Source organism: Halomonas sp. LMYGS-3 (assembly GCF_059509875.1).
In genome coordinates, this window is record NZ_JCAKFQ010000002.1 from 168,635 (window position 1) to 224,393 (window position 55,759).

Annotated in this window: 51 protein-coding genes (1 of these 51 only partly in view); 39 read left to right on the forward strand and 12 right to left on the reverse strand. The window is 68.5% G+C overall.

Annotated elements, in window-relative coordinates; translation table 11 throughout:
- Positions 1 to 34: 34 nt before the first annotated feature.
- From AC5W54_RS03005 to murB, 9 genes are read left to right on the forward strand one after another with little or no spacing between them, the layout of a single operon-like run.
- Positions 35 to 2,326, forward strand: coding sequence for a DNA internalization-related competence protein ComEC/Rec2 (locus AC5W54_RS03005; protein ID WP_495960580.1), 2,292 nt, complete (start codon positions 35 to 37; stop codon positions 2,324 to 2,326).
- Between the two features lie 36 nt (positions 2,327 to 2,362).
- The gene (locus AC5W54_RS03010; RefSeq protein WP_495960581.1) at positions 2,363 to 3,061 is read left to right on the forward strand and encodes a MotA/TolQ/ExbB proton channel family protein; all 699 of its coding nucleotides are present in this window, start codon (positions 2,363 to 2,365) and stop codon (positions 3,059 to 3,061) included.
- A complete protein-coding gene (locus AC5W54_RS03015) occupies positions 3,058 to 3,480 on the forward strand; it encodes an ExbD/TolR family protein (RefSeq protein ID WP_495960582.1) in 423 nt (140 codons plus the stop codon). The genes AC5W54_RS03010 and AC5W54_RS03015 overlap by 4 nt, the downstream gene beginning before the upstream one ends.
- Positions 3,477 to 5,234, forward strand: a complete 1,758-nt coding sequence (gene msbA / locus AC5W54_RS03020) for a lipid A export permease/ATP-binding protein MsbA (protein WP_495960583.1) — start codon at positions 3,477 to 3,479, stop codon at positions 5,232 to 5,234. Before AC5W54_RS03015 ends, msbA begins: the two co-directional genes overlap by 4 nt.
- Positions 5,231 to 6,286 carry a tetraacyldisaccharide 4'-kinase gene (lpxK, locus tag AC5W54_RS03025; RefSeq protein ID WP_495960584.1) on the forward strand — a complete coding sequence of 352 codons (1,056 nt, stop codon included), beginning with the start codon at positions 5,231 to 5,233 and terminating at the stop codon, positions 6,284 to 6,286. Before msbA ends, lpxK begins: the two co-directional genes overlap by 4 nt.
- Before the next feature lie 47 nt (positions 6,287 to 6,333).
- The gene (locus AC5W54_RS03030; RefSeq protein WP_495960585.1) at positions 6,334 to 6,543 is read left to right on the forward strand and encodes a Trm112 family protein; all 210 of its coding nucleotides are present in this window, start codon (positions 6,334 to 6,336) and stop codon (positions 6,541 to 6,543) included.
- On the forward strand, positions 6,543 to 7,361 hold the full coding sequence (kdsB, locus tag AC5W54_RS03035; protein WP_495960586.1) for a 3-deoxy-manno-octulosonate cytidylyltransferase: 819 nt from the start codon (positions 6,543 to 6,545) through the stop codon (positions 7,359 to 7,361). The genes AC5W54_RS03030 and kdsB overlap by 1 nt, the downstream gene beginning before the upstream one ends.
- Positions 7,361 to 7,837: a low molecular weight protein-tyrosine-phosphatase gene (locus tag AC5W54_RS03040; RefSeq protein WP_495960587.1), complete on the forward strand. Its 477-nt coding sequence runs from the start codon at positions 7,361 to 7,363 to the stop codon at positions 7,835 to 7,837. Before kdsB ends, AC5W54_RS03040 begins: the two co-directional genes overlap by 1 nt.
- Positions 7,834 to 8,862, forward strand: coding sequence for a UDP-N-acetylmuramate dehydrogenase (gene murB, locus AC5W54_RS03045; protein ID WP_495960588.1), 1,029 nt, complete (start codon positions 7,834 to 7,836; stop codon positions 8,860 to 8,862). Before AC5W54_RS03040 ends, murB begins: the two co-directional genes overlap by 4 nt.
- A gap of 74 nt (positions 8,863 to 8,936) precedes the next feature.
- Here murB and rne read toward each other — a convergent pair whose 3' ends face one another.
- Positions 8,937 to 11,996, reverse strand: a complete 3,060-nt coding sequence (gene rne / locus AC5W54_RS03050; RefSeq protein WP_495960589.1) for a ribonuclease E — start codon at positions 11,994 to 11,996, stop codon at positions 8,937 to 8,939.
- Positions 11,997 to 12,585: 589 nt separating this feature from the next.
- Between rne and AC5W54_RS03055 the strand changes: the two genes are divergently transcribed.
- The 3 genes from AC5W54_RS03055 to sppA are packed head-to-tail and all read left to right on the forward strand — an operon-like array spanning position 12,586 to position 15,306.
- Positions 12,586 to 13,533, forward strand: coding sequence for an RluA family pseudouridine synthase (locus tag AC5W54_RS03055; protein WP_495960590.1), 948 nt, complete (start codon positions 12,586 to 12,588; stop codon positions 13,531 to 13,533).
- A 12-nt stretch (positions 13,534 to 13,545) separates the two neighbouring features.
- The gene (locus tag AC5W54_RS03060) at positions 13,546 to 14,196 is read left to right on the forward strand and encodes an HAD-IA family hydrolase (protein WP_495960591.1); all 651 of its coding nucleotides are present in this window, start codon (positions 13,546 to 13,548) and stop codon (positions 14,194 to 14,196) included.
- 30 nt (positions 14,197 to 14,226) lie between these two features.
- Positions 14,227 to 15,306, forward strand: coding sequence for a signal peptide peptidase SppA (gene sppA / locus AC5W54_RS03065; protein ID WP_495960592.1), 1,080 nt, complete (start codon positions 14,227 to 14,229; stop codon positions 15,304 to 15,306).
- Positions 15,307 to 15,450: 144 nt separating this feature from the next.
- On the opposite strand, the gene AC5W54_RS03070 is transcribed toward sppA, so the two are convergent.
- Positions 15,451 to 16,032, reverse strand: a complete 582-nt coding sequence (locus AC5W54_RS03070) for a Maf family protein (RefSeq protein ID WP_495960593.1) — start codon at positions 16,030 to 16,032, stop codon at positions 15,451 to 15,453.
- A gap of 101 nt (positions 16,033 to 16,133) precedes the next feature.
- Between AC5W54_RS03070 and AC5W54_RS03075 the strand changes: the two genes are divergently transcribed.
- The 18 genes from AC5W54_RS03075 (at position 16,134) to AC5W54_RS03160 (ending at position 32,360) form a co-directional block, all read left to right on the forward strand.
- Positions 16,134 to 16,661 (forward strand): YceD family protein, encoded by a 528-nt coding sequence (locus AC5W54_RS03075; protein WP_495960594.1) that lies wholly within the window; start codon positions 16,134 to 16,136, stop codon positions 16,659 to 16,661.
- A gap of 32 nt (positions 16,662 to 16,693) precedes the next feature.
- Complete coding sequence (rpmF, locus tag AC5W54_RS03080; protein ID WP_495960595.1) at positions 16,694 to 16,864, forward strand: 50S ribosomal protein L32; 171 nt, start codon at positions 16,694 to 16,696, stop codon at positions 16,862 to 16,864.
- 38 nt (positions 16,865 to 16,902) lie between these two features.
- Positions 16,903 to 18,027, forward strand: a complete 1,125-nt coding sequence (plsX, locus tag AC5W54_RS03085; RefSeq protein WP_495960596.1) for a phosphate acyltransferase PlsX — start codon at positions 16,903 to 16,905, stop codon at positions 18,025 to 18,027.
- A gap of 5 nt (positions 18,028 to 18,032) precedes the next feature.
- Positions 18,033 to 19,004 (forward strand): ACP S-malonyltransferase, encoded by a 972-nt coding sequence (fabD, locus tag AC5W54_RS03090; RefSeq protein ID WP_495960597.1) that lies wholly within the window; start codon positions 18,033 to 18,035, stop codon positions 19,002 to 19,004.
- Between the two features lie 34 nt (positions 19,005 to 19,038).
- Complete coding sequence (fabG, locus tag AC5W54_RS03095) at positions 19,039 to 19,782, forward strand: 3-oxoacyl-ACP reductase FabG (protein WP_495960598.1); 744 nt, start codon at positions 19,039 to 19,041, stop codon at positions 19,780 to 19,782.
- Positions 19,783 to 19,908: 126 nt separating this feature from the next.
- Positions 19,909 to 20,142, forward strand: coding sequence for an acyl carrier protein (gene acpP, locus AC5W54_RS03100; protein ID WP_008956801.1), 234 nt, complete (start codon positions 19,909 to 19,911; stop codon positions 20,140 to 20,142).
- A gap of 232 nt (positions 20,143 to 20,374) precedes the next feature.
- Positions 20,375 to 21,613: a beta-ketoacyl-ACP synthase II gene (gene fabF / locus AC5W54_RS03105; RefSeq protein ID WP_495960599.1), complete on the forward strand. Its 1,239-nt coding sequence runs from the start codon at positions 20,375 to 20,377 to the stop codon at positions 21,611 to 21,613.
- Complete coding sequence (gene pabC, locus AC5W54_RS03110) at positions 21,613 to 22,428, forward strand: aminodeoxychorismate lyase (RefSeq protein ID WP_495960600.1); 816 nt, start codon at positions 21,613 to 21,615, stop codon at positions 22,426 to 22,428. Before fabF ends, pabC begins: the two co-directional genes overlap by 1 nt.
- Before the next feature lie 42 nt (positions 22,429 to 22,470).
- Positions 22,471 to 23,475, forward strand: coding sequence for an endolytic transglycosylase MltG (gene mltG, locus AC5W54_RS03115; RefSeq protein WP_495960601.1), 1,005 nt, complete (start codon positions 22,471 to 22,473; stop codon positions 23,473 to 23,475).
- Between the two features lie 19 nt (positions 23,476 to 23,494).
- The gene (tmk, locus tag AC5W54_RS03120) at positions 23,495 to 24,148 is read left to right on the forward strand and encodes a dTMP kinase (protein ID WP_495960602.1); all 654 of its coding nucleotides are present in this window, start codon (positions 23,495 to 23,497) and stop codon (positions 24,146 to 24,148) included.
- Positions 24,139 to 25,140: a DNA polymerase III subunit delta' gene (locus AC5W54_RS03125; RefSeq protein WP_495960603.1), complete on the forward strand. Its 1,002-nt coding sequence runs from the start codon at positions 24,139 to 24,141 to the stop codon at positions 25,138 to 25,140. The genes tmk and AC5W54_RS03125 overlap by 10 nt, the downstream gene beginning before the upstream one ends.
- 34 nt (positions 25,141 to 25,174) lie before the next feature.
- On the forward strand, positions 25,175 to 25,510 hold the full coding sequence (locus AC5W54_RS03130; RefSeq protein WP_102629181.1) for a PilZ domain-containing protein: 336 nt from the start codon (positions 25,175 to 25,177) through the stop codon (positions 25,508 to 25,510).
- Positions 25,511 to 25,612: 102 nt separating this feature from the next.
- Positions 25,613 to 26,470, forward strand: a complete 858-nt coding sequence (locus tag AC5W54_RS03135) for a TatD family hydrolase (RefSeq protein WP_495960604.1) — start codon at positions 25,613 to 25,615, stop codon at positions 26,468 to 26,470.
- A 33-nt stretch (positions 26,471 to 26,503) separates the two neighbouring features.
- Positions 26,504 to 27,082 (forward strand): DUF1285 domain-containing protein, encoded by a 579-nt coding sequence (locus tag AC5W54_RS03140; RefSeq protein ID WP_495960605.1) that lies wholly within the window; start codon positions 26,504 to 26,506, stop codon positions 27,080 to 27,082.
- A complete protein-coding gene (locus AC5W54_RS03145; RefSeq protein ID WP_495960606.1) occupies positions 27,073 to 29,334 on the forward strand; it encodes an ATP-dependent helicase in 2,262 nt (753 codons plus the stop codon). The genes AC5W54_RS03140 and AC5W54_RS03145 overlap by 10 nt, the downstream gene beginning before the upstream one ends.
- Entirely contained in the window at positions 29,331 to 30,158 is an 828-nt protein-coding gene (locus AC5W54_RS03150) for a sulfurtransferase (RefSeq protein ID WP_495960607.1), read from the forward strand. Before AC5W54_RS03145 ends, AC5W54_RS03150 begins: the two co-directional genes overlap by 4 nt.
- 110 nt (positions 30,159 to 30,268) lie before the next feature.
- On the forward strand, positions 30,269 to 31,246 hold the full coding sequence (locus AC5W54_RS03155; protein WP_495960608.1) for a Gfo/Idh/MocA family oxidoreductase: 978 nt from the start codon (positions 30,269 to 30,271) through the stop codon (positions 31,244 to 31,246).
- Positions 31,247 to 31,262: 16 nt separating this feature from the next.
- A complete protein-coding gene (locus tag AC5W54_RS03160; RefSeq protein ID WP_495960609.1) occupies positions 31,263 to 32,360 on the forward strand; it encodes a DegT/DnrJ/EryC1/StrS family aminotransferase in 1,098 nt (365 codons plus the stop codon).
- 98 nt (positions 32,361 to 32,458) lie between these two features.
- On the opposite strand, the gene AC5W54_RS03165 is transcribed toward AC5W54_RS03160, so the two are convergent.
- Positions 32,459 to 34,123, reverse strand: coding sequence for an electron transfer flavoprotein-ubiquinone oxidoreductase (locus AC5W54_RS03165; RefSeq protein WP_495960610.1), 1,665 nt, complete (start codon positions 34,121 to 34,123; stop codon positions 32,459 to 32,461).
- 361 nt (positions 34,124 to 34,484) lie between these two features.
- Here AC5W54_RS03165 and AC5W54_RS03170 point away from each other — a divergent pair, with 361 nt between their 5' ends.
- The 3 genes from AC5W54_RS03170 to AC5W54_RS03180 all read left to right on the forward strand — a co-directional run bounded on the left by AC5W54_RS03170 (position 34,485) and on the right by AC5W54_RS03180 (position 36,977).
- Positions 34,485 to 35,237, forward strand: a complete 753-nt coding sequence (locus AC5W54_RS03170; protein WP_495960611.1) for an electron transfer flavoprotein subunit beta/FixA family protein — start codon at positions 34,485 to 34,487, stop codon at positions 35,235 to 35,237.
- Positions 35,234 to 36,175: an electron transfer flavoprotein subunit alpha/FixB family protein gene (locus AC5W54_RS03175; RefSeq protein ID WP_495960612.1), complete on the forward strand. Its 942-nt coding sequence runs from the start codon at positions 35,234 to 35,236 to the stop codon at positions 36,173 to 36,175. Before AC5W54_RS03170 ends, AC5W54_RS03175 begins: the two co-directional genes overlap by 4 nt.
- A gap of 190 nt (positions 36,176 to 36,365) precedes the next feature.
- Positions 36,366 to 36,977, forward strand: a complete 612-nt coding sequence (locus AC5W54_RS03180; protein WP_495960613.1) for a superoxide dismutase — start codon at positions 36,366 to 36,368, stop codon at positions 36,975 to 36,977.
- A gap of 63 nt (positions 36,978 to 37,040) precedes the next feature.
- On the opposite strand, the gene AC5W54_RS03185 is transcribed toward AC5W54_RS03180, so the two are convergent.
- Positions 37,041 to 37,808, reverse strand: a complete 768-nt coding sequence (locus tag AC5W54_RS03185; protein ID WP_495960614.1) for an ATP-binding cassette domain-containing protein — start codon at positions 37,806 to 37,808, stop codon at positions 37,041 to 37,043.
- A 187-nt stretch (positions 37,809 to 37,995) separates the two neighbouring features.
- On the opposite strand from AC5W54_RS03185, the gene fhuB reads away from it, so the two are divergent.
- Entirely contained in the window at positions 37,996 to 40,005 is a 2,010-nt protein-coding gene (gene fhuB / locus AC5W54_RS03190) for a Fe(3+)-hydroxamate ABC transporter permease FhuB (protein WP_495960615.1), read from the forward strand.
- A 109-nt stretch (positions 40,006 to 40,114) separates the two neighbouring features.
- Here fhuB and AC5W54_RS03195 read toward each other — a convergent pair whose 3' ends face one another.
- From AC5W54_RS03195 to AC5W54_RS03205, 3 genes are read right to left on the reverse strand one after another with little or no spacing between them, the layout of a single operon-like run.
- Entirely contained in the window at positions 40,115 to 40,990 is an 876-nt protein-coding gene (locus tag AC5W54_RS03195; protein WP_495960616.1) for an iron-siderophore ABC transporter substrate-binding protein, read from the reverse strand.
- Positions 40,983 to 41,948, reverse strand: coding sequence for a ferredoxin family protein (locus tag AC5W54_RS03200; RefSeq protein WP_495960617.1), 966 nt, complete (start codon positions 41,946 to 41,948; stop codon positions 40,983 to 40,985). Before AC5W54_RS03200 ends, AC5W54_RS03195 begins: the two co-directional genes overlap by 8 nt.
- Positions 41,945 to 42,805 (reverse strand): ABC transporter ATP-binding protein, encoded by an 861-nt coding sequence (locus AC5W54_RS03205; RefSeq protein WP_495960618.1) that lies wholly within the window; start codon positions 42,803 to 42,805, stop codon positions 41,945 to 41,947. The genes AC5W54_RS03200 and AC5W54_RS03205 overlap by 4 nt, the downstream gene beginning before the upstream one ends.
- A 496-nt stretch (positions 42,806 to 43,301) precedes the next feature.
- On the opposite strand from AC5W54_RS03205, the gene AC5W54_RS03210 reads away from it, so the two are divergent.
- From AC5W54_RS03210 to AC5W54_RS03230, 5 genes are all read left to right on the forward strand, one after another.
- Complete coding sequence (locus AC5W54_RS03210; protein ID WP_495960619.1) at positions 43,302 to 45,113, forward strand: IucA/IucC family protein; 1,812 nt, start codon at positions 43,302 to 43,304, stop codon at positions 45,111 to 45,113.
- Positions 45,106 to 46,368, forward strand: coding sequence for a type III PLP-dependent enzyme (locus AC5W54_RS03215; protein WP_495960620.1), 1,263 nt, complete (start codon positions 45,106 to 45,108; stop codon positions 46,366 to 46,368). Before AC5W54_RS03210 ends, AC5W54_RS03215 begins: the two co-directional genes overlap by 8 nt.
- A gap of 44 nt (positions 46,369 to 46,412) precedes the next feature.
- Positions 46,413 to 48,308, forward strand: coding sequence for an IucA/IucC family protein (locus AC5W54_RS03220; RefSeq protein WP_495960621.1), 1,896 nt, complete (start codon positions 46,413 to 46,415; stop codon positions 48,306 to 48,308).
- Positions 48,302 to 49,117 (forward strand): HpcH/HpaI aldolase family protein, encoded by an 816-nt coding sequence (locus tag AC5W54_RS03225; protein ID WP_495960622.1) that lies wholly within the window; start codon positions 48,302 to 48,304, stop codon positions 49,115 to 49,117. Before AC5W54_RS03220 ends, AC5W54_RS03225 begins: the two co-directional genes overlap by 7 nt.
- 92 nt (positions 49,118 to 49,209) lie before the next feature.
- Positions 49,210 to 51,141: an IucA/IucC family protein gene (locus AC5W54_RS03230; RefSeq protein WP_495960623.1), complete on the forward strand. Its 1,932-nt coding sequence runs from the start codon at positions 49,210 to 49,212 to the stop codon at positions 51,139 to 51,141.
- A 55-nt stretch (positions 51,142 to 51,196) separates the two neighbouring features.
- Here the strand turns inward: AC5W54_RS03230 and AC5W54_RS03235 are convergent, their stop codons facing one another.
- The 5 genes from AC5W54_RS03235 to AC5W54_RS03255 all read right to left on the reverse strand — a co-directional run.
- The gene (locus AC5W54_RS03235; RefSeq protein WP_495960624.1) at positions 51,197 to 51,820 is read right to left on the reverse strand and encodes an RraA family protein; all 624 of its coding nucleotides are present in this window, start codon (positions 51,818 to 51,820) and stop codon (positions 51,197 to 51,199) included.
- Positions 51,821 to 52,039: 219 nt separating this feature from the next.
- Positions 52,040 to 53,086: a FecCD family ABC transporter permease gene (locus tag AC5W54_RS03240; RefSeq protein WP_495960625.1), complete on the reverse strand. Its 1,047-nt coding sequence runs from the start codon at positions 53,084 to 53,086 to the stop codon at positions 52,040 to 52,042.
- Positions 53,087 to 53,088: 2 nt separating this feature from the next.
- Positions 53,089 to 54,087 carry a FecCD family ABC transporter permease gene (locus tag AC5W54_RS03245; RefSeq protein ID WP_495960626.1) on the reverse strand — a complete coding sequence of 333 codons (999 nt, stop codon included), beginning with the start codon at positions 54,085 to 54,087 and terminating at the stop codon, positions 53,089 to 53,091.
- Positions 54,081 to 55,163: an ABC transporter substrate-binding protein gene (locus AC5W54_RS03250; RefSeq protein ID WP_495960627.1), complete on the reverse strand. Its 1,083-nt coding sequence runs from the start codon at positions 55,161 to 55,163 to the stop codon at positions 54,081 to 54,083. Before AC5W54_RS03250 ends, AC5W54_RS03245 begins: the two co-directional genes overlap by 7 nt.
- Positions 55,160 to 55,759, reverse strand: partial view of an MDR family MFS transporter gene (locus tag AC5W54_RS03255; protein WP_495960628.1) — the 3' portion only. Its footprint extends 882 nt past the window's final position; 600 of the gene's 1,482 nt are visible here — the last part of the coding sequence; its start codon lies off the right edge, out of view — the gene reads right to left on this strand; it ends in the stop codon at positions 55,160 to 55,162. Before AC5W54_RS03255 ends, AC5W54_RS03250 begins: the two co-directional genes overlap by 4 nt.

The following is a 55,759-nucleotide window of genomic DNA, read 5'->3' on the forward strand; positions in this document are numbered from 1 at the left end:
GGTCTCCGGTGGCGGTCGATGCAGGAGCAAGGGAATGCCGTTCGGACTGGCCATCCCCCTGGCGCTCGCCGCCCTCGGCGGGGTGCTGCTGGGGCATCATGCACCGCCGGGCCTGGCGGAGGCGCTGGGAGTGGCGCTGCTGCTGGCGTTGGCCAGTCGCCGGCCGGGGCTGCTGCTGTCGTCGGCGACGCTGACCTGCGTCACCATGACGCTGTTGCTGGCACGCGGCGCCGAACTGCCGGCCGGGTTGACCCGCGAAGACCTCACCGTGGAAGCCCGGATACTGTCGGTGTCTCGGGAGGAGCGGCTGACGCGGCTGTTGGTCGCCGTCGAGTCCTGTAGCCCGGACGCCGCGGGGCGACTGCCCTGCGACGACCTGCGCCGGCTGCGGCTCAGCGCCTTCGAGGCGCCGGAGATCCAGCCCGGTGAGCGCTGGGCCTTTACCGTACGCCTGCGGCCGCCGGCCGGCTTCGCCAACCCCCACGCCTTCGACTACCGCGCCTGGTTGTGGCGTGAGGGTATCCAGGCCACCGGCTACGTGCGCCGCGAACCGGCCGCCCGGCGGCTCGCGGCGGCGGGACCTTCGCTACGGCGCCGGGCGCTGACGCATCTCGATGCCCGGGACCTGGAGCCCCGTGCGATGCGCTGGCTGGCAGCCCTGAGCCTGGGTGCCGGCGAGCGACTGCAGCAGACGGACTGGAATCTGCTCAATGCCAGCGGTACCACGCATCTGGTGGTGATCTCGGGCCTGCATGTCGGGCTGGTGGCGGCCTTCGTCCTGTTCGTCGCCCGCGGTGCGGCCCGGTTGGCCGCGCCGGGGGAGTGGCGCCTGGTCGTCTGGCCCTGGTGGCTGGCCGGGACGGCGACCGTGGGCTATGCCTGGCTGGCCGGCCTCGAGCCGCCGGCCCTGCGCGCCATGGTGATGACCCTGGTGGGGCTCTGGGTGGCCAGCGGTCGCCATGCGCCTGGTCCCTGGCAGGCCTGGTGGCTGGCGTTGGGGCTGGTGCTGCTGCTGGATCCTCGCTCCGCCTGGCGGCCGGGGCTGTGGCTGTCGTTCGCCGCCGTGGCGCTGCTGATCCTGATCTGGCAGGGGCGGCCCCGGCCGCGAGGCGTGCGTGGCTGGCTGTGGGCGCTGGCCCGCACCCAGTTGCTGTTGGCACCGCTGATGGCGGCCGCCGTGCTGCTGGCCTTCGCCCGCCTGGCCCCCGCCGCGCCGCTGGTCAACCTGGTCGCCGTGCCGCTGGTCAGCAGCCTGCTGGTACCGCTGGGGCTGCTCGGCTGGCTGCTGGCCTGGTTGCCGTGGCTCTCGAATCTTTGCTGGCGGCTGTTCGGTCACCTGGTGGAGGGGCTCGTGTGGCTGCTCGAACGGGCGGTGGCCTGGTTGCCGTTGTGGCTGCCCGACCCGTCGCTGGTCACGCCGCTGGCCCTGGCATTGGCGATGGTGGCGCTGCTCTGGGCGCTCCCCGGCCTGGCACGGTCGCTGCGCCTGGTGGCCAGCCTGTGGCTCGTTCTGATACCGCTGACCCTGACACCGGAGTCGTTGGCGCCGGGCCAGCTGCGGGTCAGGGTGCATGACGTGGGGCAGGGCCAGCTCATCGAGCTGCGCACCGCCGGCTATCGAGCTCTCTATGATGCCGGGCCGCGCTTCGCCTCGGGCTTCGTGCCGGCGGCGGCGCTGTGGCCGCCGGGTCAGCGCTTCGATGACGTCATCGTCAGCCACGACGACCTCGACCACGCCGGCGGCGTGCCGCTGCTGGCGACCGAGCACCGGGTGTCGCGCTTCCTCGCTCCTCCCGGGGAGGCGATCGGCGTACCCTTCGTTCCCTGTCGCGCGGGCGATGCCTGGCAGCGCGATGGGGTGCGCTTCCGCTTTCTCTGGCCCCCGGCCGAGACCGGCGACCTCTCGAGCAACGATCGCTCCTGCGTGCTCGAGGTCACGGCCGGGGGCCAGCGGCTGCTGCTCACCGGCGACGCGGGTCGGGAGGTGGAACGGGCCTTCCTGCGCGAGGTCCGGATGCCGGTGACGACGCTGGTGGCCGGCCACCACGGCAGCCACACCAGCTCGGGCCCGCATCTGGTGCAGGCCCTGTCGCCGCATCATGCCATCTTCAGTGCCGGGCGTGACAACCCCTTCGGCCATCCCCATGACGCGGTGGTGCGGCGCTTTCGTCGTACCGGCAGCTGCCTGTGGAGCACCGCCCACGACGGTGCCGTGACCCTCTGGCTGGGCGAGGGCGCGTCGAGCGAGGTCGACACCGCGCGCCCGGCCACCTGGCGGCGCAGCGGTGTCGGCGGCGACTGCCTTGCGTTAGAATCGGCCGAATGATGCGCGTGTGATTCCAGGGCACTTGGGGGAAACGGCATGGACATGATGGAGGCCCTGATCGCCGGGGGCTGGTTGATGCTGCCGCTGCTTGGCTGCTCCCTGCTGGCCACGGTGATCATCATCGAGCGATTGTGGACGCTGCGGGCGAGCCGCATCGCGCCGCTGGGGCTGGGGCAGGAGGTCTGCTCGCTGGTGGCCCGGGGGCAGGTCAATCTCTACTGGCTGGAGAGCCACTCGCCGCTGGGCGGGGTGTTGGCCGCGGGCCTGCGCAACGCCCGTCTCGGCCACGAGCAGGTGCGCGCGCGGCTGCAGGAAGCCGCTACCGCGGTGATCCACGACATGGAGCGCTTCCTCAGCCCGCTCGGTACCATCGCCGCCATCACCCCGTTGATCGGCCTGCTGGGGACCGTGGTGGGCATGATCGAGGTGTTCTCGGTCATCGTCGCCGGCGATAGCGCCAGCCGTACCGCCGACCTCGCCGGCGGCATCTCGCGGGCCCTGGTCACCACCGCGGCGGGCCTGACCGTGGCGATCCCGGCGTTGATGTTTCATCGCTACTTCCAGCGCCGGGTCGAGGACATCACGGTGCGCATGGAGGAGCAGGCCGGCCAGGTAGTGGAGTTCCTCGCTCACTACCCCGGCGAATTGACCCTGGCCGAACGCCATGAGGGCGAGCGGGACGGCGATCGCCTGGAAGCCGATGGGCGTATCGCCCCGAGGGTGAAGCCGTCGTGAGGTTACCGCGCACCCGGCGCGATCCGGTGGAGGTGAATCTCACGCCGCTGATCGACGTGGTCTTTCTGCTGCTGATCTTCTTCATGGTCTCGACCACCTTCGAGACCCGCCAGGCGCTCGAGCTGGAGCTGCCCGAGAGCGTCAGTGGCGTGGCGGCCGAGGTCTCGCCGGTGACCCTGGTGGTGACGGCGGCGGGCGGCTATCGGCTCGGCGATCGGGAGCTCGCTGCTGCGGGCCTCGGCGCGGCCCTGGCCGCCGAGGCCGAGCAGGCCCGCAGTCACGGCCTGGTGCTGGAGGCCGACGGCCGGGCCAGCCACGCCGCCGTGGTCCACGCCCTGGACCAGGCCGCTGCCCTCGGCATCCGCCAGGTGCGCATCGCCACCACCGAGGCTTCATCCACACAAGCGGAGACACCGTGATTCTCTACGGGACCCAACACGCGGGCTGGACGCTCTACAAGCAGCTGCTGGGCTACGTCCGCCCGCACTGGCGCTCCTTCCTGCTGGCGATCGTCGGTTATGCCATCTACGCCGCCTCCAGTACCGCCCTGGCGGAGATGATGAAGCGGCTGATCGACGGCATCCAGGATCCGGACGCCGCCTTCCGGCTGTTCCTGCCGCTGTTCGTGGTGGGCATGTTCGCCGCCCGAGGCCTCGGCACCTTCCTCGGCACCTATTTCATGAGCAACGTGGCGCGCAACATCGTGCATGCGCTGCGTTGCAACGTCTTCAATCACATGCTGCACCTCCCGGGGCGCTTCTTCGACACCCATTCGAGCGGCCACCTGATCTCGCGGGTCACCTACCATGTCGAGCAGGTCACCGGGGCGGCCACCAAGGCGGTCACCATCCTGCTGCGCGAGGGGCTCTTCGTCCTCGGGCTGATTACCTATCTGCTGTGGACCAACTGGATGCTGACCCTGCTGTTCCTGGCGGTGACGCCGCTGATCGGTGGGGTGGTCAGCTACGCCAGCAAGCGCTTCCGACGCATCTCAAGCCGTATCCAGGCGTCCATGGGCGATGTCACCCATGTCGCCTCCGAGGCGCTCTCCGGCTACCAGGTGGTCCGCACCCACGGTGCCGAAGCCTTCGAGAAGGCGCGCTTCGCCGCGGCCAGCGAGTACAACCGCCAGCAGAGCATGAAGGAGGCGCTGACCAAGGCGATCAGCACCCCCGTGATCCAGCTGCTGGTGGCGCTGTCGCTGGCGGTGCTGGTGTGGCTGGCGCTGGCGCCGGGCCTGATGGCCGACATGACGCCCGGCGAGTTCGTCGCCTTCGTCACCGCCGCGTCGCTGATGGCCAAGCCGGTGCGCCAGCTCACCGAGGTCAATAGCGAGATCCAGAAAGGCATCGCCGCCGCCGGTGAACTGTTCGGCCTGCTCGAGGAGCCTCTCGAACAGGACGAGGGCGATCACGAACCCAGCCGCCTCGCGGGGCACGTGGTCTACGAGGGCGTGCGATTCGCCTACGGCGAGGGCCAGCCCGAGGTGCTCAAGGGGATCGACCTGGAGGTGACGCCGGGCGAGATGGTGGCCATCGTCGGCCGCTCCGGCAGCGGCAAGTCGACCCTGGTCGGCCTGCTGCCTCGCTTCTACCGGCCGACTGCCGGGCGGGTGCTGGTCGACGGGATCCCCCTCGGCGAGTATCGCCTGACGCCGCTGCGTCGCCAGATCGCCCTGGTCTCGCAGCAGGTGACCCTGTTCAACGCCAGCATCGCCGACAACATCGCCTACGGAGTGCCCGACGCCGACCTCGAGGCCATCGAGGCGGCGGCCCGGGCCGCCCACGCCCACGAGTTCATCGAACGCCTGCCCGGGGGCTATGCCACCGTGGTCGGCGACAACGGCGTGATGCTCTCCGGCGGCCAGCGCCAGCGCCTGGCCATCGCCCGGGCGATCTTCAAGGATGCGCCGCTGCTGATCCTCGACGAGGCCACCTCGGCGCTGGATACCGAGTCCGAACGCCATATCCAGGCGGCGCTGGAGGAGGTGTGTCGCGGACGCACCACCCTGGTCATCGCGCATCGGTTGTCGACCATCGAGCGCGCCGACCGCATCCTGGTGATGGAGCATGGCGAGATCGTCGAGCAGGGCAGCCACGCCGAGTTGCTGGCCCGGGACGGGGCCTATGCGGCCCTGCACCGGTTGCAGTTCCAGGAGGCTCCATCGGCATGAACCCGGGGCAGCGCTGGCTCGAGGCGGCCTACCGGGGCGATGCCTGGCTGTGGGCCCTGCGCCCGCTCGAGGCCCTCTACCGCCGGGCGATGGCGCGTCGTTCCGCGGCCTATGCGGCGGGCGGCAAGCCCGTGTGGCGAGCGCCGGTACCGGTGATCGTGGTCGGCAACATCACCCTGGGCGGCACCGGCAAGTCGCCACTGGTCGCCTGGCTGGCACGCTTCCTCGTCGAGCGCGGCTGGCGCCCGGGCATCGTGTCCCGGGGCTATGGCGGCAAGGCTGCCGGCTACCCGCTGCGGGTGGATGCCGCCACGCCGGTGGCCGAGAGCGGCGACGAGCCGCGCATGCTGTTCGACCAGACCGGCCTGCCGGTGGTGGTCGACCCGGATCGCCCGCGGGGCGCCGGGCGACTGCTCGAGGCAGGATGCGATATCCTGCTGAGTGACGATGGCCTGCAGCACCTGGCGCTGGGGCGTGACCTGGAACTGGTGGTGGTCGATGGCCGCCGGGGGTTCGGCAACGGCCGCTGCCTGCCGGCGGGGCCGCTGCGTGAACCGCTGTCGCGACTCGATGGCGTCGATGCCGTGGTGATCAACGGCGAACCGTCCTTCGAGCCGCCTGCGGGCGCCCACGGCATGGCCCTGGTGCCGACCGGCTGGCGGCCCCTGGGGGGTGGCGAGCGTCGCCCGGTGGTGCCGTTGCCCTTCTCCGGGCCGGTACATGCCGTCGCCGGGATCGGGAATCCGGGCCGTTTCCTCGCCACCCTGGAAGGCCTGGGCATCGAGGCGATGCTCCATCCCTTCGCCGATCACCATGGCTTCCGTAGCGAGGACCTGGCGTTCGACGACGGTCGTCCGGTGGTGATGACCGCCAAGGATGCGATCAAGTGCCGCGCGCTGCTGGTCGATGAAAGCCGCGATCTGGCGCCCCCCGGCAGCTGGGTGCTGGAGGTGGAGGCGCGACCCGATGCCGGCTTCGTGGCCTGGCTCGAGGAGAGACTGAAGACGCTTCGACCGCTGCGGGAGGCATCCCGAAGCGGAGCCAGTCGTTGATCCCGGGGTCACACGACTCGGGGCAATCCAAGTGGGAGGTGCGAGAGATGGACAAGGAGCTGCTGGCCATGCTGGTCTGCCCGCTGTGCAAGGGCAAGCTCAGGTATCACCGGGAGAGCCAGGAACTGCACTGCCTCTTCGATGGCCTGGCCTATCCGGTGCGTGACGGCATCCCGGTGATGCTGCCCGAGGAGGCACGGGCCCTGGACGTGGACGAGAAGCTGCATGAGTCCACCGGCCGCATGGGCGAGCCGTGATGGGGGGGGCGGCAGGCAAGGAGTTCATCGCGGTGATTCCGGCGCGGCATGCCTCGTCGAGATTGCCGGGAAAGCCGCTCGCCGATATCGCTGGGCTACCCATGGTGGCCCACGTCTGGCGGCGCGCCTGCGCGAGCGCCGCCGTCCGGGTCGTGGTCGCCACCGACGACGAGCGCATCCGCGAGGCGCTGGCCCCGTTCGATGCCGAGGTGCTGATGACCCGTGCCGATCACCCCTCGGGCACCGACCGCCTGGCCGAAGTGGCCGAGCGGCTGGGCCTCGCCGACGAGGCGGTGCTGGTCAATGTCCAGGGGGACGAGCCGCTGATTCCCCCGGTGCTGATCGACCAGGTGGCCGCTCGGCTGTTCGACGATCCCGGGGCCTCGATTGCGACCCTGGCTGAGCCGATTGCGGAGGTGGGGGCGCTGTTCAACCCCAACGTGGTGAAGGTGGTGCGCGCACTCTCCGGACGGGCGCTCTACTTCTCGCGGGCGCCAGTCCCTTGGGATAGAGAGACCTGGGACCGTGACGCCTTCGCCACCCGGCCCGAACCGCTCGAGGCCGATGCCTGGCTGCGCCATATCGGCCTCTATGCCTATCGGGCTGGCTTCCTCGCCGAGTACCGTGACTGGCCGCCGTCACCGCTCGAGCGGCTCGAGCAACTCGAGCAGCTGCGTGCCCTGCACCACGGCCATGCCATCCAGGTGGCGCTGGCTCGGGTACCCCATCCGGCCGGCGTGGATACGGCGGGGGACCTGGCCCGGGTTCGCGCGTTGATGCATGCCGGCACGGAAAACGAGAGCGGAGGAGAGCAGTGATGCGCGTGCTGTTCGTCTGTCTGGGCAATATCTGCCGGTCGCCGACCGCCGAGGGGGTGTTCCGTCGCCTGCTCGCCGAGCGCGGCCTGGCCGGCCGGGTGGAGGTCGACTCCTGCGGCATCGGTGCCTGGCATGTGGGCAAGGCGCCCGATCCGCGGGCCCTGGAGGCGGCGGCGCGACGCGGCGTCGACCTCTCCGGGTTGCGGGCTCGCCAGCTCGCCGACGAGGACTTCGCCCGCTTCGATTACCTGCTGGCCATGGATCACGACAACCTGGCGGCGATCGAGGCTCGGCGTCCCGCCGCTTGCGAGGCTCATATCGGGCTCTTCCTGGCGTTCGCCGGGCATCACGATCGGGCGGTGCCGGATCCCTACTTCGGCGGCCAGCGTGGCTTCGAAGAGGTGCTGGACCTGATCGAGGCGGCCTCCGGCGGACTGCTCGCGGAGATCGAGACCCGCCTGGAGCGGTCGTCTTGAGCCGTGGACTGCTTCCCGACCATGACCTCGGCCGGGCCAATACCCTGGGCCTGCCCTGTGTCGCCGAGCGCTTCACTGCCCCCCGTGACCCGCATGCATTGCGCGAGGTCGTGGCGCTGGCCGGGCGCGAGGCGTGGCCGCTGACGCTGCTGGGTGGCGGCAGCAATCTGATCCTGCCCGAGTGGCTGCCGGGGCTGGTGGTGCAGCCGGCGATGACGGACTGGTGGCTCGAGGAGCGTGGCGACGAGGTGCTCGTGCATGCCGAGGCCGGCGTGGTCTGGCACGACCTGGTGATGGCGCTGGCACGCCGAGGGCTCTGGGGCATCGAGAACCTGGCGCTGATACCCGGCCACTGTGGTGCCGCGCCGATCCAGAACATTGGTGCCTATGGCGTCGAGCTCTGCGAGGTGCTCGAGGCGGTGCACCTGGTTCACCTGGACGATGGCCACGAGGCAGTGTTCACGGCCGCGGACTGCGCCTTCGGCTATCGCGACAGCATCTTCAAGGGGCGCCTGGATGGTCGGGTGGCGATCACCCGGCTGGTGCTGCGGCTGTCGCGTTCGCCGCGTCCTCGGCTCGGCTACGGTGACCTGGCCGGTCGCGTCGGGGCCGATCCCACTCCCTTGTCGGTGGCCGAGGCGGTCTGTGCGATCCGCCGCGAGAAGCTGCCCGATCCTCTCGAACTGGGCAATGCCGGTAGCTTCTTCAAGAATCCGCTGGTGGATGCCGGGACGGCCCGGCGGCTGCTGGCCGACCACCCCGACCTGCCGCACTTTCCCCAGCCCGACGGCAGGGTGAAGCTGGCCGCCGGCTGGCTGATCGACCGTTGCGGGCTCAAGGGCTGGCGTCAGGGCTGCTTCGGCGTGCACCGGCGCCAGGCCCTGGTGTTGGTGCACTTCGGGGGCGGTCACGCGACCGAGTTGCTGGCCTTCGCCGAGGCCGTGGCGGGCCGGGTCAATGCGCGATTCGGGGTCGCCCTGGAGCGGGAGCCGCGTCTGGCCGGGGAGGGCCGGGAGGGCGGCTGATACCCTTCAGGTTCGGCCAGACGACAACGCCCGCGCATCTGCGCGGGCGTTGTCGTCGGGAAGGCGAGCAGCGATTATCCCTGCTTGCCATTGGCCTCCTGCTCACGGCGGCGGATCTCCCGCGGGTCGTTGTGAGCGCGGCGGCGACGGCGGCCTGAGGCCTGAGACTTTTCGCTCGCTTTCGCCTCGTCGGCCTTGGGTGCCTCGGCCTTCGCCGTGGACTTGGGCTCCGGCTGCGGGGCCTCGGCCTTCTCGGCGGGCTTGGGCTCCGGCTGCGGGGCCTCGGCCTTCTCGGCGGACTTGGCCTCCGGCTTGGGTGCCTCGGCCCTCTCGGCGGGCTTGGCCTCCGGCTTGGGCGCCTCGGCCCTCTCGGCGGGCTTGGCCTCCGGCTTGGGCGCTTCGGCCCTCTCGGCGGGCTTGGCCTCCGGCTTGGGCGCTTCGGCCCTCTCGGCGGGCTTGGCTTCTGCCTTCGGCGCTTCGGCCCTCTCGGCGGGCTTGGCTTCCGCCTTCGGCGCTTCGGCCTTCTCGGCGGGCTTGGCTTCCGGCTTGGGCGCTTCGGCCGTCTCGGCTTCCGGCTTGGGCGCTTCGGCCCTCTCGGCGGGCTTGGCCTCCGGCTTGGGCGCTTCGGCCTTCTCGGCGGGCTTGGCTTCCGGCTTGGGCGCTTCGGCCCTCTCGGCGGGCTTGGCTTCCGGCTTGGGCGCTTCGGCCTTCTCGGCGGGCTTGGCCTCCGGCTTGGGTGCTTCGGCCCTCTCGGCGGGCTTGGCTTCCGTCTTGGGCGCTTCGGCCTTCTCGGCGGGCTTGGCCTCCGGCTTGGGCTCGGCCTTTACCGCACCCTGGGGGGCTTGGCCTTCCCGGGGCGGGATGCCGTCGGCATCGGTCGCTGCTTTGGCGGCCTCTGCCTGCAGACGCTGCTGCTCGGCCTCGGCCTTGGGGTTGATGGCGTGCTGGCGAGTCCGGTTGCGCGGATTGTTGCGGGTACGCTTGGGCTTGCCATCGTCGACGGGCTCCGCCGTCGTCGCGGCGCTCTTTTCAACGGCCTGCTCGACCGGCTTCTCGGCGGGCTTGTCGCCCCCCTTCTGGCGGCGAGGCGCCTCCTCGCGGGACTTGACGGCCTCCTGCTGTCCCCGGCCCTGGCGGTCGGCCTCCTGGCGGCCGCGTCCACGGCCGCCACGGCCGCCACGACCCTCGGTGGTTTCGGTCTTGCCCTCGACGCGCTCGCTCTCCTGGCGAGGGGGGCGACGCTCGTCGCTGCGCGGACGGCGCTGCCGGCCACCGCGGCCACCGCGCTCCTCGTCACGCTGGGCGGGCTTGCGGGCACCCTGGTCGGCCCGCTTCTCGTCGCTGTCGCGTGCGGTCGGCTTCTCGGTCGTGCCGGCGGGTGACTCCTCGCTGCCGAGCAGCTTGGCCAGTCCCTTGACCAGTCGGCCCAGCACACCGGCCTGGGGTTCGGGGGCAGGGGGGGCGGCCTTGGTGGTCGCGGCCGGCGCGGCAACCGGGGCTTCCTCCTGCTGCAGCGAGGCGGGCGCCGGCTCGTGATGGATCACGGTCTTGACCGCGGCCTCGGCGCGCTGCACCGGTTTGCCGAAGGCGGCGTCCGGCTCCTTGCCCACCTCGGTGTCGGTGGAGAGCTCGAAGCTGGACAGGTGCGACGTGCCCTCCTCATCCACGTGGTCGTCACGCAGACGCTGGACGTCATAGTGGGGGGTATCCATCTCGGGGCGCGGCAGCAGCACGACCCGCACGCCCTGGCGACGCTCGATGTCGGCCAGCACATTGCGCTTCTCGTTGAGCAGGTAAGTGGCCACCGGTACCGGCAGGATGGCGCGGATCTGGGCGCTGCGCTCCTTCATCGCCTCTTCCTCGATCAGACGCATGATCGACAGGGCCATGGAGCGGACGTCGCGGATCGTGCCCTGACCGTCGCAGCGCGGGCAGACCACGCCACTGGTCTCGCCCAGGGAGGGGCGCAGGCGCTGGCGCGACATCTCCATCAGGCCGAAGCGGGAGATACGGCCGATCTGCACCCGGGCACGGTCGAGCTTGAGCGCGTCGCGCATGCGATTCTCGACCTCACGCTGGTTGCGTGCCGGGCTCATGTCAATGAAGTCGATCACCACCAGGCCGCCGATGTCGCGCAGGCGCAGCTGTCGTGCGATCTCGTCGGCCGCCTCCAGGTTGGTCTGCAGGGCGGTCTCCTCGATATCGCTGCCGCGGGTGGCCCGGGCCGAGTTGATGTCAATGGAGACCAGCGCCTCGGTGTGGTCGATGACGATGGAGCCACCGGAGGGGAGCTTCACCTCGCGCTCGTAGGCGGTCTCGATCTGCGACTCGATCTGGAAGCGCGAGAACAGCGGCACCTCGTCGGCATAGAGCTTGATCTTCTGCTGGTAGGAGGGCATCACCTGGCGGATGAAGGCCAGCGCATCCTGATGGACCTGCTCGTGGTCGATCAGCACCTCGCCGATGTCCTGGCGCAGGTAGTCGCGCATGGCGCGGATGATGACGTTCGACTCGCGGTAGATCAGGAAGGGCGCGGGGCGCTTGCCGGCCTCGGCGGTGATCGACTCCCATACCTGGACGAGATAGTCCAGGTCCCACTGCAGCTCCTCGGGAGAGCGGCCGATGCCGGCGGTGCGCACGATCAGGCCCATCTTGTCGGGCACCGTGAGCTGATTCATGGCGTCCTTGAGCTGGCTGCGCTCCTCGCCCTCGATGCGCCGCGAGATGCCGCCGGCCTTGGGGTTGTTGGGCATCAGCACCAGGAAGCGGCCGGCGAGGCTGATGAAGGTGGTGAGTGCCGCGCCCTTGTTGCCGCGCTCCTCCTTGTCGACCTGGACGATGACTTCCTGGCCCTCCTTGAGGACCTCCTTGATGCTGGGACGGCCGGCGGGCTCCTTGAGGAAGTACTCGCGGGAGATCTCCTTCAGCGGCAGGAAGCCGTGGCGGTCGGCGCCGAAGTCGACGAAGGCGGCCTCGAGGGAGGGTTCGACGCGGGTGATCTTGCCGCGATAGATGTTGGCTTTCTTCTGTTCCCGGGCCCCGGACTCGATGTCCAGGTCGTAGAGGCGTTGACCATCGACCAGTGCAACGCGCAGCTCTTCGGGCTGGGTCGCGTTGATGAGCATCCGTTTCATAGTGTCTCGCTAGTCTTGACGCGCCGGATGGCGGTCGTCGACGTAGGCGAACCTCTGGGTGCTGCGTGCTTGTGCTCAGCGCATGTCGCGGATGCGCAGTAGCGCCCGGCCGAGTCGGAACGAGGCGTGTGAGCGGTTCCGGCACGGCATGACCATGTTGAGTACGGGGCGGAGGCAGGACATGTCTCGGTGGGGTATCACCCATCCGGCCCTGCGGTCACCGCCAACACCTGGCATTCATCGATTCGCCAACGCCGGCCTCCGGCACGATGTTGAACGTTTCCCGTGGCCTGCGTCCGCTCCATGACGGTGGGGCGGACGGGGATCCGGGCGTGGCGTCAGTATCGCTTTCTCGTTTCTTGCTTTCGCTGCTCGGCGGCGGGACGTCATGGTTGTGGGGCGTCGTCGCGGCCTGATCTTTTCGCTCCGGCCTGCGTGTCTGTCGTGCAGGCGCACCATCGGGCCGATCGGGCCCACTGAGGCGAGCCAGCAATATAACAGTAAAGGGGAGTGAGCAGCAATTGGCGCAGGACGACGCCCGGTGCGATAGAATGCGGCTTTTCCGGCAGGTTGGCAGTGGAGTGGCGGCATGGCCGAAGGGCGCGACGTGCAGTGGGTGGAAGTGACCGAAGGCCAGGTGGGGCAGAGGGTCGATAATTTCCTGATGACGCGTATCAAGGGCGTGCCGCGCGCGCTCATCTACCGCATCGTCCGCAAGGGCGAGGTGCGGGTGAACAAGAAGCGCGTCAGGGCCGACACCCGCCTGGCACTGGGCGACATGGTGCGTATTCCCCCGCTCAAGCTGGCCCCGCGTGAGGCGGTGCGCGAGGTCAGCGATAACCTGCGCAACCTGCTCGCCGGCAGCGTGCTGGTAGAGGGGCGCGACTGGCTGGTGATCAACAAGCCGGCGGGGCTCGCCGTGCACGGTGGCAGCGGGGTGAAGATCGGCCTGATCGAGGCGCTGCGCCAGGTGCGCGAGGATCTCGACTTCCTCGAGCTGGTGCACCGTCTCGATCGCGACACCTCAGGCTGCCTGCTGCTGGCCAAGTCCCGCCCGGCGTTGCTCGCCCTCAACGAGTCGCTCAAGCAGCATCGGATGGACAAGCGCTACCTGGCGCTGGTGGCAGGGCGCTGGCCGGCACGCCGCGACTTCGTCAGCGTCAGGCTCGAGCGCTATGAGCTCGCCAACGGCGAACGGCGGGTGCGTGTCGACCCGGCCGGCAAGGTGGCGCGTACCCGCTTCGCGGTGCGCGAGGCCTTCGAGAAGGCGACCCTGGTCGAGGCCGAGCCGGTCACCGGCCGGACCCACCAGATTCGCGTGCATGCCGCCCATGCCGGTTATCCGCTGCTGGGCGACGACAAGTATGGCTCGCGCGAGGGCGAGCGACTCGCCGCCGGCCTCGGCCTGTCGCGGCTGTTCCTGCACGCCGCCGCCCTGACGTTCCCCGAACCCACCAGCGGGCGCCCGGTGCAGATCAAGGCGCCGTTGCCCGATGAGCTCGAGGCGGCGCTCGCCCGCGCTCGCCACCGCTCCTGACCCGGAGGCCCCATGCGCTATCGATTGGTGATCTTCGACTGGGACGGCACCCTGATGGATTCCGCCGCCCGTATCGTGTCCTGCATGCAGGCGGCGGCCAGGGAGGCCGGCTGGGGGGCGCTCTCCGAGGCGGCGGTGCGCGACATCATCGGCCTGGGGCTCCCCGAGGCCATCGCACGGCTCTGCCCGGGGATCGACCCCGGTCGTGCGGAGCTGTTGCGCAGCCGCTACGCCTTCCATTTCGTCGAGGGCGACACCACGCCGATGTGCTTCTTTCCCGGCGTGGAGGCGGGGCTCGCCCGGCTCCACGGCATCGCCGACCAGCGCCTGGCGGTGGCCACCGGCAAGAGCCGGCGGGGGCTCGATCGGGCGTTCCATGAAAGCGGCAGCGGGCGCTGGTTCCATGCCAGCCGGACCGCCGACGAGACCCGCTCCAAGCCCCATCCGCGGATGCTCGAGGAACTCCTCGCCGAGCTCGACGTCGACGTCGGCGAGGCCGTGATGATCGGTGACACCGAGTATGACCTGGAGATGGCGCGCTCGCTCGGCATGGACCGGGTGGCGGTGACCTATGGTGTCCACGCCCCGCAGCGGCTGGCCGCCAGCCGCCCGGTGTTCACCGCCGAGGCGGCCTCCGAGCTCTTCGACTGGCTTCACGGCTAGCGTTTCCAGCACTTCAAGGACAGGGTGATCATGAGCGACGACAAGCGAGAAGACCGTTGGACCGAGGGGCCGCAGCTGGGGCCCGAGGAAGCCCGTGAGGTGCGCCAGTCGCGGGAGGCGTCAGCGACTCCGCCGGCCGAGGACGCCGAGACGCTGCGCGAGCGCCAGCGCCTGGTGCAGATGGAGATGATGGACCGCTGGATCGGCGGGGTGCTGGTGGAGCAGCGCCGCACGCGACGCTGGAAGCTGTTCTTCCGTTTCTTCTTCGCGCTGCTGATCCTGGCGTCGTTGTCCGCCACCCTCTACGGGATCTTCGGTGCCCCGAGCCCCGGGGCGCCGGCGGGACCGCATCTCGGCGTGGTCAAGGTCGAGGGGGCGATCGACAGCGAGGCGCCGGCCAGTGCCGAGCGCATCATCGAGGGGCTCAATCGCGCCTGGGACGCCGAGGGTGCCGCCATCGTGGTGCTGCATATCGATAGCCCGGGGGGCAGCCCGGTGCAGTCCCGGCGCGTCTACGAGGAGGTGATGCGCCTGCGCGGCGAGGGCGACAAGCCGATCGTCGCGGTGATCGAGGACATCGGTGCCAGCGGCGCCTATTACATCGCCGCGGCGGCGGACGAGGTGATCGCCGCGCCCGCCAGCCTGGTCGGCTCGATCGGCGTGATCTCCGCCAGCTTCGGCTTCGAGGAGGCCATCGAGCGGCTGGGCGTCGAGCGCCGGGTCTACGCCGCCGGTGACAACAAGGCCTTCCTCGATCCCTTCTCGTCGGTGGCACCGGAGCAGCGTGCCTTCTGGCAGTCGGTGCTGGAGACCACCCACCAGCAGTTCATCGACGACGTGCGCCAGGGGCGCGGCGACCGCCTGGCCGATGACGAGCGGCTCTTCAGCGGCCTGGTGTGGAGCGGCGAACAGGCCCTCGAGCTGGGGTTGGTCGATACCCTCGGCAGCCTCGACGGCCTGGCCCGGGAGCGACTGCCCGAGCCCCGCGTGCGCGACTACACGCCGCGCCTCGACCCCTTCGAGCGGCTCTCGCGGCAGTTCGGCCGGGTCGCCATGGAGTGGCTGGGCGTGCCCACCGGCCAGTCGCCGCTGCGTTACCAGCTGCCTTGAAGCGCCGAGCGCCTGGAGTCGCGGCTTTCCCGGCGACAGGCCTGCGCGGAGGCGCTGTGAACCCTTCCCTGGGCGCTACCTTTTCCATCCCTGGAAAAGGACCTCCGCTTCGGCCTGTCCCCGGCGCCGCTCACTTGGTTGGCACTACCTCAGCGGATCCAGTCCCGCCTCGCGCAGCAGGGCGCAGAGGCGGATCAGCGGCAGGCCGATCAGGGTGTTGGGGTCGTCCCCCTCGAGCTTCTCGAACAGCGCGATGCCCAGCCCCTCCATGCGGAAACTGCCGGCGCTGTCCAGCGGTTGCTCGCGCTCCACGTAGCGGGCGATCTCGCCCTCGCTCAGGTCACGGAACACCACCTCGTAGCGCTCGTGGCAGACCCGGTGCCGGCCGCGGGCGGTGTCGACAAGCGCCAGGCCGGTGACAAAGCGCACCCGGCGACCGGAGAAGCGGGCCAGGTTGGCGCGGGCCGTCGCTTCGTCGCCCGGTTTGCCGAGGATCTCGCCCTCGAAGACTGCCACCTGGTCGGCGCCGACGATCAGATGGTCCGGCCAGTCGTCGGCCAGGCGATTGGCCTTGGCCAGCGCCAGGCGATGCACCAGTGTCTCGGGGCTCTCGCCCGGTCGTGGGGTCTCGTCGATATCGGGGCTGGCCCAGGCGTAGGGGATCTCCAGGCGGTCGAGAAGCCCGCGGCGCCAGCGGGAACCAGAGGCGAGGACGAGGCGTGACATGAGTGTGCTCCCGGGTAGTGGATGATTGGCAGTGGACCATTGTAATGCCTGGTGAAGGTAGCTTTGACAGGGGCAGGGCGAGTGCCTATCATTGCGCGCCTATGTTGACCACGCGACTCCCCAATCGGGTCGAGCCCTACAAGCTCGCCGCCCGCGCCGAACATCTCGAAGGGCTGATGGCCCTCGACGGCTTCGTGCGCCTCACCGAAGAGGTCGGGGCCCAGGCCGGCGACTGCCGGGTATGGCTCGACTTCGGCATCGACGCCCAGGGGCGCCGGGTGATCCGCGGTCGCCTCGAGGCCGAGTTGCAGCTGCCGTGCCGGCGCTGCCTCGCGCCCCTGACGCAGCACGTCGGGAGCGAGTTCCTGCTGGGCATGGTCACAAGCGACGCTCTGGCGGCCGATCTGCCGAGCACCTTTGAGCCGGTGCTGGTGGAAAACGAACAGCTGAACCTGCTGACGGTGGTCGAGGATGAACTGATCCTCAGCCTGCCTCAGGTGGTTTACCACGATGAGGCCGACTGTGAGGTCTCTCGCGACCAGCTGACCAGCGGGGCGGATGCCGAGGCGGCACGCGAGCCCGCTGCGAGCCCGTTCGAGGTGCTCAAGCGCCTCAAGGGCAAACACTGATTCATCATCGATTCACTCTGGAGTGACTTCCCATGGCAGTTCAACAGAACCGCAAGACCCGTTCCAAGCGCGGCATGCGTCGCAGCCACGACGCCCTCAGCGCTCCGGCCCTGGCCCAGGACAAGGAGACCGGCACCACCCACCTGCGCCACCACGTGTCGCCGGACGGCTTCTACCGGGGTCGCAAGGTCGTCGACGCCTGAGGCGACGACGGCTCCCTCGGTGACAGCTGGCCGCTGACGTGCGGATCGCCATCGACGCGATGGGCGGTGACCTTGGTCCCCGCGCCACCGTGCAGGGGGCGGCCGGTGCGGCCATCCAGGACCCTTGCCTCGAGATCCGGCTGTTCGGCCCTCGCCAGCAGCTGCAAGACGAGATCTCTCGCCTGCCGCGGCAGCTCGCCGCGGCTGGTTCGCGTCTGGACGTCACGGATGCCGGCGCCGTCATCGGCCAGGCCCAGCGGCCTTCCGCTGCCCTGCGCCATGGTGGCGATACCAGCATGGCCAGGATGCTCGACTGCGTCGCCAGCGGCGAGGCCGTGGCCGGCGTCAGTGCCGGCAATACGGGGGCGCTGATGGCCCTGGCCCGGCGTGCCCTGGGGACGGTGGCGGGGATCCCGCGGCCGGCCATCAGTACCGCCATCCCCACCCGCGACGAAGGGCGCTGCTACCTGCTCGACCTGGGGGCCAACGTCGAGGTTTCCGCCGAACGCCTGGTGGATTTCGCCCTGATGGGGGAGGTGATGGCGCGTCATGTGGATGGCGTGATCGCACCTCGGGTGGCGCTGCTCAACGTCGGCGTCGAGGGCACCAAGGGCACCGCCAGCGTGCGTGAGGCCGACGCCCGCCTACGCCGACTGCCGGGCATCGCCTACGCCGGTTTCGTGGAAGGTGACGACGTGTTCAGCGGTGTCGCCGACGTGGTGGTCTGCGACGGCTTCGTCGGCAATGCGGTGCTCAAGGCGAGCGAGGGGTTGGCGCGGATGCTGGTGGAACGGGTGCAACTCGCCTTCGACGCTCACTGGAGCAGTCGCCTGGTGGGCGCCCTGGCCCGACCGACGCTCCGGCGCCTGAAAAACGAACTGGATCCGGTGCGCTACAATGGCGCCAGCCTGCTCGGCCTGGCCGGCATCGTGATCAAGAGCCACGGGAGTGCCGATGCCACCGGTTTCCACTATGCGGTGGCTCGTGCGGTGCAGGAGGTGAGCCGGGATCTGCCCGCACGGCTGGCGGCCGAGCTTGGCCAGCGGCGGTCCGTTGTCGAGTCGGTCGGTGGTACCGGTCGAGCCGATAGCGGATCCATGATCCTCGCGCCGCACGAGCCAGGCTCGCGCGGCGACGATAAAAGCCAACAAGAGCAAAGGTGATAGACATGACTCAACCCCTTGCCCTCGTGTTCCCCGGGCAGGGTTCCCAGCAGGTCGGCATGCTGCGGGAGCTGGCGGAACGCTACAGCGTGGTGCGCACCACCTTCGAGGAGGCCGCGGACGCCCTGGGTTACGATCTCTGGCAGGTGGTTCAGGAGGGGCCGGAGGAGGCCCTCAACGCCACGGCCTGCACCCAGCCGGCGCTGCTGACCGCCAGCGTCGCGATCTGGCGGGTCTGGCAGGAACTCGAAGGCCCGCGTCCCGGTGCCATGGCCGGCCATAGCCTGGGCGAGTACAGTGCCATGGTCTGTGCCGGCGCCTTGCCCTTCGCTCAGGGCGTGCGCCTGGTGAGGCTGCGTGGCGAGGCGATGCAGCAGGCGGTGCCGGTAGGCGAGGGCGCCATGGCGGCGATCCTCGGCCTCGACGACGCCGTCGTGGAGCAGGCCTGTGCCGATGCCGCCCAGGATGATGTGGTCTCGGCGGTCAACTACAATGCCCCGGGGCAGGTGGTGATCGCCGGTTCGAAGGCGGCCGTGGAACGTGCCATCGCGGCGTGCCAGGAGGCCGGTGCCAAGCGCGCCATGCCGCTGCCGGTCTCGGTCCCCTCCCATTGCGCCCTGATGCGTCCGGCCGCCGAGCGGCTGGCCGCGGCCATGGACGAGATCGAGCTGCGCTCGCCACGCTACACGGTGATCCAGAACGTCGATGCCCAGGCCCATGCCGACGTGGAGACCCTGCGCACGCGGTTGCTCGAGCAGCTCTACCAGCCGGTGCGCTGGACCGCCTGCGTCGAGGCCATGGTCGAGCGAGGTGCGGAGGTGTTCATCGAGTGTGGGCCGGGCAAGGTGCTGACCGGGCTCAACAAGCGAATCGCTCGGGGTAGCAAGGGGCTGGCGGTCAACGATCCGGACAGCCTGGAGGCTGCCCTGGAGTTGGCCCGAGGCGTGGCCGGCCCGTCGCCGTCAGCCAACGGCTGACGGCCTCACAATTCAGGATGAAGGCGGAATCACCATGACAAGCGAGCGTAGAGTTGCCCTGGTCACCGGCGCGAGCCGTGGTATCGGCCGGGCCATCGCCCACGAGTTGGGTCGCCAGGGTCGCATCGTGATCGGTACTGCGACCAGCGAGGCCGGAGCCGAGCGCATCGATGCCGATCTCAAGGGGCAGGGGATCGAGGGTGCCGGTCGCAAGCTGGATGTCACCGATCAGGCCAGCGTCGATGCACTGGTCAAGGCGATCGGCGATGAGTTCGGGGCACCGACCATCCTGGTCAACAATGCCGGCATCACCCGTGACAATCTGCTGATGCGCATGAAGGAGGACGAGTGGGATTCGGTGATCGACACCAACCTCAAGTCGGTCTATCGCGTCAGCAAAGCATGCCTGCGTGGCATGACCAGGGCGCGCTTCGGTCGCATCGTCTGCATCAGCTCGGTGGTGGCCACCATGGGTAACCTCGGGCAGACCAACTATGCTGCGGCCAAGGCCGGCATGGAGGGGTTCACCCGGGCGCTGGCCCGTGAGGTGGCGTCCCGTGCCATCACCGTCAACGCGGTGGCGCCGGGCTTCATCGCCACCGACATGACCGAGGCGTTACCGGAGGAACAGCACAAGTTGCTGCTCGGCCAGATTCCCCTGGCACGCCTCGGGCAGCCCGAAGAGATCGCGGCGGCGGTGGGCTTTCTCACCGGCGAGACCGCGGGCTATATCACCGGTGAGACCCTGCACGTGAATGGCGGCATGAACATGCGTTGACGGCCGCGTGGTTCGGCGGTTGCGCCGGCCCGAGGGCGTCTATAAACTACCCCGCAGCTTTTGGCTTGCGGTTTTGAAACGGCTGGTTATCAGAACGGCTAACGTGAACGACTGGAGTACGTCATAATGAGCACCATTGAAGAGCGCGTGAAGAAGGTTGTGGCCGAGCGCCTGAACGTCAAGGAAGAAGACATCCAGAACTCCTCTTCCTTCACCGAGGATCTGGGAGCCGATTCCCTGGATACCGTCGAGCTGGTCATGGCGCTTGAAGAGGAGTTCGACACCGAAATTCCCGACGAGGAAGCCGAGAAGATCACCACCGTTCAGGAAGCCATCGACTACGTCAACGCCCACCAGTAAGCCGGTGGCGGTCGATACCGCTTGTTGATGCGCCGGAGGCATGGCCTCCCACGAAAGCCGCTCTGACCTCAGGGCGGCTTTTGCATATCCGTACCCCTCCACTCCGACCTCGTGTCATGGCAGCACTTGTCATGGCAGCACAGGGCGGAGAGACTCGGGTATAATGCGCGCAATGGCGACCCCCCCTCCGGTCATCGGGGGTCGCGTCACCAAGGATTCTGGAGGAAAGCTGATGGCTCGTAGAAGGGTTGTGGTGACCGGGCTAGGCCTGGTCACGCCGGTGGGGAATACCGTGGAAGAGAGCTGGTCGAACATCGTGGCCGGCAAGAGCGGGATCGCCCCCATCGAGCACTTCGATGTCAGCGGCTTCAATACCCGCTTCGGCGGTTCGGTGAAGGGGTTCGATATCAGCCCCTATCTCAATCCCAAGGACGCCCGCAAGATGGACCTGTTCATCCAGTACGGCGTGGCGGCCGGCACCCAGGCGATTGCGGATGCCGGGATCGAGTGTACCGAGGAGAATGCCGGTCGCATCGGAGTGGCGATCGGCTCCGGTATCGGTGGGCTGCCGATGATCGAGCACAATCACAATGCCCTGCTCAAGAGCGGAGCGCGGCGGATCTCGCCGTTCTTCGTGCCCGGCTCGATCATCAACATGATCTCGGGCAACCTGGCGATCCAGCACGGCTTCCGTGGCCCCAACATCGCCATCACCACCGCCTGCACCACCGGTACCCACAACATCGGCTACAGCGCGCGTACCATCGCCTACGGCGACGCCGACGTGATGATCTGCGGCGGTGCCGAGATGGCCACCACGCCGCTGGGCCTCGGTGGCTTCTCCGCCGCCCGGGCGCTCTCCACCCGCAACGACGACCCGGCGGCCGCCAGCCGCCCCTGGGACCGGGACCGCGATGGCTTCGTGCTCTCCGACGGGGCCGGTGTCATGGTGCTGGAGGCGTACGAACATGCCAGAGACCGGGGGGCGACCATCTATGCCGAGCTGGTCGGTTTCGGCATGAGCGACGACGCCTATCACATGACGTTGCCCCCCGAGGATGGCCGGGGTGCGGCCCTGTCCATGGGCAACGCCATCCGCGACGCCGGTCTCGACCCCGCGGTGATCGACTACATCAATGCTCACGGCACCTCGACGCCGGCCGGTGACCTGGCCGAGAGTCGGGCGGTGAGGCAGGTGATGGGTGAAGCCGCCGGCTCCGTGGCGGTCAGCTCGACCAAGTCGATGATCGGCCACCTGCTCGGCGCGGCCGGCGCGGTGGAAGCGGTGTTCAGCGTGCTGGCGATCCGCGACCAGGTAGTGCCGCCGACCATCAACCTGGATAACCCCCAGGATGGCTGCGATCTGGACTACGTACCGCACACCGCCCGCGAGAGGAAGGTCGAGGTGGCGCTGTCGAACTCCTTCGGTTTCGGTGGCACCAACGGTACCCTGGTCTTCTCGAAGGTGTGATGGGCGCGTCCGTGATCCCGGGTGGCTGGCCGCTGGATGATCGCGGGGCCGCCTATGGCGACGGGCTGTTCGAAACCGTGTTGCTGCGCGACGGCGCGCCTCGGTTGTGGGACGAGCACCTGGCGCGCCTCGCCCGCGGGTGCCGGGTGCTCGGCATTCCGGTGCCGGCGCGTGCCGAACTGGAGCGTCCGCTGGCCGAGGCCGGTCGGGGGCTGGCGGTGCTCAAGCTGATCCTGACCCGGGGCAGCGGGGGTCGGGGGTATCTGCCCCCGGCGAGGCCCGAGCCGCGGCTGCGCTGGCAGCTCGTGCCCTTCGTCCCGTTGCCCGGGCACTGGGAGAGCGGCGTGCGGGTACGCCACTGCCGGCTGCGCCTGGGCATCCAGCCGGCGCTCGCCGGTATCAAGCACCTCAATCGCCTGGAGAACGTCCTGGCCCGGGCCGAGTGGTCGGACCCCGAAACGGCGGAAGGGCTGCTCTGCGACGGCGAGGGGCGGCTGGTGGAGGCGACCTGCATGAACCTCTTCTGGCGGCGCGAGGGGCGGCTGGAGACACCGCGGCTCGACCGTTGCGGCGTGGCGGGTACCCTGCGCGAGGCCCTGATGGCGCGCCTGCCGATCCGCGAGGTCGAGGCCGGCCCCACGGTGCTGACCGGCGTCGAAGCGCTGTGGCTCGGCAATTCGGTGCAGGGCCTGTGGCCGGTGGCCCGGCTCGATGACGCCCGGGGTCGGGAGCTCGCCCGCTGGACGATCACCGCCGAGCATCGGGGGTTGCAGGCCGAGGCCCACGCCCTGCTGGGCTATCCGCTTCCCGCTTGAGCGCAAGGCGTGCACCGGGAGCCTGACTGAACGAGGAAGTGCATGTTGCGTGTGGTGAAGATCCTGCTGGTACTGGCCGTTCTGGCCGGGGTGGCCCTGTTCGCCGGCCATCGCTACTGGGAGTCCAGGCTCGCGGCGCCGATCGCCGTGGACGAGCCGACCCTCTACGAAGTGCCCCGCGGTGCCGGCTACAATCGCGTGGTGGCCGACCTGGCCGATCGCGGTATCATCGCCGACGACTGGGCCTTCCGCCTGCTCACCCGGCTCGAGCCCGAATCGATTCCCCGCCTGCGCGCCGGCGAGTACCTGCTCGAGCCGGGGATGAGCGGCCGCGAGATGATCGCCCTGCTCGGCAGCGACCGGGTGGTCACCTACCCGTTGACCTTTCCCGAGGGCTGGACCTTCCGCCAGATGCGCGAACTGCTCGATCAGGCGCCCAAGCTCGACAACCGCACCGCCGGGCTCTCCGACGAGGAGGTGATGGCACTGCTCGAGCGCGAGGGGCAGCATCCCGAAGGGTGGTTCTTTCCCGATACCTATCGCTACCACAAGGGCATGAGCGACCTGGATATCCTGCGCCAGGCGCTGACCCGCATGGAGACCATCCTCGAACAGGTGTGGGAAGAGCGCGACGACGACCTGACCATCGACTCGCCCTACGAGGCACTGATCATGGCCTCGCTGATCGAGCGCGAGACCGGCGCCCCCGAGGAGCGCCGCGAGATCGCCGGGGTGTTCAAGCGGCGCATGGAGCGCGGCATGCGCCTGCAGACCGACCCCACCGTGATCTACGGCATGGGGGAGCGCTTTGATGGCCGCATCACCCGTGCCGACCTGCAGGAGGCGACGCCCTACAACACCTACATGATCGACGGCATGCCGCCGACGCCCATCGCCATGCCCGGACGTGCCTCGCTGGAGGCCGCGGTCGACCCGCTGCCCGGCGAGACCCTCTATTTCGTCTCCCGTGGTGACGGCACCCATCACTTCTCGCGGACCCTGCGCGAGCACAACAATGCGGTGAACCGGTATATCCGCAATCGCTGATTCTGGAGCGGCATCTGACATGAACGAGCGCGGACGTTTCATCACCCTGGAAGGCGGCGAGGGGGTGGGCAAGTCCACCAACCTGGCCCTGGTGGCCGACTGGCTCGAGGCGCGCGGCCTCGAGGTGGTCCGCACCCGCGAGCCCGGCGGCACCCCCCGGGCCGAGGCGATCCGGGCGCTGCTGCTCGACCCCGACGGCGAGGAGCCGCTCGCTACCGACGCCGAGCTGCTGCTGGTGTTCGCCGCCCGGGCCCAGCACCTGGCCCGGGTGATTCGACCGGCGCTGGCGCGGGGTGCCTGGGTGGTCTGCGATCGTTTCACCGACGCCACCTTCGCCTACCAGGGCGGGGGGCGCGGCATCGAGCCCTCACGCATCGCCGCGCTGGAGGCCTTCGTCCAGGGTGGCCTCGAGCCCGACCTGACCCTGCTGCTCGACATGCCCATGGACGCCGCCCAGCGGCGTCTGGACGGTCGGCTCGGCCGGGAGGGCGGCGCTCGCGACCGCTTCGAGCGCGAACGGGCGAGTTTCTTCGAGGCGGTGCGTCGGGCCTACCTGGCGCGGGCGGCCTCGGCGCCCGAGCGTATAGTGCTGATCGATGCCGCCGTCGACCTGCCAGGGGTACAGGCGCAGCTGATCCACGAACTCGAGGCGCGGGTGGCGGCATGGCGGTGACGACACCCGAGGCCGTGGCACCGTTGCCCTGGTTGACCCCGCGCTTTCGCGCCCTGGTCGGGCTGGCCCGGGAGGAGCGGTTGCCCCATGCCCTGCTGCTCTCCGGCTCCCGGGGTGTCGGCAAGCAGTCGCTGGCCGAGGCGCTGATCGGTTGGGTGCTCTGTGCCGGCCCCGGCGACACCGCCTGCGGGAGGTGTCACGGTTGTCGCATGCTGGCCGCCGGCTACCATCCCGACCTGCTGCGGGTCGGGCCCGAGGAGGGCAAGCGGCAGATCCGCATCGGCCCGATCCGCGAGGTCAACGACTTCGTCGGTCAGACCGCCCAGCAGGGCGGGTATCGGGTGATCGTGATCTCTCCGGCGGAGGCCATGAACGTGGCCGCCACCAACGCCCTGCTCAAGAGCCTGGAGGAGCCGGGCGACCGCACCCTCTTCCTGCTGCTCTCCGATATCCCCTCGCGGATGCTGCCGACCATCCGCTCGCGCTGCCAGCACTGGGCCCTGGCCCCACCGGCCGAGGTCGACTGCATGCCCTGGCTGGCCGAACGACTGGGTGGCGAGGAGGAGGCTCGCTTCTGGTGGCGAGTGGCCGGTGGCTTGCCGCTGGAGGCCCTGGCTCAGGCCGAGCCGGACGCCCGCGCCCTGCGCCAGCAGCTCGTCGAGACCTTCGAGGCACTGGTGCGCGGCGCCGAGCCGGTGGCCGAGGCCTCACGGCTTGAGCGGCAGTCCACCGAGGCGATCCTGTGGTACGGTATCGCCTGGCTGGAGGATCTGATTCGCCTGGGGCTCTCCGGAGAGGGAAACGAGCTGCGTAACCCCGACCTGTTGCCGCTCTATCGCCAGGCGGTCAAGAATGGCCGGGTACAGGACTGGTTCCGCCTGCTCGACTACGCCCGGGAGCAGCGCCGCCTGCTCGCCGTGGGGGGCAATCCCAATCCGCAGTTGGTGCTGGAAGCCTGGCTGGTGCGCTGGTCCGCGCTGCTGCGTTCCTGATCATTCACGACGGATCATTTCACAAGGTGACCCCATGGCCGCTCAGAAAGCCCTCTCCCTGACCATCCAGGATGTGCCGACCCTGCTCTCCGCTTACATGCCGTCGCTGGAGCGAGGGGGCATCTTCGTGCCTACCCGCGAACGCTACGAGCTGGGCCAGGAGGTCTTCCTGCTGCTGATGCTGCCCGGCGAGAGCGAACGCGTCCCGGTCACCGGCCAGGTGGTCTGGGTCTCTCCGGAAGGGGTCGCCGGGCGCCGCGTGCCCGGCATCGGCATCCACTTCAGTGCCGAGGACCAGGCGGTCCGTGCCCGCATGGAGAGCCTGCTGGCCGGGCAACTGGACAAGGGTACGCCCACCTATACGCTCTGAGGGCTTCGGGCTTCGGGCTTCGGGCTTCGGGCTTCGGGCTTCGGGCTTCGGGCTTCGGGCTTCGGGCTTCGGGCTGAATTCACTCACCGGGTATGTCATTCCATGTTTGTCGATTCCCACTGTCATCTCGACCGCCTCGACCCCGCGACCCATGACGGCGACCTGGCGGCGACCCTCGCTGCCGCCCGCGCGCGGGGCGTGCGCCAGTTCCTGGCCATCGCCGTGACCCTGCAGGACGTGGCGAACCTCGCCGCCATCGCTCGCGACCACGACGACGTGGCGATCTCCGCCGGCATTCACCCGCTGCACCGCGTCGCCGAGGAGCCAGACATCGAGGCAATCAAGGAGACGGCCGAGCGTTATGGTGCCGTGGCCATCGGCGAGTGTGGGCTCGACTACCACTATCTCGACAGCGCGCGAGGCAAGGACGCGGAGGCGGTGCCTGCCCGGGAGGTGCAGCTCGAGCGCTTCCGGCGGCAATTGATCGCCGCCCGCGAGCTCGAACTGCCGGTGATCGTGCACACACGGGAGGCGCGCGAGGACACCCTGGCGCTGATCCGCGAGCACACCGACCCGGCGGTGGGCGGCGTGCTGCACTGCTTCACCGAGGATCTCGACATGGCCCGCGAGGCGGTACGCCACGGCTTCTACATCTCGCTCTCCGGCATCGTGACCTTCCGCAACGCCGAGGCGCTGCGCGAGGTGGCGCGGCGGGTGCCGCTGGATCGGCTGCTGATCGAGACCGACAGCCCCTATCTCGCCCCGGTGCCGTACCGCGGCAAGCCGAATGAACCGGCCTGGGTGGTGGAGGTCGCCGAGTGCATCGCCGCCGAGCGCGGCATCAGCATCGATGAGGTGGCCATGCAGACCACCGCCAACTTCTACCGGCTGTTCCGTGCCGCGGCGCCTCAGGCCCCGGAGGCGGTGCGCGAAGGCCTGGCCCGGGCGGGGCTGATCTAAGCTGTTGGTGGATACCCTGTGGAGAGCGTCGCCATGAACCTTGATCCGCTGCTGGCCCATATCGATCCGGAGGGCGAGATCCCGCCGGTGGCGTCCTGGTGCCCCGTCCAGGAGGGCGAGATGGACCTGGTGATCGCCGCCGACGGCCGCTGGATCCACGAGGGGCGTCCCATCGCCCGGCCGCGGCTGGTGCGGCTGCTCTCCACGATTCTCAGGCGCGAGGCCGATGGGGCCTACTACCTGGTGACCCCGGTGGAGAAGCAGCGTATTCGGGTCGAGGATCGCCCCTTCCTGGTCGTCGAGGCCGAACCCGATGCGAACGGACACTGGTGGCTCACCACCAATGTCGGCGATCGCCTGGTGCTGGACGCGTCCCATCGCTTGTGTCTGAGCGAGACGCCCCGCGGCGAGACGGTGCCCGAAGTGCCGGTGCGCTTCGGGCTCGCCGCGCGGCTGGGGCGCAACGTCTATTACCGCCTGGTGGAACTGGCCGAAAGCCGGTCGCTGGCGGAGGGAGGCGAGGAGCTGGGCCTGGTCAGCGGCGACGCCTGGCAACCCCTCGGGCGGTTGGAGGAAAACGAGCGTCTCGACGGCGGGCCGGCATGCAGTTGACCGCCGAACAGCGAGCCGTGGTCGAGCATGACCAGGGTCACGCCCGGGTCGCCGCCGTAGCCGGCTCCGGCAAGACCACCACCATGGTGGCCCGGGTGCTCCACCTGCTCGACCGGGGCGTGCCGCCGTCGCGGATCCTGGTGCTGATGTTCAACCGCTCGGCCCGCGAGGACTTCCAGGCCCGCCTCGCGGCCATGGCCCCGGCCGGTCAGCCGCTGCCCGACGTGCGTACCTTCCACTCGCTCGGGCACCGATTGACCGGGAGCCTGACCCGCTGGGGTGCGCTGGCGCCGCGGGAGCTGCTCACCGCCGACTGGCAGCTGGAGCGGCTGCTGCGCCAGGCGACCCTGGAGGCGCTGGCGGACGACCCCGAGGCCCGGGAGGCGGCGCTGGACGGCGAGCGCCTCGAGGCGCTGGCGCACTTCTGCTCGCTGGTGAAGGCCGAGATGATCAGCCCCGCCGAGCTCTTCGCACGGCTCGACTTCGGCGAGCAGACCGACCACTTTCCCGCGGCCTTCGCCCACGCCGAGCGACTCCTCGCCGCGCAGGGGTTGATGAGCTATTCGGACCTGCTCTATCGCCCGCTCGAGGCGCTGGAGGCCGACGCCGGCCTGCGCCGCCGGGTCCAGGGGTTCCTCGACCACGTGATCATCGACGAGTACCAGGACATCAACGTGGCCCAGCAGCGCCTGCTGGCGCTGCTCGCCGGCCGCGACGCCGCGGTGATGGCGGTGGGCGACGCCAACCAGTGCATCTACGAGTGGCGCGGCGCCCATCCCGATACCATGCTCGAGCGCTTCACCACCACCTTCGGCGAAGCCCGCGACTATCCACTCTCCACCACCTTTCGCCATGGCCATGCCCTGGCCCTGGCCGCCAACCACGCCATCGCCGCCAACCGTCGGCGACCCGACCAGCTCTGCCTGGCGGCGCCAGGCAATCCGGCGACGCGGCTCGAGGTGGGGCAGGGCGGTCGGGGGCTGCTCGAGGCGCTGGTGGCCTGGCAACAGGAGGGGCGACGGCTCGACGAGGGCTGCCTGATGGTGCGCAGCTGGGCGCTGTCGGTGCCGTTGCAGCTGGCGCTGCTCAAGGCCGGCGTGCCGTTCCGGCTCGCCCGGGAGGATCGCTTCGTCTTCCGCCTGCCGCTGGTACAGGCCCTGGCCGGCTACCTGATGCTGGCCAGGGCACCGGGCCTGTTGCAGGACCCGGGTCACCTGCAGTTGCTGCTGGCCCAGCCGACCCCCTTCGTGGCCCGGGAGCGGATCACGGCCCTGGCGAGTCGGCTGGCCGAGACCCAGCGCTGGCCGGAGCGCCACGACCCGCTGCTCGAGGGACTCAAGCCCCACCAGCGACGCACCCTCAAGCGGCGCTGGGCACTGCTTAGTGAGCTGCCGACGCTTTCCGGCTGGCCGCCGGCCCGGCTGCTCGAGCACGTGGTCGAGAGCGTCGAGGCCGAGAAGGTGCTCAAGCGGGCCGCCGCCCGGCGCGACAAGGGCGAGGAGGACGTGCGCCTGCTCGACGTACTGATCGAGCAGGCCGCCGAGCTGGGCAGCGACACCGAGGCGTTCGTCGAGCTGCTGCGACGGCCGGTGGCCAACCGTGACGATGGGGTCTTGATCACCACGGTGCATGGTGCCAAGGGGCTGGAGTGGCCGCTGGTGCTGCTAGGGGGCGCCAACGAGGGGGACTTTCCCCACTACAGTCGCGACAACCCGCTCTCGCCCCGGCGCCTCGAGGAGGAGCGGCGGCTCTTCTACGTGGCCATCACCCGCGCCCGGGAGCGGCTGCTGATCGTGCACGACGGTGGCGACCACCGCCCCAGCCGCTTCATCGCCGAGACCGCCTGGCAGGATTGCCGGCGGGTCTCGGAGCGGCTCGCCGCGGCCTCGGGCGGCGGGACAGCCGCGGCCTCGGGCGGCGGGACAGCAGCGGCCTCGGGCGACGAGTATGCCACGCCGCTCGCGGTGTCCGCTCCCGAGCTGGTCGCGCGTTACCTGTCGGCGCTCGGCCGGCCCCTGCCATTGGCCGCGGCGTCGCCCACGGTGGGCGGCATCGCCGAGCCACGACCCGGCGGTGTCGAGTTCCGCGTCGGTCGACGCCTGCGCCACGCCGTCTTCGGCGAGGGCGAGATCGCCGTGGTGGAGGGCGACCCGGACAATCCGGTGATCGAGGTGCGTTTTCGCCAGGCCGGCCGACGGCGTCTGATCGCGCGCCGGGCGCCCATCGAACTGCTCGAAGGAGTCCAGGCATGACGCAGGTACTGATCACGGCCACCGCGCTGGCCGATGCCCTCGACCGGGCCGAGCCCCCGCGGATTCTCGACTGCCGCGCCCGGCTGGGCGACCCGGCGGCGGGCCGGCGACTGTGGCGGGAGGGCCACCTGCCCGGTAGCCTGCACCTCGATCTCGACCGCGACCTGGCGGCACCGGCCGGGGAGGGCGGCCGGCACCCGCTGCCGTCCCCCGAGGCATTCACGGCGACGGTGCGGCGTCTCGGCATCGCGCCAGGGCAGCCGGTGGTGGTCTACGACGACATGGGGGGGCAGCTCGCCGCGGCCCGGGCCTGGTGGATGCTCGCCTGCTGGGCCGGTCATCCCGACGTGCGGGTGCTGGATGGCGGCCTCGAGGCCTGGCTGGCGGCGGGGTTCTCGTTGATCGACGACGGCGATGCGGAGGCGCTGCCGGCGCCCTCCGCGTGGCAACCGCGTTACGACGAGCGTGCACGCGTCTCGGCCGACCAGGTCTTCTCTGGCCGCGAGCTGAAGGTCGATGCACGCAGCCCCGAACGCTTTCGCGGCGAGGTCGAGCCCATCGACCCCGTGGCGGGGCATATTCCCGGCGCCCGGTGCCGGCCGAGCGCCGCCAACCTGACCCCGGGCGGCACCTTCAAGTCGCCGGAGGAACTCGACGCCGAGCTGCCGGTGGCGGGGTCGGTCATCGCCTACTGTGGCTCCGGCGTCACCGCCTGCCACAACGTCCTGGCCTATGCCGTGGCCGGGCGCCCCTTGCCGCGTCTCTATCCCGGTTCCTGGAGCGAGTGGATCCGTGACCCATCACGCCCGGTGGCCCGCGGCTAGCCGTTCACGTCCCGGGAGGACCCGGCAGGCGGCGGGCTGCGCCGTCGGGCACTAAGCTTGGGACAATGATGCGATGGATGCGAAATATGGAAAGCCGAGGAGAACGACGGATGAATTTTGCGCTGATCGGTGCGGCCGGCTACATCGCGCCTCGCCATATGCAGGCCATCAAGGAGACGGGCAATGGCCTGGTGGCGGCCTACGACATCAACGATTCGGTGGGCATCATCGATTCCATTTCGACCGACTGCGCCTTCTTCACCGAGTTCGAATATTTCATGGAACATGCCTGGCGACTCCGCCGGGAGGGGGAGAGGGCGATCGACTATTGGGTGGTCTGCTCCCCCAACCATCTGCACAGCGCCCACATCACGGCCGGCCTGCAGCTGGGCTGCGACGTCATCTGCGAGAAGCCGCTGGTGTCGACGCCGGCGCAGCTCGAGGAACTGCGCTCCGTCGAGAAAGAGACCGGGCGTCGTGTCTACAGCATCATGCAACTGCGTCACCATCCGGCCATCCACGAGTTGCGCGACAAGGTGCTGGCCGAACAGCGGGATGGCCAGTATGACGTCGAGCTGACCTACATCACCGCGCGCGGCCCCTGGTACCTGGCCAGCTGGAAGGGCGATCCGCGCAAGTCGTTCGGCGTCATGGCGGAGATCGGCATTCATTTCTTCGACATGCTGCACGTGATCTTCGGTGAACTGAAGGAGCAGGTGCTGCACTACCACGACGAGCACAAGGCGGCCGGCTATCTGGAATACGAGAAGGCCCGGGTACGCTGGTTCCTCTCCATCGACGCCGAGGATCTGCCGGAGCGGGTGCGCGGCCAGCACTCCACCTACCGCAGCATCATCTGCGACGACGAGGAGTTCGAGTTCTCCAGCGGTTTTACCGACCTGCATACCGTCAGCTATCGCGAGATTCTCGCCGGCCGGGGCTTTGGCATCGAGACCGTTCGCCACTGCCTCGAGACCGTCTATCAGCTTGGCCAGGCGACTCCGGGGGCGCCGCGCGAAGGTGAGGCGCATCCCCAGCTTGCCCGGCTGGTGCCGGCACGGCCCGTCGCCGTCGCCGGACGCGGCTGAGCGGAGGTCACATTCCATGAACTTTATCGATCTTGCCGCCCAGCAGGCGCGGATCCGGCCCCGGCTGGACGCCGCGATCCAGGCCGTGCTCCAGCACGGCCGCTATGTCATGGGGCCCGAGGTGGGTGAGCTGGAGCGTCGCCTGGCGGATTACGTGGGCGTCGCCCACTGCATCGGCTGCGCCAACGGTACCGATGCGCTCCAGATCGCGCTGATGGCGCTCGACATCGGCCCGGGCGACGAGGTGATCGTGCCCGGCTTCACCTTCATCGCCAGTGCCGAAAGCGTGGTCCTGGCCGGCGCCAGGCCAGTCTACGTGGATATCGACCCGCACACCTACCTGCTCGATCCCGAGCGGCTCGAGGCGGTGCTCACGCCCAGGACCCGTGCCATCATGCCGGTCTCCATCTTCGGCCAGTGTGCCGACATGGAGGCGATCGAGGTGCTGGCGCAGCGGCATGGACTGGTCGTGGTGGAGGATGCCGCCCAGAGCTTTGGCGCCACCCGCCATGGGCGGCGTTCCTGCGGGTTGTCACGGATTGCCTGTACCAGCTTCTTTCCCAGCAAGCCGCTCGGCGCCTATGGCGACGGCGGTGCCCTGTTCACCGACGACGGCACACTCGCCGATGCGGTGCGTCTCGTGGCGCGCCACGGTGAGGCGCGTCGCTACCATCACACCCGTATCGGCATGAACAGCCGGCTGGATACGCTGCAGGCCGCCATTCTCCTGGCCAAGCTGGAGATCTTCGATGAGGAGGTGGTGCTGCGCCAGGCGGTGGCGGAGCGCTACGACCAGCAGCTACGGCAGGCAGGCATTGCCGCCACGCCTCATGTCGCACCCGGCAATACCTGCGTCTACGCCCAGTACAGCATTCGCGTGCCGCGCCGCGAGGCGGTGCAGGCACGTCTGACCGAAGCCGGGGTGCCGACCGCCGTTCACTACCCGCTGCCGCTCAACCGTCAGCCGGCGCTGGTGACCCCCGACTGTCACCTGCCGGTCACCGAGGCGGTATGCGAAGAGATCCTCAGCCTGCCGATGCACCCCTATCTCGAGGCCGAGCAGCAGGAGCGGGTGGTGGAGGCCCTGCAGGAGGCACTACGCGCTGCGAGCTAAGGGCCTCGGGCTGTGAGCTAGACTTGCCCCCGAAGCCCGAAGCCCGAAGCCCGAAGCCCGAAGCCCGAAGCCCGAAGCCCGAAGCCCGAAGCCCTAGCTTACATATTGGGATAGTTCGGCCCGCCGCCGCCCTCCGGCGCTACCCAGGTGATGTTCTGGGCGGGATCCTTGATGTCGCAGGTCTTGCAGTGGATGCAGTTCTGGAAGTTGATCTGGAACTTCGGCTGGCCCGCCTCGTCCTCGACCACCTCGTAGACGCCCACCGGGCAGTAGCGCTGCGCCGGCTCGGCGTAGGTCGGCAGGTTGTCGCGGATCGGCAGCTCCGGGTCCGTGAGCCGCAGGTGGCACGGCTGATCCTCCTCGTGGTTGGTGTTCGACAGGAACACCGAGGAGGGCTTGTCGAAGGAGAGCTTGCCGTCGGGCTTGGGATACTCGATCTTCTCGCACTCGCTGGCGGGCTTCAGCGCCGCGTGGTCTGGCGTGGTGTCGTGGACGTTGGGTAGCCGCCCGCCGAGCAGCTGGTCGAGGAAGTTGTAGGCGCCGCCGCCAACGGTGCCGTACTTGTGGATCGCCGGCCCGAAGCTGGCACTCGCCTTGAGCTCGGCGTAGGCCCAGCTGGCCTCCCACTTCTCGGTAAAGCTGGTCACTTCCTGGCCGCCCTCGTCACCCGCGGAGATCGCCTCGAACACCGCCTCGGCGGCCACCAGGCCCGACTTCATGGCGGTGTGCAGGCCCTTGATCTTGGCGAAGTTGAGGGTGCCGGCGTCGCAGCCGATCAGCAGGCCACCGGGGAAGGTCATCTTCGGCAGGCAATTGAGGCCGCCCTTGGTGATGGCCCGGGCACCGTAGGCGACGCGCTTGCCGCCTTCCAGGTACTGCTTGAGCAGTGGGTGGTGCTTCATGCGCTGGAATTCGTCGAACGGCGACAGCCAGGGGTTCTGGTAGGCGAGGTCCATGATCAGCCCCACCACCACCTGCTGGTTCTCGGCGTGGTAGAGGAACCAGCCACCGTGGGTGGACTTGTCCAGCGGCCAGCCGGCGCCGTGCAGCACCAGCCCCGGCTCGTGCTTGTCGTCGGGGACGTCCCACAGCTCCTTGAGGCCGATGCCATAGTGCTGGGGATCGCGGCCCGCGTCGAGCTTGAAGCGCTCGATCAACCGCTTGCCCAGGTGGCCGCGGCAGCCCTCGGCGAACAGGGTGTACTTGGCACGCAGCTCCATGCCCGGCATATGGCTGTCCTTGGGCGTGCCGTCCGCCGCCACGCCCATATCGCCGATGAGGATGCCCTTGACCACGCCATCCTCGATGATCGTCTCCTGGGCGGCGAAGCCGGGGAAGATCTCCACGCCGAGCCCTTCGGCCTGCTCGGCCAGCCAGCGGCACAGGTTGCCGGCGCTGATCACGTAGCGGGTGATATCGCCACCGGTGTTATGCATCGACTTGGGCACCAGGGCGTTGGGCAGCTTCTGGGCCTTCTCGGCGTCCTTGAGCAGATAGAGCTCGTCGCGAATCGCCGGGGTGGTCAGGGGCGCGCCGCGCTCTTTCCAGTCGGGGAACAGCTCCTGCAGGGCGCGGGGTTCTAAGACCGCACCGGAGAGGATATGGGCGCCGACCTCGGAGCCCTTCTCTACCACGCAGACGGTCAGTTCCTGCCCGGCCTCACTGGCCTGCTGCATCAGGCGGCACGCCGCCGACAGGCCCGCAGGCCCGGCGCCGACGATGACCACGTCGAAATCCATGGAGTCGCGTTCTACTTGTTCCACCTGCACTCTACCTCCCTCGCCGTCGACGCAGGGTTTCACCAACGTCGAAAGGTTTTAAAACGGTCGTTTGCTTCTCGATATTCTCCATGATAGGCATAATAGACGACTCGGGTCACCCCTACGATGGGCAATGTGCGGGAAAGCCGCTCCTGGCCCGGCATGAAGGGGGATTGTTGCCATGGCCCCGGCTGTGGCACATTGATTGGGTTTTTTTGGTGCGGCGCCTATCAAACGATCGCATGAAACATATAAGAGCATGTCAACCGGTTCTAAGGGGACGCTGATGCGCTCGCTGCCGAGCCGACATGGTCGGTCTGTTCCTAACCAGACGGTTCGTTAGAGTGAACCAAGCGAGGACACCATGAAAGTACTCGTCGCGGTCAAACGCGTCATCGACTACAACGTCAAGATCCGCGTCAAGCCGGATCACTCCGACGTCGACCTCACCAACGTCAAGATGGCCATGAACCCCTTCTGCGAGATCGCCGTGGAAGAGGCGGTGCGCCTGAAGGAAAAGGGCGTGGCCACCGAAGTGGTTGCCGTGACCGTCGGTCCCAAGGCCGCCCAGGAGCAGTTGCGTACCGCCCTGGCGCTGGGTGCCGATCGCGCCGTGCATGTCGAGACCGACGAACGCGTCGAGTCCCTGGCCGCCGCCAAGCTGCTGGCCAAGGTGGTGGAAGCCGAGCAGCCGGGGCTGGTCATCCTCGGCAAGCAGGCCATCGACACCGACAACAACCAGACCGGCCAGATGCTCGCCGCCCTGACCGGCCTGCCCCAGGGCACCTTCGCCTCCGAGGTGGTCATCGAGAACGACAAGGCGCGGGTGACCCGCGAGATCGACGGCGGCCTGCAGACCGTGGAGCTGACCCTGCCCGCCATCGTCACCACCGACCTGCGCCTCAACGAGCCGCGCTACGCCAAGCTGCCCGACATCATGAAGGCCAAGAAGAAGCCGCTCGACGTCAAGACCCCGGCCGAGCTCGGCGTCGAGGTGGCCGCGAAGGTCACGCTGCTCAAGGTCGAGCCGCCCCCCGAGCGCCAGGGCGGCATCAAGGTGGGCTCGGTGGACGAGCTCGTGGACAAGCTGAAGAACGAAGCGAAGGTGATTTCATGAGCGTACTGGTACTCGCCGAACATCACGACGGCGCCCTGGCCGGCGCCACCGCCCATGTGGTGGCGGCGGCGCAGCTGATCCAGAAGGACAGCGGCGGCGAGATCGATATCCTGGTGGCCGGCGAAGGCGTCGGCGCCATCGCCGAGACCGCCGCGAAACTCGATGGTGTGAGCCGCGTGCGCGTCGCCGACCACGCCGTCTACGCCCACCAGCTGGCCGAACCGCTGAGCGCGCTGCTCGCTGAGCTCGCCGACGACTACGGCCACGTGCTCGCAGCGGCCTCCACCACCGGCAAGAACGTGCTGCCGCGCCTCGCCGCCCTGAAGGACGTGTCGCAGCTCTCCGAGATCATCGCCGTGGAGAGCGCCGACACCTTCCAGCGCCCGATCTACGCCGGCAACGCCATCGCCACGGTGCAGAGCGTCGATCCGCTCAAGGTGATCACCGTGCGCACCACCGGCTTCGATGCGGTGGCGGCCGAAGGGGGCAATGCCGCTGTCGAGGCGGTCGACTTCGTGGCCGAGAACACCCAGTCGACCTTCGTCGAGGAAGCGCTCGCCCAGAGCGACCGCCCCGAGCTGGGGGCCGCCAAGGTGGTGATCTCCGGCGGCCGCGGCATGGGCAGCGGCGAGAACTTCCAACTGCTCGAGGGCATCGCCGACAAGCTGGGCGCGGCCATCGGCGCCTCGCGTGCCGCGGTGGACGCCGGCTTCGTGCCCAACGACATGCAGGTCGGCCAGACCGGCAAGATCGTCGCGCCCGAGCTCTACATTGCCGTGGGCATCTCGGGGGCGATCCAGCACCTGGCGGGGATGAAGGACTCCAAGGTGATCGTGGCGATCAACAAGGACGAGGAGGCGCCGATCTTCCAGGTGGCCGATTACGGTCTCGTCGCCGATCTGTTCCAGGCGCTGCCGGAACTCGAGCAGAAGCTCTGATCCACTGGCGCCACGGTGAGACACGGGCCGGCCCACAGGGGCCGGCCCGTGTGCGTCGAGCGGGAGACATTCGATAACTGTTTGCTATACAAGAGATAACGGGAATTATTAGCGCGATCGGCGGGGCTTTGCCATCCTGAGGAGTGGTTGGGGCCATCGCCCCGTTCACGTCATTCATGGAGGAGTCGAGATGCCGCATACACTTCCCGCGTTACCCTACGAGTACGATGCCCTGGAGCCGCACATCGATGCGATGACCATGGAGATTCACCACTCCCGGCACCACCAGACCTACATCAACAACCTCAATGCCGCGCTCGAGGGCACGGGACTGGAAGAGGTGCCGGTAGACGAGCTGCTCGCCAGCCTCGACCGGGTGCCCGAGGAGAAGCGCCAGGCGGTCATCAACAATGGCGGCGGGCACTCCAATCACTCGATGTTCTGGCAGATGATGTCGCCCAATGGCGGCGGCAAGCCGCAGGGTCGGGTCGCGGCTGCCATCGACAGCGAGTTGGGCGGCTTCGATGCCTTTCAGGAGGCCTTTACCAAGGCGGCCTTGGGTCGCTTCGGTAGCGGCTGGGCCTGGTTGAGCGTGACACCTGACGGCAAGCTGGTGGTCGAGAACACTCTCAACCAGGACAGCCCGATCTCGCATGGCAACAAGCCGATCCTGGGGCTGGACGTCTGGGAGCATGCCTACTACCTGAAGTACCAGAACAAGCGGCCGGACTATGTCGCCGCCTTCTTCAACGTCATCGACTGGGACGACGTCGAGCAGCGTTATCAGGCCGCCACGGCCTGATCCTGTTCGAGTTTCGATATCCACACGCCGCGGCCCGATGGCCGCGGCGTCGTTATGTTTGTCCTAGTGCGCCACGGCGATACGGTGTTCGCCCCCGGGGTGGGGCAGCACCCGCATGGGCAGGCCGTAGATGGCCTCGAGTGTGTCATCGGTCATCATCTCGCCGGGGGGGCCATGGGCCAGCACCCGGCCGCTGTGCAGCGCGAGCAGCTCGTCGCAGTAGCGCGAGGCCATGTTGATGTCGTGCAGCACGATGATCACGCACAGCTTCAGCTCGTCGCACAGCTGGCGGATCAGGGCCAGCACTTCCACCTGATGCGCGATATCCAGGGCCGCCAGGGGCTCGTCGAGCAGCAGGAAGCGGCTCTCCTGGGCCAGCAGCATGGCCAGCCACACGCGCTGACGCTCGCCGCCGGAGAGGGTGTCCACCAGCCGATCCGCGAAGGCCTCGGTATGGCTGAGCGCGATGGCCCGTTCCACGGCGGCCCGGTCCTCGGAGGTATGACGCCCCAGCAGGCCGTGCCACGGGTAGCGGCCGAAGCCGATCAGCTCGCGCCCGGTCAGGTTCTCGGCGCCGGGCAGGTGCTGGGGCAGGTAGGCGACCCGGCGGGCGAACTCACGCTGGCCCCAGGCGCGCAGTGGCCGGTTGTCGAGCAGGATCGCTCCCTGGCTGGCCGGCTGCTGCTGGGCCAGCAGCTTGATCAGTGTCGACTTTCCGGAGCCGTTGTGGCCGATCAGGCCATACACCTTGCCTTCCTCGAACCGATGCTCCACGGGCTGGAGCAGGCGTTTGCCGTGGATCTCGAAGGTGGCGCCCTTGACCTCGAACATGATGGTTCCTTGCGCGGGAGTCGATCCGCATAGCGTAAACGAGAATCGTTGCTTTTATCCACCATGGAAGGGGTGCTTCAATTTCAACTGATAATCGTTTTCAGTTACAATCTGGCCCGCTGGGACGTCACCGAGGGAGAAGGGTAGGGCGCATGACTGACGACGGGGTGCAGCGGAAGGCCGAAGCATGGTTGCAACAGGACCGGCGGGCATGATGGGACAGGCGATGCGTACTGGCTCGGCGGCACGCCCTTGCCTGCTGCTGAGCCTGCCTCTGCTGGCGCTGTTCTGGATGGGGCTACAGACGCAGGGTGGTGTCGGACTGGGGCTGAAGGTGCTGGTGGCACCGTCGTTACAGGAGGTCCGTGAGCTGCTGCTGTACTACGCTTGGTGGCCGCGGCTTTCGGTGGCGCTGCTGGCGGGGGGCGGACTGGCCCTGGCCGGGGTGCTGATGCAGCAGGTACTGCGCAATCCGCTGGCGTCGCCCACCACCCTGGGGGTGGCCTCGGGCGCCAACCTGGCATTGATGGCCGCGACGCTGCTGGCGCCTGGGCTGCTGGCGTTCGGGCGTGAATGGGTGGCGCTGGGCGGCGGCGGGCTGGCGGTGGGGCTGGTGTTCGTGCTGGCCTGGCGGCGAGGCCTGGCGCCCATCGTGGTGGTACTGGCCGGCCTGGTGGTCAACCTCTACCTGGGCGCGCTGGCCACGGCACTGCTGCTGTTCAATCACGAGGCGCTGTCGGGGCTGCTGATCTGGGGGGCCGGCTCGCTGGCGCAGAGCGGCTGGGACGGTGTGGCGACGCTCTGGCCGCGGCTCGCCATCGGCGCGGTGGCCGCCTGGTTCCTGCTGCGCCCCCTGGCAGTGCTGGAACTGGACGACGCCAGCGCCAGGAGCCTCGGGGTGTCGCTGAAGACGTTGCGCTTCGCCGGGATGGGCCTGGCGGTCTTCATCACCGCCACGGTGGTGAGTGTGGTGGGCATCATCGGTTTCATCGGGCTGGCCGCCCCCAATATCGTGCGCCTGGCCGGGGCGCGGCGCCTCGGCGAGCGCCTGCTGTGGGGCACGCTGCTCGGGGCGGTGCTGCTGGCCACCACCGACCTGCTGCTGCAGCACTTCACCGGCCTGTTGCCGACGCTGGTTCCCACCGGCGCGGTCACCGGTGCCCTGGGGGCGCCGTTGCTGCTGTGGCTGATTCCGCGCCTGAAGCTGCAGGGCAACCGGGCGCCGCAGCCGGCCGCGGTGCTGGCCAACCGGCATCCCGCGCCGGGAGGCCTGGCCATGCGCCTGGTCATCGGCCTGCTGCTGGCCATGGGGCTGGGGCTGCTGCTGGGGCAGGGGGTGAATGGCTGGACCTGGCTCGCGCCGGACGACGGGAGCGTCATGCCGTGGCGCCTACCTCGTGTCCTGGCGGCCGCGGCCAGCGGCCTGATGCTGGCCGTGGCCGGCACGCTGCTGCAGCGGCTCTCCGCCAACCCCATGGCCAGCCCCGAGGTGCTGGGGATCAGCGGAGGCTGCGCCATCGCCTTGATTCTGGGGATCTTCCTGCTGCCGGCGCCCACCAACCTGATGCTGGTGGGGGTGGGAACCCTGGGAGCCTTCGCCACCCTGTTGATCCTGATGGCACTCAACCGCCGGAGCGGCTTCATGCCCGAGCGCCTGCTGCTGACCGGGGTCGCGGTCAGCGCGCTGTTCGATGCGGTGCGCAACGTGATGCTGGCGGGGGGCGATCCGCGGGGTCAGCAGGTGATCGCCTGGCTGGCGGGGTCTACCTACTACGTCGATCTCACCAGTGCGCTGCAGGTGGGCACCCTGGCGGCGCTGCTGGCGCTCGGCACCCTGCCGCTCACCCGTTGGCTGGATATCCTGCCGCTGGGGGCGGCAACCTCGCGCTCCCTGGGCATCGGCCTGAACCGGGCGCGCCTGGTGCTGTTGCTGCTGGTGGCCCTGCTCACGGCCTGCGCCACCCTGGTGGTGGGGCCGCTCTCCTTCGTCGGGCTACTGGCGCCGCACATGGCCAGGCTGCTGGGCCTGTCACGAGCGAGTCGGCACCTGCTGGGGGCGGCGCTGGTGGGCATGTTGCTGATGGTGCTGGCCGACTGGGTGGGCCGCCAGATCATCTTCCCCTACGAGATTCCGGCGGGGCTGATGGCGTCGCTGATCGGCGGTGCCTACTTCATGTGGGGGTTGCGGCGGTTGTGATGGGGCCGGCCAAGGGCGCTCTGCGATGGAGAGGCGGTGGCGTATGACCGAGACGGCCGAGTCGACGGGGTCGACATCATGGTGCCGGCGAGACGGCGTCGCTCGTGCCTCAGGGGGCGGCGGAGTCTGCCAGAGCCAGCGTCAACTGTTCGGCGAAGCGCCGTGCCGAGGGCAGGGCGCCGAAGCTCCACACCGGGGGCAGGGTGATCAGGCTACCGTCGCGGACGCTGGGCAGTCGCTGCCACAGGGCGCTGGCGGCCAGCTCGGCTTCGACTCCGGTGGGGTAGGGCTCCACCACCACCAGGCGCGCTTCCAGCTCGAGCAGCGCTTCCAGGCCGACCAGCGAGAACCCCCAGTGGTTGGTGTCGCCTTGCCAGGCGTTCTCCAGGCCCAGGCGATCCAGTACCGCCTGGAAGAGGCCGTTCTCGCCGAAGACCCGCGCGTGGCGAGCGTCCATGAATTGCACCACCAGCAATGGCCGGGTCTCATCCGGCAGTCGGTCACGCAACTCCGAGAGGCGTGTCTCGGTGGCGGCGATCAAGGCCTCCGCCGCCTCCGGATGTTCCACCAGGTCTCCCAGCTCCCGGGTCAGGACGAGCATCTGGGCCCAGGTGTCGGCCTCGGGGGTGTACAGCGTCAGGGTGTCGACGCGAGCGAGTCGCCCAAGGCGGGGCGCCTGAGAAGTGAACATGGGCGAGATCAGGATGCGGTCGGGCGAGAGCGCGGCGAGGCGCTCCAGGTTGGGCTGGGTGCGCAGCCCGAGATCGGTGATGTCCTGCGGCGGGCTTGGCTCGCCCACCCAACTGCGGTAATCGTTCACCTGGGCGATGGCGGCGGGGGGCTCGCCCATCGCGATCAGCGTCTCGGCCAGGGTCCAGTCGATACTGGCGATACCGTCGGCGGAGGTGGGCAGGGCCAGGCTGGCCAGCAGCAGGGCGAAGGCGGCTCGCGCGGTGCGCAAGCGTCGAGAGAAGGCGTCAGGCATGGCGCGGGCAAGGGGCAGAACACGTGGGCTGAGGGTGGGAGGCCTCGAGTGGCGAGAGGTGAGTGGCCTCCCAGATGGTGGCGGTGCCGGGCGAGCCGGCATCGAGGTCGGCGCAGGTATCGAAGCGTTCCAGGCAGCGCTGGACGCAGGATACCGCCAGGCGCCCCTGTTGTCCCGAGGCGCTCCACTCGGCCAGCAGGCGGTAGCGCGTCGCGTCGGGATCCCGCGGAGAGGACACCCGGACCCCTGCCGTGATGCCTTGCTCGGCGAGCCATGCCAAGGCCGCGACCTGGGCGCACTGCTGTACCGGGCTGAGCCGCGAGTCGCCACGATAGCAGGGCAGGTAGGGACGCCCCGCCATCTCGCTCTCGAGCAGCGGCACCACGTCCTCGTCACCGATGCGGCCGTACTTGCGCAGGACGGGAAAGACCACGGCGCTGGCCGCCAGCCGGCAGCCACCGAGGTGGGTGCTCTCCCAGACCTCGAAGGGCAGTTGCCGGGTCGCCGCGGCCTCGGCCAGGGCTTTGTAGGTGGCGTAACCGAACTTGGCGCAGCACTTGTCCTTCTTGCCATGGGTGCAGCACAGCAGCAGCGGGCCCGGCGGCGGGGCGATCTCCCAGCGAGCGAGTGATTCGCCCTCCTGAAGGGCCGCGAGGAAGGCCGGCAGGGCATCGCGCGGCACTTCGTAGCGACGGTTCTCCGGCATCAGGTAGAGGCGGTGGCAGTCGGAGGGCTGGTCGCGGCGGTGGATCAGGTTGACCCGTCGACCGGCAGTGGCGATGGCCTCGAGACGCGTGTTCACCGTTTCGGGCATATCGCTGGCCTGGCGCAGGCTGCGGCGCCACTTGGCTCGCGGCCAGCTGAGCAGCAGGTTGCGCTCGGCGTGGGCGGCGCTGCCCGCCAGGGGGTCGCCCAGGGCGGCGCTCTCGCGGGCGCAGAAGCGCTGGACCACGCTCATGCCGAGACCTCCGGACGGGACCGGGACCGGGCCGGGGTGACGGTGGCCCCGGTGACACCCCCCATGGCCGGTATGCAGATCGGCCGGCCGGTGCTCGGGGCGCGCATTACCTCGGCATCGAGGTCGAAGACCTGCCTGAGGTTGGCGGCGGTGAACACCTCCACCGGCGAGCCCTGATGGAGAATGCGGCCGTCGCGCATCATCACCAGGACGTCGGCGTAGGCCGCGGCCAGGTTGAGGTCGTGCAGTACCACTAGCAGGGTACGGCCGCGCTCGTGGGCCAAGCGCACCAGCAGCTCCAGCAGGTCGACCTGGACCTTGAGGTCGAGGAAGGTGGTGGGCTCGTCGAGCAGGATGAGGTCGGTCTCCTGGGCCAGCACCATGGCGATCCAGCAGCGCTGGCGCTGGCCGCCGGAGAGTGCGTCGACACTGCGATCGGCAAAGTCCGTGACATCGGCATAGGCCATCGCCGCCCGGATGGCGCGGGTATCCTGCTCGGCAGCCTGTCGCCACAACCGCTGGTGAGGAAAGCGCCCCATGCCGACCAGCTGCCTGACCGTTAGTCCCTCCGGTGCGGAAGGGCCCTGCGGCAGAATGCCCAGGCGCCGTGCCACCTCTCGCGTGTTGCTGCGGTGGATGTCCCGGCCGTCGAGACAGACCCGTCCGGCACTGGGTGTCAGTGTTCGAGCAAGCGTCTTCAGCAGCGTCGACTTGCCACTACCGTTCGGGCCGAGCAGTACCGTCAGCTTGCTCTCGGCCACCGCCAGATCGACGCCGTCCAGTACGCATCGGGACTCATACCCGGCGCGCAGGGCTTCGCCTGTCAGTCGAGGCGGCTTGGCAGGTGTCGAGGGCATGGGATTGGCTCGTTGGTGTGGTTCCTGAACCGCAACACCGTAAGGCAAAGCATTCTCATTTGCAATGCCTGCAAGCAGGGCTGCCTGGCCTGCTCGACACAATGGGTTGTCAGGACATGGCGACGGCTCGTTCGCTCATCATGGACAGCTCATATCCTAACGATTATAGTAATCATTCTCATTTGAATGATGATCTTGGCATGCCGCCCAAGCAAAGCAAGGCGCGGGCTTCTGGTCGCCCCAGGTGAGATGCCACGACATGCTGGGACAGAGAGCTTCCGCCAGGGAGGCGGTTGCTCCCGATCGACACGACAAGCACAACGATCCATTACAACTTCGCAAAGTGACTAGCTAGGGACGCACGGATTCACATGCCAACAGATGCCCGAGGCCAGCGGCGGAAAAGCCATCGACGAGGATGGAGGGCTCTCGCCGGTGGCCCGGCAGGCAACAAGGCAGGTGGGTCTTTAAAGGACGACATTCTTGCGGAGGCCACATGAGCTACGCTCGTTTCTCTCGTTTACCTGGCGAGACAAGCCGACAAGCATCCACGCATGCGTTGCTGAATTGCATCATCAAGGAAGTGGCAATACCCCATGGCACGATGTCCTATCGATGGCCAGCCCGGCGGGGAGGCCTGCCGGAGCATCTGCATGGCACGCCTCTGCTGATCGAATGGTCGGCATCGCTGTCGCTGTTCGTGCTGGTGGACCGGCGCTCGGTGATAGGGAGTCACTTCTACCTTTCCGATCTCTACATCCGGGACGCGGAGGCCACGGGCTGGCATGTCCCCGAGTTGGCTGGGTTGATCTCCTCACTGCTGGAGCACTGTCGGTGGCATGACGGCAGGCTCAATCAGGAGTTGTGTGATCAGGTCGTGCAAAGTCAGGACGTCATGACGACGATCGTCGCGCATGCCGTCGAACAGCCCAGACTTCATCCGCTGACGGATTATCGTTGCAGTGAGCAGGGGCTGTGGTTCGGCCATCCCAATCACCCCACGCCCAAGGCCAGGCAATGGCCTCCCCATCTGCTGCAGGACAAGCCCGCCTACGCGCCGGAATTCGGTGCCACCACGGCCTTTCACCAGTTTTCCTTTCCAATGGCCGGACTGAGTGTCCAGGCCAACCGGTTGAGTGCCCTGGACGTGCTGCCCCATGTGGCAGACCAGAGTGGCGCCGAGGATGTCGATCGTGTGGTGCTCGGCATGCACCCGGTGCAGGCCGTTCTTTTCAGGCAGGATGCCAGGGTGGCGGAGATGATCAGGGAAGGCATCATCGGCGATCTCGGGCAGAGTGGATGGCGCGCCGCTCCCACCGCCTCCATGCGCACCTGGTACCTCGAGGGACATCCCTGGTTCATCAAGGGATCGCTCAATGTGCGCATCACCAATTGTGTGCGCAAGAACGCCTGGTACGAGCTGGAAAGTACGCTGGTCATCGACCGCATCATGCATCAGCTCGCCCGACTGAAGGACTCGGCGCTGGCGGCGCTGTGCGTGGCCCAGGAACCGGCAACGGTGCACTGGGCGCCGACCGAGGGCGATGATGCCGTGAAGCGCTGGTTCCGAGAGCAGACCGGCGTGATTCTGCGGGAAAACTTCTGTCAGCGGTTCTCACCTGAACGCTGCCTGCTCAGCGCAACGCTGTTTGCTCGTGATGCACAGCTGGCTCCCATGGTGCTGTCCTTCGTCGCAGGTGCCTCGCCTGCCGATGGGTACCACGCACTGCCACCGGAACCCCGGGTCCGGCAGTGGTTCCAGGCCTACCTGAGCACGCTGGTGGCACCTGTCATGGGGCTGTTTTTCCGCCATGGCATCGTCATGGAGCCCCATCTGCAGAATTGTGTGCTGATCCATGACGAGGGCATGCCGCGGCAGATGCTGCTGCGTGACTTCGAGGGGGTCAAGCTGACCAGCGACAAGGGCGTGGACTGGCTCGCGGGGGAGTCACTGCATCCCCGGGTCAGGGAGTCGATGACCTATCGTCGCGAGCAGGGGTGGAACCGCATTGCCTATTGTCTGCTCGTCAATCATGTCGCCGAGGCGATCCTGGCGCTGAGCTGGCAGCGCCCTGCCCTTGGTGATGCGCTGTGGCAGGACACCCGGGACGAGCTGCGTCGCGTTCGACAGGCCCTGGGCACGCAAGCCCCCGAGCTGGATGCGCTGCTGGAGGGAGGCGGCCTGCCCTGCAAGACCAACTTCAAGCTACGGCTCATGGCCCAGGCGGACCGGCAGGCCCGGTATGTGTCCTTGCCCAACCCCTGGCAGGTTACCCAGGCGATGGGCAGGGAGGTGGCCTATGGCTGAACACGTCGTGATTCCCGACCACATGCTCGCCGCCATCGAGGCGCATCAGCAGGCCTGCCGCGACCCCATGGCGGCGTTCTTCTATGACCTCCCGGCGCTCGCGGCACAGGGACGCGCCATGAAGGCGGCGTTGCCACCGGGGGTTGAGCTTTACTATGCGATCAAGGCCAACAGCGAGGCGGCCATCATCGATACGCTGGCGCCTGTCGTGGATGGACTGGAGCTGTCGTCCGGTGGCGAGATCGCACGTGCCTGCGCCTGTTCGACGCCACGCCCCTGGGTGCTCTCCGGACCGGGCAAGCTCGACGCCGACATGCGTGAGGCCATGACCCGAGGCGTCGAGGCCTTTCATGTCGAAAGCCTCGGGGAAGTGGCCCGCCTGCAGGCGATCGCGGCATCGCTGGATCACTTGCAGCCCGTTCTGCTGCGCATCAATCCCACTCTGCCCGCGGATCTTTCCAGTCGTCTGAGAATGGCCGGCACCGCCACGCCGTTCGGCATCGACGAGGCGCAACTGGTCGACGCCGTGCGAGCGGTGGATGACGCCCCGAATCTGACGCTTGTCGGCTTCCATGTTCACGCCATGTCGCACCAGACATGCGGGCAGCGACACCAGCGGCTCCTGGCGTCCTATCTGGAGCGCTGGCCCCGGTGGCGAGTGCTGGCGCGCCACCCCGAGCAGGTGATCCAGCTCAACGTGGGGGGCGGTATCGGCGTGAACTATCTCCGGCCGTCCGAGCAGTTCGACTGGCCCGGCCTGTGCCAGGCCCTGGGGCAGCGTCTGGCAGCCATGCACGAGCCCCCGCTGGTGCGCTTCGAGATCGGCCGTTTTCTCTCGGCCTTCTGTGGCTACTACGTGATCGAGGTGCTCGATACCAAGGTCAGCCATGGGGAGGGCTTTCTCGTCTGCCGGGGCGGCACGCACCAGTTCCGCTTGCCGGCGGCCCAGGGGCACGATCACCCGGTCATTCACCTGCCGCGCGCGCCCCGGCGGGCGCGTGAGGGTGAGCGCCGGCCCTGGACCGTGGTGGGGCAGCTCTGTACCCCCAAGGATGTGCTGAGCCGACGGCAGGAGCTGCAAGGGGTCGAGACGGGAGACCTGCTGGTGCTGCCGTTGGCCGGCGCCTATGGCTACAACATCTCTCACGCGGACTTCCTGTGCCACCCACGTCCCGATCAGGTCTTCGTCCGCGAAAGCCGCGAGGGCCGCGTCCTCGAGACGAGGGGCCATCGGCGTGCCGAGCCGGTGAGCTGACCAAGGGCTTCGCTGGTCCATTTTCCAGGTTTTGAAGGTACATCATGTCATCACAGGAACGTGTTCTGCCGCAGGCCGCGGCAATGGAGGGCGCCCCCGACGCCCTGGTGTCCGTCTCCACGCCGTTCGCCTCCCCCGGGCACTGGCGGCATCACGCCCGCATCGAGCAGCGAGTCGTCGGCCAGCTGTTGCAGACCCTGCTCTACGAGAACGTGCTGCCCTATGAGGCCATCGCCGAGCCGGCGGCCGGTGTCTCCGGTGCCACGTCGTTCTCCCTGACCCTGGGCGAGCGTCGCTATCGGGTGAGCGGCTGGCGGTGCCACAGCTTTCAGCTGATCCGCCTCGCGCATTCCACCCTCGCGGTCGAGGGGGCAGAGGACACCCCGGAGCCGGTGAGTCTGCAGCGTTTCATCGAGGATCTCGAGGCGGCGCTGGGGGATGTCGCGATTCAGCCCGGCTTCGTCAACGAACTGACCCAGACCCTGATCAAGGACGTGCAGTCATCCGCCTGGCCGGTGCCCTTTCAAGAGACACCGCAGACGCTGGATGCCGATGCCCTGGAGCAGTATTTCACCGACGCGCACAGCTATCACCCCTGCTACAAGTCACGGCTCGGCTTCTCCCTGCGGGACAATCAGCGTTATGGGCCGGAGTTCGGTCAGCCAATGCAGGTATGGTGGCTGGCCGTGCCGGCACGCCTGGCGCATCAGGGGGCCGTCGGCGGGGTGGCGCTGGCCGACCGGGTCGCGGAGGACGCCGGTCCGCGAGTGCTGGCGCGTCTGGATGACTACCTCGCGCGGCGGCGACTGGCGCGAGACGACGTCGTGCTGATGCCGGTGCACCCCTGGCAGTGGGACAACGCGCTGGCGCCGGTGCTCTACCCGGAGCTTGCCAGCGGCGAGATCGCCCTGCTGGGCGAGGGGGAGGCCACCTATACCGCCCAGCAGTCGATTCGTACCCTGGCCCCGCGGGATACGGACAAGCCGTATCTCAAGCTGGCGATGAGCATCACCAATACGTCCAGCACGCGCATCCTGGCGCGCCACACCGTGACCAACGCCCCCGTCATCACCCAGTGGCTTCAGCGGCTCATCGACACGGATGCGACCGCCAGGGCGGCGGGGTTCGTGATCCTGGGCGAGGTGGCCGGCGTGGCGCTGGACGAGCGTGCCTTTTCCGACACCCGTTACAACGACGTCTATGGCAAGGTCGGCGCCATCTGGCGCCGGAACATCGGCGAGTTCCTGCAGGACGGCGAGCGGGCCGTGCCCTTCAATGGGCTGAGCCAGTTCACGCGAGACGCCGAGGGGGAGCCCGCCACTCCCTTCATCGCGCCCTGGGTGGAGCGCCATGGGCTTGAGGCCTGGACACGACAGCTCGTGCAGGTCGCCACCTTGCCGATCATCCACCTGCTGCTCGCCGAGGGCGTGGGGATGGAGTCCCATGGCCAGAACATCGTGGTCATTCATCGTGACGGCTGGCCGCTCAGGGTGGCATTGAAGGACTTCCATGACGGCGTGCGCTTCAGTACGTCGCATCTGGCACGGCCCGAGCTGGCCCCTGCCCTGGAGCCCGTGCCCGAGCGTCACGCCGCCCTCAATCGCAACTCCTTCATCGTCACCGATGACCCGCAAGCGGTGCGTGACTACTCCTGCGATGCCTTCTTCTTCATCGCCCTGGCGGAGATGGCGGTCTTCCTGCACCGGCATTTCGGCCTGGAGGAGTCACGGTTCTGGGCCATGACGGCGGAGGAGATCAAGGCCTATCAGCGCGCTCATCCGCAGCATGCCGAGCGCTACCGCTGCTTCGATGTCTTCGCTCCCCGATGGGAGGTGGAAGCCCTGACCCGTCGTCGTCTCTTCGGCGATGACGTCCCCCAGGTCAAGCACGTCCCCAACCCGCTGGCGGCCTACGCGCCCGGCGAGGAGGCGTCATGCTGAGAGCCAACCGACTGAAGCGGTCGCTGGCCGACGGGAAGGAGGTCCACGGGGTCATGGCCTCCCTGCCCACGGCCGCCTCCATCGAGCTGATCGCGGAGGCGGGCTTCGACTTCGTGGTGATCGACACCGAACACGTGTTGATCAATCCGGAAACCGTCGAGCACATGATCCGTACCGCCGAGAGCTACCGGCTGACGCCCCTGGTGCGGGTGGCGGACGCCGACCCCAAGACGCTGCTGCGCCTGCTCGACGGCGGCGCCCAGGGGATCGTGCTGCCCAACGTGGAAGACCCCGCGACCCTCGAGCGTGCCGTGGCCGCGTGCAAGTACGCCCCGGAAGGCGAGCGCAGTCTCAATGCCGGGCGTCCCGGCGCCTTCGGCAAATCCTCCCTGGCGGAATACGTCGTGCAGGCCAACCGGGAGATCATGGTGGTCGCCATGATCGAGAGCCGCCAGGGGGTGGCGCGGATCGAGGCGATTTGCGCGGTGCCGGGTCTCGACATGGTGCTGGAGGGGGCGGCGGACCTGTCCCAGTCCCTGGGCGTGACCTGGCAGACCGGACACCCCGACGTCGTTCGGGCCCTGGAGGAGGTTCAGCGCACGGCGAGCGAGCATCACCTTCCCTATTGCGCCTTCCTGCGCCACCCGGCGGCCAAGGCCGGATGGCAGGCGCGGGGTGTCAACACCTTCATGTTGGGCGACGAGCGAGGCATCGCCTTTCGCGCCTTGCAGAAGGCGCTCGGCGATGCGATGGCGCCGATAGAGAGCGAGGCCAGGGCGCCGGGACAGCAGGAGGCCTCCCGTTCATGAGTTCACCGATGACGCATCTTCCCGTTTCTTCTCATCAGGCGAGCGATGTCCCTTCGCTCGACCGTCCCGACACGGCTACGGAGTTCACGACCATGAAACCCCTCAACACCCAGCGCCATGCCCAGGCGCAGATCATGCAGTCGCTGGTGGATGGCCTGCTGGTCGAGGGCCTGCTGGACGACCTCGGCGCGGCCTGGCGGGTCGCCACCGAGGCCGAAGACTGGCTCACCCGCCTGCCGGTGTTCCAGGCGCATTTGTTTCAAGTGCATTGCGGCAACCCTTCGCAGCGGTTCTGGCACTGGCCGCAGGATCGGCATCACGGCGTGGTCATGCTGCTGCGGCCCGGCATCGCCCAGGCGTGGGAAAAGGTGCCTCGGACCCCGGTGATCCTGGTGGATCACGAGAGCCGGGAGTGGGAGTCACTCGACCCGGTCGCCTTCATGCGCCGTGTCTTCGGCGCCGTGATGGAAGACGACGAGCAGGCCCTGGGGCAGGGACAGCAAGTGTTTCTCAAGGCGCTCTCCGACAGCCTCTGGCAGGCGGCCAGCTCGGTGGCGCACCGGGTGGAGACACGAGGCCTGCTGGGTCGCGACACGGCCGAGCACTTCGCGATCATGGAACAGTGGGCGTCGTTGCTCGACCGGCCCTATCACCCCACGGCGAAGGCCAAGCAGGGGCTCAGCGAGAACGAATATCGTGCGTATATGGCCGAGTTCAACACCCCCATCACGCTGCGCTGGGTCGCGATGGCCCGTGACCAGGTGATGACCGGCGCCGGAGTCGACGAGGAGTGCCCCGTGCCGGGGCAGTGGCTCGCCGGTGACGAAGGCCGCCGGGCGCTCGAGCAGGAGATGACGTCGCGGGGGCTGGCCCGGACCCACGTCACCATTCCCGTGCATCCCTGGCAGCACGAGCATGCGCTGCCCCACTGGCTGCAGGCGGCCTTCGCGTCGGGCGACTGCGTCTCGCTGGAGACGGTCACGGAGCCCTGGCTCGCGACCTCCTCGCTGCGCTCGCTGGCGCCTACCACGGCGAGCCCGCATTTCCTGAAACTGCCGATGGCCATCCATTCCCTGGGGGCCTCGCGCTATCTGCCGGCGGTCAAGATGTTCAATGGCGATCTCAGCGCCCGCTTGCTGCACCAGGCCAGGGAGAAGGATGCCCGGCTTGCCGAGAGGCTCTACCTGTGCGACGAGGGCAAGTGGTGGGCCTATATGCCGGAGGGGGCGACGCTGTTCGACGAAGCCCCACGGCATCTCTCCGCCATGGTGCGCAGCTATCCCCGCGCCCTGCTGGACGACCCGAGCGTGCGCCTGGTGCCCATGGCCACGCTGGGGACGCCGCTGCCGGGAGGCGAGCATCATGTGTTCGACGACTGGCTGGCGCAGCGCGGCATGACGGCCAGCCCCGCCTCGGTGCAGGCGCTGTTCGGTGAGCTCTGCGATACCTTCTTCGATATCAACCTGCGCATGTTGCGGCTCGGCATGCTGGCGGAAGTGCATGGACAGAATACCGTCCTGGTCTTCAAGGAGGGCCGATGCCACGGGCTGCTGCTGCGCGACCATGACTCCCTGAGGATCAGCGTCGCGCGCCTGGAGCGGCACGGCATGCAGGACCCGTGCTATTGCATCAAGCCCGGCCACGCCAACACCTTGTATCACGACAGTCTCGAGGCCCTGCTGTTCTGGCTGCAGACCCTGGGGATACAGGTCAATCTGCGGGCCATCATCGACACCCTGGCGGATCATTACACGCTGTCGCCCCATGACCTGTGGCGGGAGATGGCGGCTCGCCTCGAGGCTCGGATCGACGCCATCCCCTTCGATGGTCGTGATCGCGAGATGCTCAAGGAGCAGCTCTTCGAGAGCGAGCAGTGGCCCTACAAGCGTCTTATCGCGCCGATCATCGAGCGTGCCGGCGGGCCGGGCAGCATGCCCTTCGGCACCAGCTCGACCTGTAATCCCTTCGTTCGGGTTGGCCTGCCAGCCGACGAAAGGGTCGCCGAGGCACTGACCGAAGCCTGATACGCCCACCGCCCGACATGTCGTCGGGCGGTGTTTTTCAGTGCGGGCGGCGTTTTCAGCAAAACCACTCGGGGAACTCTGCCTTGAGGGCGTTGCGCTTTTCCTCCTCCTGGGCCTGCTTGGCTTCCGCGGCGTCAGCCAGGGCATCGGCGCGATGCGGCGGGATGATAAAGAGCCCATCGTCGTCGCCCACCACCAGGTCTCCCGGGTTGATCGTGACGCCATCGATGGCAATCGGAGTGTTGATCTCGCCTTCCAGTTCCAGCGCCCTGGTGGTCAGTGGGCTGTTCGTTCGGGCGTAGGTGGGCAGGTTCAGCCGGGACAGGGCGTCCCAGTCGGTGATGGCGCCGTTGGTGACAACGCCTGCGAGTTGCTTGCGCAGCGCCGCGTAGGCGCGGAACTCGCCCCAGCAGGCACGCCGATGGTCGCCGGAAACATCGATCACCAGCACATCACCTGGGCAGGCCATCTTCAGCGCCTCGCGGATGATGCTGCCGTCGACATGAGGAATCCTGACCGTCAATGCCGTGCCGAGAAGCCGGACAGGATGCTGGATGGGGAAGAGGGAGGTGATGGCGCCGAAGTCGGTGAAATGCCCCAGGGTGGAGGTGGCAAGGCGTCGATAGCGTTGCCGTTGCTGCACTGTGAAGGTGTTCTGACGTGGGGCGATATGGAACATGGGCTCTCCCTGCTCTGGTCGTGGGGGGGTAGTGCTGACCGGGCTGCTTTAGAGCTCCTGTCAAAACCCAGCCGATGGAAATGGGCCTTTCCGGCGACAAGCCTTCGCGAGGGCGCCGTAAACCCTTCCCTGGGGGCTACCTTTGCCATCCATGGCAAAGGACCCTCGCTTCGCCTTGTCCCCGGCGCCCGTTGCCACCGAGAGTTCGGAAAGGCTCTCTTAGTGACGGTGGTAGCGCGTCCGATGCAGCAGATAGACGAAGAAGGGGGCGCCCACTCCCGAGACAAAGATACCGGCGGGCAGGTCCTTGGGCAGGAAAGCCACTCGGCCCAGGAGATCGGCGTAGAGCACGAGCAAGGCCCCGATCAAGGCGGTGGCGGGCACCAGCCGGGCAAAGCCCCGTCCCACCACGCGGGCCGCGATATGGGGAGCGATCAAGCCCACGAAGCTGAGCCCCCCGGCAAAGGCCACGGCCGCGCCCGCCAGCGCCACGCTGCAGGCCATCAGCACCAGCCGGCTGCGCATTACGTCCACGCCCAGTCCTTGCGCCACTGGGTCACCGAGCGCCATGGCATCCATGTGCCGTGCCTGGGTCAGGCACAGGGGAATGGCCGCCAGCAGCCAGGGCAGCATGCCGAGCACATCCTGCCACTGTGCGGCGTAGAGGCTGCCCGTCAGCCATACATAGGCGACCATGGCGGCGGCATCATCGCTGACCACGATCAGCAGGGTGGTCACGGCCCCCATCGCAGCGGAGAGCCCGATGCCGACCAACACCAGGCGCGAGGGACTAACGCCACGCTTCCAGGCCAGGAAGAACACCAGCATGGCGGCAAGCAGCGCGCCGATCAGCGCGGAGACCGGCAGCCAATGGATACTCAGGCTGGTGCTGAAAAGTGCCAGGAAGGTCACCGCGGCCATGGCGGCGCCGCTGGTGATGCCGATCACGTCGGGCGAGGCCAGCGGATTGCGCACGATGCCCTGAAGGATGGCGCCGGCCACGGCCAGGGCCGCCCCCACCAGCACTGCCAGCAGGATGCGCGGCATGCGCAGCTCCCAGACGATGAAGGCGATGTCGCTGTCCCGGGGCGTGGCCAGCGCGTGCAACACCTCGCCAAACGGGGTGGGGAAGCTGCCGAGGGCGAGCGACAGGCCCATGCTGGCGAGCAACACCAGCACGAGCAGGGCCGTGATGCCCAGATAGCGGGCCTGGTGGACATCGAGGGGGGGCTCGCCTCGATGCTTCAGGGAAGTGGATAACGTCATGGTCAGGCCTGCGTCCTGCGCGCCAGATGAATGAAGAAGGGTGTGCCGATCAGGGCGGTCATCACCCCCACCGGGACATCCTGGGGAGGCATCAAAAAGCGCGAGGCCACATCGGCCAGCAGCAACAGGCTCGCGCCCAGCAGGGCACAGGCCGGCAGCAGCCAGCGGTGGTCGACGCCGAAGATGCCCCGCGCCATGTGCGGCACGATGAGACCGACGAAACCGATCATGCCGGCGAGTGCGACCGAACTCCCGGCGAGAAGAATCACCACCAGGCCGAGCAGCAGCTTGATGGTGCCGGCGCGCATGCCCAGCCCCTTGACCATGTCGTCGCCCAGCAGCAGGGCATTGGCGTGCCGGACCAGCAGGGCACACAGCAGCAGGGCGCCGCCGAAGAGCGGCAGCAGCGGCACCACCAGGGACAGCTCCCGTCCGGAGACGGAACCCGCCAGCCAGTACAGCACGCTCTCGAAACTCTGACGGTCGATGATCAGCAGGCCCTGACTGAACGAGACAAACATGGCCGTGACGGCCACGCCCGCCAGGACGACCCGCAGCGGCGACAGTTCCCCCTGGCGGCCGCGACTCAACACGACCACCAGGCAGGCGGCGACAAGGGCACCCAACAGCGCCGCCCAGACATAGTCGGCCGGGGAGTGGAGGGGTAGCAGCGAGACCGCGATCACCACGAAGAACATGGCCCCTGCGTTGATGCCCAGGATGCCCGGCGAGGCGAGGGGGTTGCGTGTCATGGTCTGCATCAGGGCGCCGGCGATGGCCAGGCTCGCGCCGACCAGGGCGGCGATGACCGCCCGTGGCAGGCGCTCCGTTCGAATGATGATATGCGCGACCCGAGTGGGGTCGTAATGCACCAGGGCTTGGGGGAAGGTGGGCAGGGCAATCTCCGTGGTGCCCAGCATGACGCTCGCCACGAAGGCCGTCGCGACCAGCAGCATGCCCAGGAGCAGCCCCGCGATGCGTGACAAACGGCCACTCAGCATGTGGCGAGCTCCTCGTCTCGCGCGTGGGCAAACGCGGCAGTATCACCGGCGCAGGAAGCCGCAGACGCCGCGTCGGATGATGCCGCGCGGGCCTGCGTATCCGGCGCAGGCGTCGTGTGCCCGAGGTGGGGATCGAGCCCGAAATGGGCGTAGAGGTCATCGAGCATGGCATTGGCGGCCAGGATGCCGCCGCCCATGATCCAGTTCACCGCATCCACTTCGAAGACGCGTTCGTCCTGCACGGCGTCCAGTCGCTGCCAGAGGGGATGGGAGGTCCAGTGCCGGTAGTTCTCCGCAATGGCGGGATCGTCCGGCTCCAGAAGCACGAAGATCACATCGGCATTCATGACCGGGATGTTTTCCTCGCTGGTCAACTTCATGCCCCAGCCCTGGTCGCGCACGGAATCCGGCTGTTCGAACCCCAGCTCACTCAGGATGGAGCCGGCGAATCCCGTGGAGTAGATACGCACATGGTCGCTCTTGAAGCGGACCACGGCGGCCTTCTGCGGCCAGCCGTCGCCCAGCTCGTCGGCGATTCTGTGGCGAAAGTCCGCCACGCGGTCGTCCCAGTCCTGCAACAACTCACGGGCGCGGGACTCCCGGCCCGTGGCCTCGGCCATCAGCGCCAGGGTGGCCTTGAAGTCGAAGACGGCGCCGGTGGCGACCGTCGGCGCAATCTTCTCCAGCAGCGGCCTGACCCGCTCATGACGAAAACGCGTGGCAACGATCAGATCGGGGTCGAGCCAGGCCACCTTCTCCAGGTTGGGCTGGGTCTCCAGGCCGACGTGCTCCACGCCGGCGAGCGCGTCACGCAAGTAGCGATACATGGGCGTTTCCAGCCAGGAGTCGACCACGCCGACAGGCGTGATGCCGAGCGCCACCGCGCTGTCCGTCGCGCCCTGGTAGAGGGTGACGATTCGCCGCGGAGTGGCGGGGATGCGCGTTTCGCCGAACGCATTGGGGACGAGCTGCCTGCCTTCGGTGTCGTTGGCGGCGAGGGCGGTGGCCCCCCACGGCATGAGGGTCACCAGCAGCATCGTCAGCCACCGGCGTCGGGTCGGGGCGCGAGTCTTCATTCCGGCCTCCTGGCGGATGCTGTCTTCAGGGAGTGCTCGGGGGCAGGAGGGGGCGATGACGCCTCGCTTGCCGACGCGGGACCTTGCCGTGTCACGGCTCGACCGAGCCGCCAGGCCAGTGGCAGGCAGAGCACGGCGATCGCCGCCAATGCCAGGAAGGCATGGTGAAGGGCGGAGGCGCTCGCCTCGGTATAGGGGATCCCCCGGTCCAGAGCGGCCTTCACGGCCGTGTCGTAGTAGAGGGAGAGCGCGACGATGCCGAGCGAGGATATCAGGCGTCGGGACATGTTGTTCATGGCCGAGGCCTGGGCCACGCTCTGCTCGGGAAGGTCTTTCATGCCCACGGTGGTGGAAGGCAGATAGGCGCAGCCGAGGCCAAGGCCGCGCAGGCCCATCCAGGCACCAATCATCCAGACCGGCGTGGCCTCCGTCAGGGTGCCGAGCCCCAACAGGCTGACCATGGTGATCGTCAGCCCGACGCCGATACACCACTGTGGCGGGTAACGGTCGATCAGGCGTCCCGCCACAGGCGAGCAGGAGGCGGCGGCGAGGGCGGTGGCCAGAAACACCAGGCCCGTGGTCAAGGGGCCGAACCC

What these genes read in the sequence shown, in the direction of transcription:
- AC5W54_RS03005 (WP_495960580.1), top strand. Translation starts at nt 35, where the DNA reads ATGCCGTTCGGACTGGCCATCCCCCTGGCGCTCGCCGCCCTCGGCGGG.
- AC5W54_RS03010 (WP_495960581.1), top strand. Translation starts at nt 2,363, where the DNA reads ATGGACATGATGGAGGCCCTGATCGCCGGGGGCTGGTTGATGCTGCCG.
- lpxK (WP_495960584.1), top strand. Translation starts at nt 5,231, where the DNA reads ATGAACCCGGGGCAGCGCTGGCTCGAGGCGGCCTACCGGGGCGATGCC.
- AC5W54_RS03030 (WP_495960585.1), top strand. Translation starts at nt 6,334, where the DNA reads ATGGACAAGGAGCTGCTGGCCATGCTGGTCTGCCCGCTGTGCAAGGGC.
- kdsB (WP_495960586.1), top strand. Translation starts at nt 6,543, where the DNA reads ATGGGGGGGGCGGCAGGCAAGGAGTTCATCGCGGTGATTCCGGCGCGG.
- AC5W54_RS03040 (WP_495960587.1), top strand. Translation starts at nt 7,361, where the DNA reads ATGCGCGTGCTGTTCGTCTGTCTGGGCAATATCTGCCGGTCGCCGACC.
- rne (WP_495960589.1), bottom strand. Translation starts at nt 11,996, where the DNA reads ATGAAACGGATGCTCATCAACGCGACCCAGCCCGAAGAGCTGCGCGTT.
- AC5W54_RS03055 (WP_495960590.1), top strand. Translation starts at nt 12,586, where the DNA reads ATGGCCGAAGGGCGCGACGTGCAGTGGGTGGAAGTGACCGAAGGCCAG.
- AC5W54_RS03060 (WP_495960591.1), top strand. Translation starts at nt 13,546, where the DNA reads ATGCGCTATCGATTGGTGATCTTCGACTGGGACGGCACCCTGATGGAT.
- sppA (WP_495960592.1), top strand. Translation starts at nt 14,227, where the DNA reads ATGAGCGACGACAAGCGAGAAGACCGTTGGACCGAGGGGCCGCAGCTG.
- AC5W54_RS03070 (WP_495960593.1), bottom strand. Translation starts at nt 16,032, where the DNA reads ATGTCACGCCTCGTCCTCGCCTCTGGTTCCCGCTGGCGCCGCGGGCTT.
- AC5W54_RS03075 (WP_495960594.1), top strand. Translation starts at nt 16,134, where the DNA reads ATGTTGACCACGCGACTCCCCAATCGGGTCGAGCCCTACAAGCTCGCC.
- rpmF (WP_495960595.1), top strand. Translation starts at nt 16,694, where the DNA reads ATGGCAGTTCAACAGAACCGCAAGACCCGTTCCAAGCGCGGCATGCGT.
- fabD (WP_495960597.1), top strand. Translation starts at nt 18,033, where the DNA reads ATGACTCAACCCCTTGCCCTCGTGTTCCCCGGGCAGGGTTCCCAGCAG.
- fabG (WP_495960598.1), top strand. Translation starts at nt 19,039, where the DNA reads ATGACAAGCGAGCGTAGAGTTGCCCTGGTCACCGGCGCGAGCCGTGGT.
- acpP (WP_008956801.1), top strand. Translation starts at nt 19,909, where the DNA reads ATGAGCACCATTGAAGAGCGCGTGAAGAAGGTTGTGGCCGAGCGCCTG.
- fabF (WP_495960599.1), top strand. Translation starts at nt 20,375, where the DNA reads ATGGCTCGTAGAAGGGTTGTGGTGACCGGGCTAGGCCTGGTCACGCCG.
- pabC (WP_495960600.1), top strand. Translation starts at nt 21,613, where the DNA reads ATGGGCGCGTCCGTGATCCCGGGTGGCTGGCCGCTGGATGATCGCGGG.
- mltG (WP_495960601.1), top strand. Translation starts at nt 22,471, where the DNA reads ATGTTGCGTGTGGTGAAGATCCTGCTGGTACTGGCCGTTCTGGCCGGG.
- tmk (WP_495960602.1), top strand. Translation starts at nt 23,495, where the DNA reads ATGAACGAGCGCGGACGTTTCATCACCCTGGAAGGCGGCGAGGGGGTG.
- AC5W54_RS03125 (WP_495960603.1), top strand. Translation starts at nt 24,139, where the DNA reads ATGGCGGTGACGACACCCGAGGCCGTGGCACCGTTGCCCTGGTTGACC.
- AC5W54_RS03130 (WP_102629181.1), top strand. Translation starts at nt 25,175, where the DNA reads ATGGCCGCTCAGAAAGCCCTCTCCCTGACCATCCAGGATGTGCCGACC.
- AC5W54_RS03135 (WP_495960604.1), top strand. Translation starts at nt 25,613, where the DNA reads ATGTTTGTCGATTCCCACTGTCATCTCGACCGCCTCGACCCCGCGACC.
- AC5W54_RS03140 (WP_495960605.1), top strand. Translation starts at nt 26,504, where the DNA reads ATGAACCTTGATCCGCTGCTGGCCCATATCGATCCGGAGGGCGAGATC.
- AC5W54_RS03145 (WP_495960606.1), top strand. Translation starts at nt 27,073, where the DNA reads ATGCAGTTGACCGCCGAACAGCGAGCCGTGGTCGAGCATGACCAGGGT.
- AC5W54_RS03150 (WP_495960607.1), top strand. Translation starts at nt 29,331, where the DNA reads ATGACGCAGGTACTGATCACGGCCACCGCGCTGGCCGATGCCCTCGAC.
- AC5W54_RS03155 (WP_495960608.1), top strand. Translation starts at nt 30,269, where the DNA reads ATGAATTTTGCGCTGATCGGTGCGGCCGGCTACATCGCGCCTCGCCAT.
- AC5W54_RS03160 (WP_495960609.1), top strand. Translation starts at nt 31,263, where the DNA reads ATGAACTTTATCGATCTTGCCGCCCAGCAGGCGCGGATCCGGCCCCGG.
- AC5W54_RS03170 (WP_495960611.1), top strand. Translation starts at nt 34,485, where the DNA reads ATGAAAGTACTCGTCGCGGTCAAACGCGTCATCGACTACAACGTCAAG.
- AC5W54_RS03175 (WP_495960612.1), top strand. Translation starts at nt 35,234, where the DNA reads ATGAGCGTACTGGTACTCGCCGAACATCACGACGGCGCCCTGGCCGGC.
- AC5W54_RS03180 (WP_495960613.1), top strand. Translation starts at nt 36,366, where the DNA reads ATGCCGCATACACTTCCCGCGTTACCCTACGAGTACGATGCCCTGGAG.
- AC5W54_RS03185 (WP_495960614.1), bottom strand. Translation starts at nt 37,808, where the DNA reads ATGTTCGAGGTCAAGGGCGCCACCTTCGAGATCCACGGCAAACGCCTG.
- fhuB (WP_495960615.1), top strand. Translation starts at nt 37,996, where the DNA reads ATGGTTGCAACAGGACCGGCGGGCATGATGGGACAGGCGATGCGTACT.
- AC5W54_RS03195 (WP_495960616.1), bottom strand. Translation starts at nt 40,990, where the DNA reads ATGCCTGACGCCTTCTCTCGACGCTTGCGCACCGCGCGAGCCGCCTTC.
- AC5W54_RS03200 (WP_495960617.1), bottom strand. Translation starts at nt 41,948, where the DNA reads ATGAGCGTGGTCCAGCGCTTCTGCGCCCGCGAGAGCGCCGCCCTGGGC.
- AC5W54_RS03205 (WP_495960618.1), bottom strand. Translation starts at nt 42,805, where the DNA reads ATGCCCTCGACACCTGCCAAGCCGCCTCGACTGACAGGCGAAGCCCTG.
- AC5W54_RS03210 (WP_495960619.1), top strand. Translation starts at nt 43,302, where the DNA reads ATGAGCTACGCTCGTTTCTCTCGTTTACCTGGCGAGACAAGCCGACAA.
- AC5W54_RS03215 (WP_495960620.1), top strand. Translation starts at nt 45,106, where the DNA reads ATGGCTGAACACGTCGTGATTCCCGACCACATGCTCGCCGCCATCGAG.
- AC5W54_RS03220 (WP_495960621.1), top strand. Translation starts at nt 46,413, where the DNA reads ATGTCATCACAGGAACGTGTTCTGCCGCAGGCCGCGGCAATGGAGGGC.
- AC5W54_RS03225 (WP_495960622.1), top strand. Translation starts at nt 48,302, where the DNA reads ATGCTGAGAGCCAACCGACTGAAGCGGTCGCTGGCCGACGGGAAGGAG.
- AC5W54_RS03230 (WP_495960623.1), top strand. Translation starts at nt 49,210, where the DNA reads ATGAAACCCCTCAACACCCAGCGCCATGCCCAGGCGCAGATCATGCAG.
- AC5W54_RS03235 (WP_495960624.1), bottom strand. Translation starts at nt 51,820, where the DNA reads ATGTTCCATATCGCCCCACGTCAGAACACCTTCACAGTGCAGCAACGG.
- AC5W54_RS03240 (WP_495960625.1), bottom strand. Translation starts at nt 53,086, where the DNA reads ATGACGTTATCCACTTCCCTGAAGCATCGAGGCGAGCCCCCCCTCGAT.
- AC5W54_RS03245 (WP_495960626.1), bottom strand. Translation starts at nt 54,087, where the DNA reads ATGCTGAGTGGCCGTTTGTCACGCATCGCGGGGCTGCTCCTGGGCATG.
- AC5W54_RS03250 (WP_495960627.1), bottom strand. Translation starts at nt 55,163, where the DNA reads ATGAAGACTCGCGCCCCGACCCGACGCCGGTGGCTGACGATGCTGCTG.